Annotated in this window: 49 protein-coding genes and 1 pseudogene (1 of these 50 running past the window's edge); 44 read left to right on the top strand and 6 right to left on the bottom strand. The window is 71.2% G+C overall.

The annotated features are described in order from the left end of the window. Window positions 1-152 precede the first annotated feature (152 nt). The 8 genes from ruvC to relA all read left to right on the top strand — a co-directional run bounded on the left by ruvC (window position 153) and on the right by relA (window position 9,505). Window positions 153-692, top strand: coding sequence for a crossover junction endodeoxyribonuclease RuvC (gene ruvC / locus ACWC94_RS23400; protein ID WP_450798843.1), 540 nt, complete (start codon window positions 153-155; stop codon window positions 690-692). Beyond that, complete coding sequence (gene ruvA / locus ACWC94_RS23395) at window positions 689-1,294, top strand: Holliday junction branch migration protein RuvA (protein WP_450798842.1); 606 nt, start codon at window positions 689-691, stop codon at window positions 1,292-1,294. Before ruvC ends, ruvA begins: the two co-directional genes overlap by 4 nt. Before the next feature lie 26 nt (window positions 1,295-1,320). Further along, window positions 1,321-2,391 (top strand): Holliday junction branch migration DNA helicase RuvB, encoded by a 1,071-nt coding sequence (gene ruvB, locus ACWC94_RS23390; protein ID WP_450798841.1) that lies wholly within the window; start codon window positions 1,321-1,323, stop codon window positions 2,389-2,391. Window positions 2,392-2,580: 189 nt separating this feature from the next. Further along, on the top strand, window positions 2,581-3,084 hold the full coding sequence (yajC, locus tag ACWC94_RS23385; RefSeq protein WP_450798840.1) for a preprotein translocase subunit YajC: 504 nt from the start codon (window positions 2,581-2,583) through the stop codon (window positions 3,082-3,084). 141 nt (window positions 3,085-3,225) lie between these two features. Further along, the gene (gene secD, locus ACWC94_RS23380; protein ID WP_450798839.1) at window positions 3,226-5,031 is read left to right on the top strand and encodes a protein translocase subunit SecD; all 1,806 of its coding nucleotides are present in this window, start codon (window positions 3,226-3,228) and stop codon (window positions 5,029-5,031) included. Between the two features lie 3 nt (window positions 5,032-5,034). Continuing rightward, a complete protein-coding gene (gene secF, locus ACWC94_RS23375; protein WP_450798838.1) occupies window positions 5,035-6,138 on the top strand; it encodes a protein translocase subunit SecF in 1,104 nt (367 codons plus the stop codon). Continuing rightward, complete coding sequence (locus ACWC94_RS23370) at window positions 6,135-6,674, top strand: adenine phosphoribosyltransferase (RefSeq protein WP_450798837.1); 540 nt, start codon at window positions 6,135-6,137, stop codon at window positions 6,672-6,674. Before secF ends, ACWC94_RS23370 begins: the two co-directional genes overlap by 4 nt. 293 nt (window positions 6,675-6,967) lie before the next feature. Beyond that, window positions 6,968-9,505: a GTP pyrophosphokinase gene (relA, locus tag ACWC94_RS23365; RefSeq protein ID WP_450798836.1), complete on the top strand. Its 2,538-nt coding sequence runs from the start codon at window positions 6,968-6,970 to the stop codon at window positions 9,503-9,505. Window positions 9,506-9,583: 78 nt separating this feature from the next. Here the strand turns inward: relA and ACWC94_RS23360 are convergent, their stop codons facing one another. Next, window positions 9,584-10,813, bottom strand: coding sequence for a DUF349 domain-containing protein (locus ACWC94_RS23360; protein WP_450798835.1), 1,230 nt, complete (start codon window positions 10,811-10,813; stop codon window positions 9,584-9,586). A gap of 144 nt (window positions 10,814-10,957) precedes the next feature. Further along, the gene (locus tag ACWC94_RS23355; protein WP_450798834.1) at window positions 10,958-11,788 is read right to left on the bottom strand and encodes a peptidylprolyl isomerase; all 831 of its coding nucleotides are present in this window, start codon (window positions 11,786-11,788) and stop codon (window positions 10,958-10,960) included. A gap of 170 nt (window positions 11,789-11,958) precedes the next feature. On the opposite strand from ACWC94_RS23355, the gene ACWC94_RS23350 reads away from it, so the two are divergent. Together ACWC94_RS23350 and hisS are read left to right on the top strand one after the other, a co-directional pair. Beyond that, a complete protein-coding gene (locus ACWC94_RS23350) occupies window positions 11,959-12,675 on the top strand; it encodes an MBL fold metallo-hydrolase (RefSeq protein ID WP_450798833.1) in 717 nt (238 codons plus the stop codon). Between the two features lie 11 nt (window positions 12,676-12,686). After that, window positions 12,687-13,949, top strand: coding sequence for a histidine--tRNA ligase (gene hisS / locus ACWC94_RS23345; protein WP_450798832.1), 1,263 nt, complete (start codon window positions 12,687-12,689; stop codon window positions 13,947-13,949). 343 nt (window positions 13,950-14,292) lie between these two features. On the opposite strand, the pseudogene ACWC94_RS23340 reads toward hisS, so the two are convergent. After that, window positions 14,293-14,681: pseudogene (locus ACWC94_RS23340) on the bottom strand (ATP-binding cassette domain-containing protein); the annotation flags it as partial. Window positions 14,682-14,825: 144 nt separating this feature from the next. Here ACWC94_RS23340 and ACWC94_RS23335 point away from each other — a divergent pair. From ACWC94_RS23335 to rpsD, 3 genes are all read left to right on the top strand, one after another. Next, window positions 14,826-15,482, top strand: a complete 657-nt coding sequence (locus ACWC94_RS23335; RefSeq protein ID WP_450798831.1) for a vitamin K epoxide reductase family protein — start codon at window positions 14,826-14,828, stop codon at window positions 15,480-15,482. 46 nt (window positions 15,483-15,528) lie between these two features. Further along, complete coding sequence (locus ACWC94_RS23330; RefSeq protein WP_450798830.1) at window positions 15,529-16,884, top strand: replication-associated recombination protein A; 1,356 nt, start codon at window positions 15,529-15,531, stop codon at window positions 16,882-16,884. 305 nt (window positions 16,885-17,189) lie between these two features. Next, window positions 17,190-17,804 (top strand): 30S ribosomal protein S4, encoded by a 615-nt coding sequence (gene rpsD / locus ACWC94_RS23325; protein ID WP_228618885.1) that lies wholly within the window; start codon window positions 17,190-17,192, stop codon window positions 17,802-17,804. Between the two features lie 507 nt (window positions 17,805-18,311). Here the strand turns inward: rpsD and ACWC94_RS23320 are convergent. After that, window positions 18,312-20,519 (bottom strand): ATP-binding protein, encoded by a 2,208-nt coding sequence (locus ACWC94_RS23320; RefSeq protein ID WP_450798829.1) that lies wholly within the window; start codon window positions 20,517-20,519, stop codon window positions 18,312-18,314. Between the two features lie 152 nt (window positions 20,520-20,671). Between ACWC94_RS23320 and ACWC94_RS23315 the strand changes: the two genes are divergently transcribed. From ACWC94_RS23315 to nusB, 13 genes are all read left to right on the top strand, one after another. Then, complete coding sequence (locus ACWC94_RS23315; RefSeq protein ID WP_209438828.1) at window positions 20,672-21,106, top strand: DUF948 domain-containing protein; 435 nt, start codon at window positions 20,672-20,674, stop codon at window positions 21,104-21,106. Window positions 21,107-21,122: 16 nt separating this feature from the next. Next, window positions 21,123-21,485 (top strand): hypothetical protein, encoded by a 363-nt coding sequence (locus ACWC94_RS23310; RefSeq protein ID WP_450798828.1) that lies wholly within the window; start codon window positions 21,123-21,125, stop codon window positions 21,483-21,485. Further along, entirely contained in the window at window positions 21,485-24,157 is a 2,673-nt protein-coding gene (gene alaS, locus ACWC94_RS23305; protein ID WP_450798826.1) for an alanine--tRNA ligase, read from the top strand. Before ACWC94_RS23310 ends, alaS begins: the two co-directional genes overlap by 1 nt. 25 nt (window positions 24,158-24,182) lie before the next feature. Further along, window positions 24,183-24,647 (top strand): Holliday junction resolvase RuvX, encoded by a 465-nt coding sequence (ruvX, locus tag ACWC94_RS23300; RefSeq protein ID WP_450798825.1) that lies wholly within the window; start codon window positions 24,183-24,185, stop codon window positions 24,645-24,647. Window positions 24,648-24,771: 124 nt separating this feature from the next. Next, the gene (gene mltG / locus ACWC94_RS23295; RefSeq protein WP_450798824.1) at window positions 24,772-26,436 is read left to right on the top strand and encodes an endolytic transglycosylase MltG; all 1,665 of its coding nucleotides are present in this window, start codon (window positions 24,772-24,774) and stop codon (window positions 26,434-26,436) included. A 91-nt stretch (window positions 26,437-26,527) separates the two neighbouring features. Then, window positions 26,528-27,367: a shikimate dehydrogenase gene (locus ACWC94_RS23290; protein WP_450798823.1), complete on the top strand. Its 840-nt coding sequence runs from the start codon at window positions 26,528-26,530 to the stop codon at window positions 27,365-27,367. 164 nt (window positions 27,368-27,531) lie between these two features. Next, window positions 27,532-28,716, top strand: a complete 1,185-nt coding sequence (aroC, locus tag ACWC94_RS23285; RefSeq protein ID WP_450798822.1) for a chorismate synthase — start codon at window positions 27,532-27,534, stop codon at window positions 28,714-28,716. A gap of 32 nt (window positions 28,717-28,748) precedes the next feature. After that, complete coding sequence (locus tag ACWC94_RS23280) at window positions 28,749-29,231, top strand: shikimate kinase (RefSeq protein WP_450798871.1); 483 nt, start codon at window positions 28,749-28,751, stop codon at window positions 29,229-29,231. Further along, on the top strand, window positions 29,228-30,319 hold the full coding sequence (aroB, locus tag ACWC94_RS23275) for a 3-dehydroquinate synthase (protein ID WP_450798821.1): 1,092 nt from the start codon (window positions 29,228-29,230) through the stop codon (window positions 30,317-30,319). The genes ACWC94_RS23280 and aroB overlap by 4 nt, the downstream gene beginning before the upstream one ends. A gap of 167 nt (window positions 30,320-30,486) precedes the next feature. Then, the gene (locus ACWC94_RS23270; RefSeq protein ID WP_450798820.1) at window positions 30,487-31,371 is read left to right on the top strand and encodes a Pro-rich N-terminal domain-containing protein; all 885 of its coding nucleotides are present in this window, start codon (window positions 30,487-30,489) and stop codon (window positions 31,369-31,371) included. Window positions 31,372-31,523: 152 nt separating this feature from the next. Continuing rightward, a complete protein-coding gene (locus tag ACWC94_RS23265) occupies window positions 31,524-32,627 on the top strand; it encodes an aminopeptidase P family protein (RefSeq protein WP_450798819.1) in 1,104 nt (367 codons plus the stop codon). Window positions 32,628-32,676: 49 nt separating this feature from the next. Beyond that, window positions 32,677-33,243 carry an elongation factor P gene (gene efp / locus ACWC94_RS23260; protein WP_361250179.1) on the top strand — a complete coding sequence of 189 codons (567 nt, stop codon included), beginning with the start codon at window positions 32,677-32,679 and terminating at the stop codon, window positions 33,241-33,243. 2 nt (window positions 33,244-33,245) lie between these two features. After that, entirely contained in the window at window positions 33,246-33,674 is a 429-nt protein-coding gene (gene nusB / locus ACWC94_RS23255; RefSeq protein WP_450798818.1) for a transcription antitermination factor NusB, read from the top strand. A gap of 213 nt (window positions 33,675-33,887) precedes the next feature. Here the strand turns inward: nusB and bldD are convergent, their stop codons facing one another. Beyond that, complete coding sequence (gene bldD, locus ACWC94_RS23250) at window positions 33,888-34,391, bottom strand: transcriptional regulator BldD (RefSeq protein ID WP_014671524.1); 504 nt, start codon at window positions 34,389-34,391, stop codon at window positions 33,888-33,890. 253 nt (window positions 34,392-34,644) lie between these two features. Between bldD and pyrR the strand changes: the two genes are divergently transcribed. The 14 genes from pyrR to ACWC94_RS23180 all read left to right on the top strand — a co-directional run bounded on the left by pyrR (window position 34,645) and on the right by ACWC94_RS23180 (window position 51,447). Continuing rightward, window positions 34,645-35,223: a bifunctional pyr operon transcriptional regulator/uracil phosphoribosyltransferase PyrR gene (pyrR, locus tag ACWC94_RS23245; RefSeq protein ID WP_450798817.1), complete on the top strand. Its 579-nt coding sequence runs from the start codon at window positions 34,645-34,647 to the stop codon at window positions 35,221-35,223. Window positions 35,224-35,313: 90 nt separating this feature from the next. After that, window positions 35,314-36,285 carry an aspartate carbamoyltransferase catalytic subunit gene (locus ACWC94_RS23240; RefSeq protein WP_450798816.1) on the top strand — a complete coding sequence of 324 codons (972 nt, stop codon included), beginning with the start codon at window positions 35,314-35,316 and terminating at the stop codon, window positions 36,283-36,285. A gap of 4 nt (window positions 36,286-36,289) precedes the next feature. After that, entirely contained in the window at window positions 36,290-37,576 is a 1,287-nt protein-coding gene (locus ACWC94_RS23235) for a dihydroorotase (protein WP_450798815.1), read from the top strand. Continuing rightward, window positions 37,573-38,133 carry a PH-like domain-containing protein gene (locus ACWC94_RS23230; RefSeq protein WP_450798814.1) on the top strand — a complete coding sequence of 187 codons (561 nt, stop codon included), beginning with the start codon at window positions 37,573-37,575 and terminating at the stop codon, window positions 38,131-38,133. The genes ACWC94_RS23235 and ACWC94_RS23230 overlap by 4 nt, the downstream gene beginning before the upstream one ends. Beyond that, the gene (gene carA / locus ACWC94_RS23225; RefSeq protein ID WP_450798813.1) at window positions 38,130-39,287 is read left to right on the top strand and encodes a glutamine-hydrolyzing carbamoyl-phosphate synthase small subunit; all 1,158 of its coding nucleotides are present in this window, start codon (window positions 38,130-38,132) and stop codon (window positions 39,285-39,287) included. The genes ACWC94_RS23230 and carA overlap by 4 nt, the downstream gene beginning before the upstream one ends. Continuing rightward, window positions 39,280-42,588 (top strand): carbamoyl-phosphate synthase large subunit, encoded by a 3,309-nt coding sequence (gene carB / locus ACWC94_RS23220; RefSeq protein ID WP_450798812.1) that lies wholly within the window; start codon window positions 39,280-39,282, stop codon window positions 42,586-42,588. Before carA ends, carB begins: the two co-directional genes overlap by 8 nt. Window positions 42,589-42,653: 65 nt before the next feature. Beyond that, a complete protein-coding gene (locus ACWC94_RS23215; protein WP_450798811.1) occupies window positions 42,654-43,760 on the top strand; it encodes a quinone-dependent dihydroorotate dehydrogenase in 1,107 nt (368 codons plus the stop codon). Continuing rightward, window positions 43,757-44,602, top strand: a complete 846-nt coding sequence (gene pyrF / locus ACWC94_RS23210) for an orotidine-5'-phosphate decarboxylase (protein ID WP_450798810.1) — start codon at window positions 43,757-43,759, stop codon at window positions 44,600-44,602. Before ACWC94_RS23215 ends, pyrF begins: the two co-directional genes overlap by 4 nt. Before the next feature lie 300 nt (window positions 44,603-44,902). Continuing rightward, window positions 44,903-45,226, top strand: coding sequence for an integration host factor (locus ACWC94_RS23205; protein ID WP_003977346.1), 324 nt, complete (start codon window positions 44,903-44,905; stop codon window positions 45,224-45,226). Window positions 45,227-45,286: 60 nt separating this feature from the next. After that, complete coding sequence (gene gmk / locus ACWC94_RS23200) at window positions 45,287-45,844, top strand: guanylate kinase (RefSeq protein WP_450798809.1); 558 nt, start codon at window positions 45,287-45,289, stop codon at window positions 45,842-45,844. A gap of 53 nt (window positions 45,845-45,897) precedes the next feature. Beyond that, window positions 45,898-46,170 (top strand): DNA-directed RNA polymerase subunit omega, encoded by a 273-nt coding sequence (gene rpoZ / locus ACWC94_RS23195; protein ID WP_003982715.1) that lies wholly within the window; start codon window positions 45,898-45,900, stop codon window positions 46,168-46,170. 134 nt (window positions 46,171-46,304) lie between these two features. Beyond that, a complete protein-coding gene (gene coaBC / locus ACWC94_RS23190) occupies window positions 46,305-47,507 on the top strand; it encodes a bifunctional phosphopantothenoylcysteine decarboxylase/phosphopantothenate--cysteine ligase CoaBC (protein ID WP_450798808.1) in 1,203 nt (400 codons plus the stop codon). 250 nt (window positions 47,508-47,757) lie between these two features. Beyond that, window positions 47,758-48,966 (top strand): methionine adenosyltransferase, encoded by a 1,209-nt coding sequence (metK, locus tag ACWC94_RS23185; protein ID WP_450798807.1) that lies wholly within the window; start codon window positions 47,758-47,760, stop codon window positions 48,964-48,966. Between the two features lie 321 nt (window positions 48,967-49,287). Continuing rightward, a complete protein-coding gene (locus tag ACWC94_RS23180; RefSeq protein ID WP_450798806.1) occupies window positions 49,288-51,447 on the top strand; it encodes a primosomal protein N' in 2,160 nt (719 codons plus the stop codon). Between the two features lie 155 nt (window positions 51,448-51,602). Here ACWC94_RS23180 and ACWC94_RS23175 read toward each other — a convergent pair whose 3' ends face one another. Continuing rightward, the gene (locus ACWC94_RS23175; RefSeq protein WP_450798805.1) at window positions 51,603-52,136 is read right to left on the bottom strand and encodes a hypothetical protein; all 534 of its coding nucleotides are present in this window, start codon (window positions 52,134-52,136) and stop codon (window positions 51,603-51,605) included. A 290-nt stretch (window positions 52,137-52,426) separates the two neighbouring features. Here ACWC94_RS23175 and fmt point away from each other — a divergent pair, with 290 nt between their 5' ends. The 4 genes from fmt to ACWC94_RS23155 form a co-directional block, all read left to right on the top strand. Then, window positions 52,427-53,359 carry a methionyl-tRNA formyltransferase gene (gene fmt, locus ACWC94_RS23170; protein WP_450798804.1) on the top strand — a complete coding sequence of 311 codons (933 nt, stop codon included), beginning with the start codon at window positions 52,427-52,429 and terminating at the stop codon, window positions 53,357-53,359. 80 nt (window positions 53,360-53,439) lie between these two features. Further along, complete coding sequence (locus tag ACWC94_RS23165) at window positions 53,440-54,867, top strand: RsmB/NOP family class I SAM-dependent RNA methyltransferase (RefSeq protein ID WP_450798803.1); 1,428 nt, start codon at window positions 53,440-53,442, stop codon at window positions 54,865-54,867. Window positions 54,868-54,998: 131 nt separating this feature from the next. Continuing rightward, window positions 54,999-55,685 carry a ribulose-phosphate 3-epimerase gene (gene rpe, locus ACWC94_RS23160; protein WP_450798802.1) on the top strand — a complete coding sequence of 229 codons (687 nt, stop codon included), beginning with the start codon at window positions 54,999-55,001 and terminating at the stop codon, window positions 55,683-55,685. Between the two features lie 90 nt (window positions 55,686-55,775). Beyond that, window positions 55,776-56,042, top strand: the 5' end (the start) of a protein-coding gene (locus ACWC94_RS23155) for a sugar-binding transcriptional regulator (protein ID WP_450798800.1). The gene runs 777 nt beyond the window's last position; only the first 267 of its 1,044 coding nucleotides appear in the window; it begins with the start codon at window positions 55,776-55,778; its stop codon lies off the right edge, out of view.

Genomic DNA, 56,042 nt, shown 5'->3' with positions numbered 1-56,042 from the left:
GCTTCGACGGGCCCCCTTCGCGTACGGTTGACGGCTGCCCAGCACGTCAGAAGGGGGCCCGGTGGGACACGTCCCACCGGCCCGCCGACGTTGTCAGTGGCAGCCGTTAGCCTGGCGTCGTCCGTGGATCACCGCAAAGAGGGAGGGGCGGCGTGCGCGTACTGGGGGTGGACCCCGGCCTGACCCGTTGCGGAGTCGGCGTCGTCGAGGGAGTCGCGGGGCGTCCGCTGACCATGCTCGGGGTCGGGGTCGTACGGACACCGGTGGACGCCGACCTCAGCCACCGCCTCCTCGCCGTCGAGCAGGGCCTCGAGCAGTGGCTCGACGAGCACCGGCCCGACTTCGTGGCCGTCGAGCGCGTCTTCAGCCAGCACAACGTGCGCACGGTGATGGGCACCGCCCAGGCCAGCGCCGTGGCCATGCTGTGCGCCGCCCGGCGCGGCATCCCCGTCGCCCTGCACACCCCGAGCGAGGTCAAGGCCGCCGTCACCGGCACCGGCCGTGCCGACAAGGCGCAGGTCGGGGCCATGGTCACCCGGCTGCTCCGGCTCTCCGCACCGCCCCGGCCGGCCGACGCCGCCGACGCCCTCGCGCTCGCCATCTGCCACATCTGGCGCGCCCCCGCGCAGAACCGGCTCCAGCAGGCGGTCGCCCGCCACACCGTCAACGCAACGAAAGGCCGTACGGCATGATCGCCTTCGTCAGCGGCACAGTCGCCGCGCTCGCCCCCGACGCCGCGGTCGTCGAGGTCGGCGGTGTCGGCATGGCCGTCCAGTGCACGCCGAACACGCTGTCCACGCTCCGCCTGGGCCAGCCCGCCAAGCTGCACACCTCCCTGGTCGTGCGCGAGGACTCCCTCACCCTGTACGGCTTCGCCGACGACGACGAACGCCAGGTCTTCGAGCTGCTCCAGACCGCGAGCGGCGTCGGACCGCGCCTGGCCCAGGCGATGCTCGCCGTCCACACCCCGGACGCGCTGCGCCGCGCCGTCGCCACTGGCGACGAGAAGGCCCTCACCGCCGTGCCCGGCATCGGCAAGAAGGGCGCGCAGAAGCTGCTCCTCGAGCTGAAGGACCGGCTCGGTGAACCCGTCGGCGCCCCCGCGGTCGGTGCCCCGGTCACCCAGGGGTGGCGCGACCAGCTGCACGCCGCCCTCATCGGCCTCGGCTACGCCACCCGGGAGGCCGACGAGGCCGTCGCCGCGGTGACGCCGCAGGCCGAGGCCGCGGGCGGCACCCCGCAGGTCGGGCAGCTGCTGAAGACCGCCCTGCAGACCCTGAACCGCGCCCGCTGACCCCACGACGATCGAGGCACACGCATATGAACTGGGACGACACCACCGACACCCCCGCCCCCGAGCGGCTCGTCGGTGCGTCCGCCGACCGGGAGGACCAGGCCGTCGAGGCCGCCCTGCGCCCCAAGGACCTCGGCGAGTTCATCGGCCAGGAGAAGGTGCGCGAACAGCTCGACCTCGTCCTGCGGGCCGCACGCGCGCGTGGCGCCACCGCCGACCACGTGCTCCTCTCCGGCGCGCCCGGCCTCGGCAAGACCACCCTGTCGATGATCATCGCGGCCGAGATGGGCGCGCCCATCCGCATCACCTCGGGCCCCGCCATCCAGCACGCCGGTGACCTCGCCGCGATCCTCTCCTCCCTGCAGGAGGGCGAGGTCCTCTTCCTCGACGAGATCCACCGCATGTCCCGGCCCGCCGAGGAGATGCTGTACATGGCGATGGAGGACTTCCGCGTCGACGTCATCGTCGGCAAGGGGCCCGGCGCCACCGCCATCCCCCTGGAGCTGCCCCCCTTCACCCTGGTCGGCGCGACCACCCGTGCGGGCCTGCTGCCACCCCCGTTGCGCGACCGCTTCGGCTTCACCGCGCACATGGAGTTCTACGAGCCGCACGAACTGGAGCGCGTCGTCCACCGCTCGGCGAACCTGCTGGACGTCGAGATCGAGCCGGACGGCGCCGCCGAGATCGCCGGCCGCTCCCGCGGCACGCCGCGCATCGCCAACCGCCTGCTGCGCCGCGTCCGCGACTACGCCCAGGTCAAGGCGGACGGCCTGATCACCCGTGAGATCGCCGCGGCCGCCCTCGCCGTCTACGAGGTCGACGCGCGCGGTCTGGACCGCCTCGACCGCGCCGTCCTGCAGGCCCTGCTGAAACTCTTCGGCGGCGGCCCGGTCGGCCTGTCCACGCTCGCCGTCGCGGTGGGGGAGGAGCGGGAGACCGTCGAGGAGGTCGCCGAACCCTTCCTCGTCCGCGAGGGACTGCTCGCCCGCACCCCGCGCGGCCGGGTCGCCACGCCGGCCGCCTGGGCGCACCTCGGCCTCACCCCGCCCCACGCGGCGACCGGGGGGAACGGACAACAGGACCTGTTCGGGACCTGACGGCGCCATGATGGATGTGTGACGGCCGAGGCATTGGCACCGGCAGGAACCCAGGTGCCATGCTGAGCGTTGTTCCATGCGCGCGGACTCGCTTAGACTCCGCCGATGCCGCCCTTGCGGGCGGCGCCGACCCACACCCCCGTCAACAGGCCGCTCTCCGTCGCGGTCGCGCGAAGGAAATTCCGTCCCGTGAATGCCTTTACCCTTCTCCCCTTCATCGTGCTCATCGCGGCCATGTTCCTGATGACGCGCTCGGCCAAGAAGAAGCAGCAGCAGGCTGCCAACATGCGGAACGAGATGCAGCCCGGCTCCGGTGTCCGCACGATCGGGGGGATGTACGCGACCGTGAAGGAGGTCAACGAGGACACGGTCCTCCTCGACGCCGGCCCGGGCGTCGACCTCCTCTTCGCCAAGAACGCGATCGGCGCCGTCCTCACCGACGACGAGTACAACCGCATCGTCCACGGCATCGAGCACGACCTGAAGTCCGACGCCGACGTCGTCCCGGACGACGCCTCCTCCCTCACCGAGAGCGAAGAGTCCGACTCGCCCGCTGCCGCCGCCTCCGACGACAAGGCCGTCGACCTCGGTAAGAAGGACGCTGCCGAGGACGACACCGACGCGGCCGAGGCCGCCGAGGCCAAGGCGGAGGACGAGCCGAAGAAGACCGACGGCGACTCCGACGCGAAGTAGTCACGCCCCGGTGGTGCGCTACGCGGCATAATCACGCCCCGCGCACCACCGGGCGTCTGTTTCCCGCACGGAACAGCCCGACACATGTCATGGCCGACCGCGCCGACCGGCGCGGGGCGGCCCGAGAGGGAGTACGAGAAGGTGGCAGCACCTAAGAGGGGCCGGAGCGCGAGTGCCCAGAGCAAGCCGGGGCGCTCGCTGGCCCTCATCCTGATCGCCATCGTGGCGCTCACCGGAGGCATGTTCCTCTCCGGGAACAAAACTCCGCGTCTCGGTATCGACCTCGCCGGTGGTACGAGCATCACGCTCAAGGCGAAGGCCGACCAGGGGTCCGCGATCAACAAGGCCAACATGGACACGGCGGTCGACATCATGAACCGCCGTGTCAACGGCCTCGGCGTCTCCGAGGCGGAGGTGCAGACCCAGGGGAACGACAACATCATCGTCAACATCCCCAAGGGCACCAACTCCAAGGAGGCCCAGCAGCAGGTCGGCACCACCGCCAAGCTGTACTTCCGCCCGGTCCTGGCCAGCGAGCCCAGCCTCCCCGCCGGGAAGAGCCCGTCGCCGAGCACCTCCCCGAGCGGCAGCTCCTCGCCGAACCCGAGCACGAGCCCCTCCGCCTCTTCCTCCTCCAAGGAGAAGGCGTCCTCGTCCTCCTCGGGCTCGCCGTCCCCGACGGCCTCCGCGACCTCCCAGGGCCGCGCCGTCACCGACGCGCTGAAGGCCGGCTCCACTCCCTCGCCGGGCGCGTCCCCCAGCGGCAGCACCAAGCCGTCGGCCACGCCGTCCGCCAAGCCGTCCGGGTCCGCCACCGGCAACGCGGCCGCCGCCAAGCTCCAGGCCCAGTACGCCACCCTGGACTGCACCGACCCCGCCCAGCGGGCCAAGGTCGGAGGCGCCGCCAAGCCCGGCGACCCCACGATCGCCTGCGGCCAGATCAAGAAGGTCTGGTACAAGTACGTGCTCGGCCCGGCCGCCGTCGACGGCACCGAGGTGAAGAAGGCGCAGGCCATCTTCAACACCACGGGTGCCGCCGGCTGGCAGGTCCAGATGACCTTCACCTCCTCCGGCGCCAAGAAGTTCGCGGACATCACCGGCACGCTGGCCCAGAAGCAGCCGCCGCAGAACGAGTTCGGCATCGTCCTCGACGGTGAGGTCGTCTCCAGCCCGTTCGTGCAGACGGCCATCACCGGCGGCCAGGCGGAGATCTCCGGCAGCTTCACCCAGCAGGACGCCCAGAGCCTCGCCAACATGCTGTCGTACGGCGCCCTGCCGCTGTCCTTCCAGGAGCAGTCCGTCACCACCGTCACCGCCGCGCTCGGCGGTGAGCAGCTGCACGCCGGTCTGCTCGCCGGCGCGATCGGCCTCGCGCTGGTCGTGATCTACCTGGTGGTCTACTACCGCGGCCTGTCGATCGTCGCGATGGCCTCGCTGCTGGTCTCCGCGATCCTCACCTACGTGATCATGTCGCTGCTCGGCCCGGCCATCCACTTCGCGCTGAACCTGCCGGCGGTCTGCGGCGCCATCGTCGCCATCGGTATCACCGCGGACTCGTTCATCGTGTACTTCGAACGCATCCGGGACGAGATCCGTGAGGGCCGCTCCCTGCGCCCCGCCGTCGAGCGGGCCTGGCCGCGCGCCCGGCGCACCATCCTGGTCTCCGACTTCGTGTCGTTCCTGGCCGCCGCCGTCCTGTTCATCGTGACCGTCGGCAAGGTCCAGGGCTTCGCGTTCACGCTCGGCCTGACCACCGTGCTCGACGTCGTCGTCGTCTTCTTCTTCACCAAGCCGCTGATGACGCTCCTCGCCCGCCGCGCGTTCTTCGCCGACGGCCACAAGTGGTCCGGCCTCGACCCGAAGAGCCTGGGTGCCAAGCCGCCGCTGCGCCGCACCCGCCGTCCCGCCGGCCCTGCCGCCGGCTCTGTCGACCCGAAGGAGGCCTGAGCCATGTCGAAACTCGGCAACCTCGGCGCTCGACTGCACCGCGGCGAGATCTCGTACGACTTCGTCGGCAAGCGCAAGATCTGGTACGGCATCTCCATCCTGATCACCATCACGGCCATCCTCGGCCTGGCGGTGCGCGGGCTGAACATGGGCATCGAGTTCAAGGGCGGCGCGGTCTTCACCACGCCGACCAGGATGAGCACCTCGGTGGCCCAGGCGGAGACCTACGCCAAGGACGCCTCCGGTCATGAGGCGATCGTGCAGAAGCTCGGCAACGGCAGCCTGCGCATCCAGATCGCCGGCATCGACACCGGCGAGTCCGACAAGATCAAGCAGGAGCTGGCCAAGGACCTGAACCTCAACCCCGAGAAGCTCGCCGCCGACCTGGTCGGCCCGAGCTGGGGTGAGCAGATCGCCAACAAGGCCTGGGAGGGCCTGGCGATCTTCATGGTCCTCGTGGTGATCTACCTGGCCATCGCCTTCGAGTGGCGCATGGCCGTCGCGGCCCTGGTCGCGCTGATCCACGACATCACCATCACGACCGGTATCTACGCCCTGGTCGGTTTCGAGGTCACACCCGGTACGGTCATCGGTCTGCTGACGATCCTCGGTTACTCGCTCTACGACACGGTCGTCGTCTTCGACAGCCTCAAGGAGCAGACGAAGGACATCACCAAGCAGACCCGCTGGACCTACAGCGACATCGCCAACCGGTCGATCAACGGCACCCTGGTCCGCTCCATCAACACCACCGTGGTCGCCCTGCTGCCGGTGGCGGGCCTGCTGTTCATCGGCGGCGGCTTCCTCGGCGCCGGCACGCTGAACGACATCTCGCTGTCGCTGTTCGTCGGCCTCGCGGCCGGCGCCTACTCGTCGATCTTCATCGCCACGCCGCTCGTCGCCGACCTCAAGGAGCGCGAGCCCGCGATGAAGGCCCTCACCAAGCGGGTCCTGGCCAAGCGCGCCCAGGCCGCCGCCGAGGAGGACCTCGCGGCCGACCGTGCCGACGACGACCCCGACGACACCGCTGCCGCCGTGGTGGGCCCCCGCAACCAGCCGGCGTCCCGCGGCCGGGGCCGTGGCCGACCCTCCGGGAAGCGCCGATGACCGACATCCAGGAGCTGCTGCTCAGCCGCATCCGTGACGTCGCCGACTACCCCGAGCCGGGGGTGATGTTCAAGGACATCACCCCGCTGCTCGCGGACGCGGCCGCGTTCACGGCGCTCACCGACGCGCTGGCCGAGATCGCCACGAACACCGGCGCGACCAGGATCGTCGGCCTGGAGGCCCGGGGCTTCATCCTCGGCGCCCCGGTCGCCGTCCGCGCGGGAATCGGGTTCATCCCGGTCCGCAAGGCGGGCAAGCTGCCCGGGGCGACCCTGCGCCAGGCGTACGACCTGGAGTACGGCTCGGCGGAGATCGAGGTGCACGCGGAGGACCTGGCGGCCGGTGACCGCGTGCTGATCGTGGACGACGTCCTGGCGACGGGTGGTACGGCCGAGGCGGCCATCCATCTCATCCAGCGCGCCGGCGCGGAGGTCTCGGGCCTGGCGGTGCTGATGGAACTCGGCTTCCTCGGCGGCCGTGCCCGGCTGGAGCCGGCCCTGGGCTCGGCTCCGCTGGAGGCGCTGCTCCAGGTCTGAGCGGATCGCAGCACAAGCGGCCCCGGTTTCGCCGGGGCCGCTTCGCGTTTCCCACCGGCACCACTGGTGGGGTGCGGAACCGGCCGAAGGCGCAGCCGAGGCCACTCGCAGGACACCCGCCACACGCCCCCCGACCACCTCGATGCCACCTCCCGGAATCCGGCGGCGGCCTCCCGTGTTGCACGAGTGGACGGTCCTCACTTCCGCCTGAAGGCGATGACCAGCCGCAGGATCGCTACCATGGGGTCTCCGGAGCCTGACCGGGGGACCCGGATCGCGCACGAGGAGCCCTCTTGCCAGACGAGGCCCAGCCACTGACCGCCGCCAAGCCCGAGCCCGCCTCGGCGCCAGCGGCCAAGCCCGCGCCGCACGCGTCCAACGCGAAGAACGACACCCGCGGGCCGATCGAGCACGCCCAGTCCGCGCCCGTCGAAAAGACTGCCGAGGCCTCGCGTCCCAAGCCGGTCCCGCCCGAGCGCCCGGTGCAGCCGCCGGTGGTGCGCCAGCCCGCCACCCAGAGCGCCCGCACCGGCTCCTCCAACCGCGTCCGCGCCCGCCTCGCCCGCCTCGGCGTCCAGCGCGCGAACCCCTACAACCCGGTCCTGGAGCCCCTGCTGCGGATAGTGCGCAGCAACGACCCCAAGATCGAGAACTCCACCCTCCGCCAGATCGAGCGCGCCTACCAGGTCGCCGAGCGCTGGCACCGCGGGCAGAAACGCAAGAGCGGCGACCCGTACATCACGCACCCGCTCGCCGTCACCACCATCCTCGCCGAGCTCGGCATGGACCCGGCCACCCTCATGGCGGGGCTGCTGCACGACACGGTCGAGGACACCGAGTACGGCCTCGACCAGCTGCGCCGCGACTTCGGCGACACCGTCGCCCTCCTCGTCGACGGCGTCACCAAGCTGGACAAGGTCAAGTTCGGCGAGGCCGCGCAGGCCGAGACCGTGCGCAAGATGGTCGTCGCGATGGCCAAGGACCCGCGCGTCCTGGTCATCAAGCTCGCCGACCGCCTGCACAACATGCGCACCATGCGTTACCTCAAGCGCGAGAAGCAGGAGAAGAAGGCGCGCGAGACGCTGGAGATCTACGCGCCGCTCGCCCACCGGCTCGGCATGAACACCATCAAGTGGGAGCTGGAGGACCTCGCGTTCGCGATCCTCTATCCCAAGATGTACGACGAGATCGTACGGCTGGTGGCCGAAAGGGCGCCGAAGCGTGACGAGTACCTGGCCATAGTGACCGACGAGGTCCAGTCCGACCTGCGCGCCGCCCGCATCAAGGCCACCGTCACCGGCCGCCCCAAGCACTACTACAGCGTCTACCAGAAGATGATCGTCCGCGGCCGTGACTTCGCGGAGATCTACGACCTGGTGGGCATCCGTGTCCTCGTCGACACGGTCCGCGACTGCTACGCCGCCCTCGGCACCGTGCACGCGCGATGGAACCCGGTCCCCGGCCGGTTCAAGGACTACATCGCGATGCCCAAGTTCAACATGTACCAGTCGCTGCACACGACGGTCATCGGGCCCAACGGCAAGCCGGTCGAGCTGCAGATCCGCACCTTCGACATGCACCGCCGCGCCGAGTACGGCATCGCCGCGCACTGGAAGTACAAGCAGGAGGCCGTCGCCGGTGCCTCCAAGGTGCGTACCGACGTACCGAAGGCCGGCAAGGGCAAGGACGACCACCTCAACGACATGGCGTGGCTGCGCCAGCTCCTGGACTGGCAGAAGGAGACCGAGGACCCCGGCGAGTTCCTGGAGTCCCTGCGCTTCGACCTGTCCCGCAACGAGGTCTTCGTCTTCACACCCAAGGGCGACGTCATCGCGCTCCCAGCCGGTGCCACCCCGGTGGACTTCGCGTACGCGGTCCACACCGAGGTCGGCCACCGCACCATAGGGGCGCGGGTCAACGGCAGGCTCGTACCGCTCGAATCCACCCTGGACAACGGCGACTTGGTGGAGGTCTTCACCTCCAAGGCGCCCGGCGCCGGACCGTCCCGCGACTGGCTCGGCTTCGTCAAGTCCCCGCGGGCGCGCAACAAGATCCGCGCCTGGTTCTCCAAGGAGCGCCGGGACGAGGCGATCGAGCAGGGCAAGGACGCGATCGTCCGGGCGATGCGCAAGCAGAACCTGCCGATCCAGCGCATCCTCACCGGCGACTCCCTGGTCACGCTCGCGCACGAGATGCGCTACTCGGACATCTCCGCGCTGTACGCGGCGATCGGCGAGGGCCATGTCTCCGCACAGAACATCGTGCAGAAGCTGGTCCAGGCCCTCGGCGGCGAGGAGGCCGCCACCGAGGAGATCGACGAGGCGGTACCGCCGACGCGCAGCCGGGGCCGCAAGCGCCGCTCCAGCGCCGACCCGGGCGTCGTCGTCAAGGGCGTGGACGACGTGTGGGTCAAGCTGGCCCGCTGCTGTACGCCGGTACCCGGTGACCCGATCATCGGCTTCGTCACCCGCGGCAGCGGCGTATCGGTTCACCGCAGCGACTGCCTGAACGTCGATTCGCTGTCCCGTGAGCCGGAGCGCATCCTCGACGTCGAGTGGGCGCCCACCCAGTCCTCGGTCTTCCTGGTCGCCATCCAGGTGGAGGCGCTGGACCGCTCGCGGCTGCTGTCGGACGTCACCCGCGTCCTGTCCGACCAGCACGTCAACATCCTCTCCGCGGCCGTCCAGACCTCCCGGGACCGGGTCGCCACCTCGCGGTTCACCTTCGAGATGGGCGACCCGAAGCACCTCGGCCACGTCCTGAAGGCCGTACGGGGCGTCGAGGGCGTGTACGACGTGTACCGCGTGACGTCGGGACGCAGCAGGTCGTAGAAACCGCGCAGGTGAACCCGGCACGGGAAAGGGCCCCGTACGCGCGTACGGGGCCCTTTCCCATGCCGGCTGAGGGTGTTAGCCGCCGAACTCCTGCAGGCCCTTCAGAGCCTGGTCCAGGAGCGCCTGGCGGCCCTCCAGCTCACGCTCCAGCTTGTCGGCCCTGGCGTTGTTGCCCTGGCCGCGGGCCTGCTCGATCTGCGCCTTCAGCTTGTCCACGGCGGCCTGCAGCTGACCGGTCAGCCCCTCGGCACGCGCGCGTGCCTCCGGGTTCGTGCGGCGCCACTCGGCCTCCTCGGCCTCCTGGATCGCCCGCTCGACCGCGTGCATCCGGCCCTCGACCTTCGGCCGCGCGTCCCGCGGGACATGGCCGATGGCCTCCCAGCGCTCGTTGATCGAACGGAAGGCGGCCCGCGCGGACTTCAGGTCGCCGATCGGCAGGAGCTTCTCGGCCTCCTCGGCCAGCTCCTCCTTCAGCTTCAGGTTCTCCGACTGCTCCGCGTCCCGCTCGGCGAAGACCGAGCTGCGGGCGGCGAAGAACACGTCCTGAGCGCCGCGGAAGCGGTTCCACAGGTCGTCCTCGTGCTCGCGCTGGGCGCGGCCCGCGGCCTTCCACTGCGCCATCAGTTCGCGGTAGTGGGCCGCCGTCGGACCCCAGTCCGTCGAACCCGACAGCGCCTCGGCCTCGGCGACCAGCCGCTCCTTGATGCGGCGGGCCTCCTCGCGCTGCGCGTCCAGCTGCGCGAAGTGCGCCTTGCGCCGCTTGGAGAACGCCGACCGGGCGTGCGAGAAGCGGTGCCACAGCTCGTCGTCGGACTTGCGGTCCAGCCGCGGCAGCCCCTTCCAGGTGTCCACCAGCGCGCGCAGCCGCTCACCGGCGGCCCGCCACTGGTCGGACTGGGCCAGCTGCTCGGCCTCGGTGACCAGGTCCTCCTTGGCCTTACGGGCCTCGTCGGACTGCCTGGCCCGCTGCGCCTTGCGCTCCTCGCGGCGCGCCTCGACCGTCTCCACGAGCTTGTCCAGCCGCCGCCGCAGGGCGTCCAGGTCGCCGACCGCGTGATGGGCGTCCACCTGCTCGCGCAGGTGGTCGATGGCGGCCTGGGCGTCCTTCGCCGACAGGTCGGTGGTCTGCACTCGCTTCTCGAGGAGGCCGATCTCGACAACCAGGCCCTCGTACTTGCGCTCGAAGTAGGCAAGCGCCTCCTCAGGGGAGCCGGCCGCCCAGGATCCGACGACCTGCTCGCCGTCGGCCGTACGCACGTACACGGTCCCCGTCTCGTCGACGCGGCCCCACGGGTCGCTGCTCACAGCGCCTCCTCCACATGATGCCTGCGGGGGGCCTCAGCACCCCCGGGCATCGTCCACAGTTTCGTCACGGCCAACATAGGCGACCAGCGGGTTACCTGTCCGCATCCAGCGCGACCGAAATTCCGCAGTTGGCCGTCATCGCCGTCAGGACTTCGTCACCGTCGCCTTGTTGATCACCACGGTCGCGTTCGGAGCGGTGTTCTGCGTGGTCGGGTCGGCGGGCTGGGAGCCGGCGGCGGCGATCTTCTGCAGCACCTTCATGCCGGCGTCCGAGATCGTTCCGAACGGCGTGTACTGGGGCGGCAGCGGGCTGTCCTTGTAGACGAGGAAGAACTGGCTGCCGCCGGTGTGCTTCTGACCGGTGTTGGCCATCGCCACCGTGCCCGCCGGGTACGTGTTGGCCTTCAGGCTCTTGTCCTTCAGGTTCTCGTCCGGGAGCGTGTAGCCGGGCCCGCCCATGCCGGTGCCCTGCGGGTCGCCGCACTGGAGCACGAAGATACCGGTCGTGGTCAGACGGTGGCACTTGGTGTGGTCGAAGTAGCCCTTGCCCGCCAGGAAGTCGAACGAGTTCACGGTGTGCGGGGCCGCCGCCGTCTTCAGCGCGACGTCGATGTCACCGCACGTCGTCGCGAGCTTCATCGTGTACTTCGCCGACGTGTCGATCGTCATCGCCGGCTCCTTCTTCCAGCTCAGCTTCTTCGCCGAGCCGGCCGCCGGCTTCGCGCACGGGTCCGGAGCCTTGCTGGTCGGCGCGGCGCTGGGGGTGGTGTCGGCGCCCGCCTTCGCCTTGTCGTCGCCGCCCTTCAGCACATCGGTCGTGTACAGCGCGACACTGCCGATCACGATCACGCCCAGTACCGACGCGATCACGGAGTTGCGCACCCGCGCCTTGCGTCGTGCGCTCGTGCGCCGCTGCTGCTGCCGCAAGAACTTCTCCCGGGCGAGCTGACGCCGCCGCTGCTCCTGGCTGACCACCGGGTTCTCTCCTCATGCGTGTCGTGTGTCGACCGGTACGCGTGCGTCCTCGTGAGCCGACCGCTGCGTGTAGCCCCGTACCGTATATGGGTTCGCTGAGGAAACGGCAGCGCCGGTAGGCTCTGGACCACAGCTTGTGGTCATCCGTACCGACACAACGAAGGACGATCGTGCTCATTGCCGGGTTCCCCGCCGGGGCCTGGGGGACGAACTGTTATCTCGTCGCCCCCGCCGCCGGTGAGGAGTGTGTGATCATCGACCCCGGCCACCAGGCCGCCGAAGGCGTCGAGGAAGCACTCAAGAAGCATCGGCTCAAGCCCGTCGCCGTCGTCCTCACCCACGGCCACATCGACCACGTGGCCTCGGTCGTCCCGGTCTGCGGCGCACACGACGTACCGGCCTGGATCCACCCCGAGGACCGGTACATGATGAGCGACCCCGAGAAGTCGCTCGGCCGGTCGATCGGCATGCCGCTGATGGGCGAGCTGACCGTGGGGGAGCCGGACGACGTCCGGGAACTGACCGACGGCACCACCCTCGAACTCGCGGGCCTCGAGCTCTCCGTCGCGCACGCGCCGGGCCATACCAAGGGGTCGGTGACCTTCCGGATGCCCGAGACCGCCGACATCCCGTCGGTGTTCTTCTCCGGGGATCTGCTGTTCGCCGGCTCCATCGGACGCACCGACCTGCCGGGCGGATCCATGGAGGACATGCTCGCGTCGCTGGCCCGCGTGTGCCTGCCGCTCGACGACTCCACCGTGGTGCTGTCCGGCCACGGCCCCCAGACGACCATCGGCCAGGAGCGCGCCACCAACCCCTATCTGCGGGACGTGGCCGCGGGCCGCCAGGATCGGGGCGCCTCACCGGCTCCCCGACGAGGAATGTGACGAGAGACTTCGTGAGCACTTTCAAGGCCCCCAAGGGCACGTACGACCTGCTGCCGCCGGACAGCGCCAAGTTCCTGGCCGTCCGCGAGGCGATCGCCGCGCCGCTCAGGAGCTCCGGGTACGGCTACATCGAGACGCCCGGTTTCGAGAACGTGGAGCTGTTCGCGCGCGGTGTCGGTGAGTCCACCGACATCGTGACGAAGGAGATGTACGTCTTCGAGACGAAGGGCGGCGACAGGCTGGCCCTGCGTCCGGAGACCACCGCACCCGTGCTGCGCGCGGTGCTGGAGGCCAACCTGCACAAGACGGGCAACCTGCCGGTGAAGGTCTGGTACTCGGGCTCGCAGTACCGCTACGAGCGCCCGCAGAAGGGCCGCTACAGGCACTTCTCCCAGGTCGGCGCCGAGGCGATCGGCGCTGAGGACCCGGCCCTCGACGCCGAGCTGATCATCCTGGCCGACCAGGCGTACCGCTCGCTGGGCCTGCGCGACTTCCGCATCCTGCTGAACTCGCTGGGCGACAAGGAGTGCCGGCCGGTGTACCGGGCCGCGCTGCAGGACTTCCTGCACGGCCTGGACCTGGACGAGGACACGCGCCGCCGCGTCGACATCAACCCGCTGCGGGTCCTCGACGACAAGCGCGAGTCGGTGCAGAAGCAGCTCACCGGTGTCCCGCTGCTGCGCGACTACCTGTGCGACGCGTGCAAGGCGTACCACGAGGAGGTCCGCGAGCTGATCACCGCGGCGGGCGTGTCCTTCGAGGACGACCCGAAGCTGGTGCGCGGCCTGGACTACTACACCCGCACCACCTTCGAGTTCGTGCACGACGGTCTGGGCTCCCAGTCCGCGGTGGGCGGCGGCGGCCGCTACGACGGCCTGTCCGAGATGATCGGCGGCCCGGCGCTGCCGTCCGTCGGCTGGGCCCTCGGCGTCGACCGCACGGTTCTCGCCCTGGAGGTGGAGGGCGTGGAGCTGGACCTCCCGTCCACCACGTCGGTCTACGCCGTCCCGCTCGGCGAGGAGGCGCGCCGCGTACTGTTCGCCAAGGTCACCGAGCTGCGCAAGGTCGGCATCACGGCGGACTTCTCGTACGGCGGCAAGGGGCTGAAGGGCGCCATGAAGAACGCCAACCGCAGCGGGGCCCGCTACACGATCGTGGCCGGGGAGCGCGACCTCGCCGACGGCGTCGTCCAGCTCAAGGACATGGAGTCCGGCGAGCAGACGGCGATCGGCGTGAACGAGATCGTGGCGGAACTGGAGTCCCGGCTCGGCTAGGAGAGCAACGAGGGGGCGCCGGGGTCGCACCCCCGGCGCCCCTCACTGCTCCAGCAAGCCGTACCGCATGGCGCGGGTGACGGCCGCCGTCCGGTCGCTTCCCCCCAACGTGCCGAACGCCCCCAGCAGATGGGTCGTCACGGTCGACTCCCCGATGTACGGGCGCCGGCCTGTCTCCGCGTTCGTGCAGCCCTCCGGAAAGTCAGCGGGCACAGCGCCAGTCCTCCGACGCACCACGCGCCCAGCACCACCGCGATCCGCCCGAACTCCCAGCTCCCGGCCGGCTCCAGGACCCACGGGGGAGTCGGGCAGGAACACCCAGCCAGAACGGGGAAGGTGAAGGCCCCCTGTTCGCGTCGAGGCCGACCGGACGGAGGGCCTCCCCGGGTCGCGCGGGCGCGGGTAGCAGCGGGCGAAGTGCCGTACCGTCTCGCTCACCGTCAACTCGGCGGGCGCCGATTCGTCCTGCCAGACGAATCCCACCCCGGACCCCCACGCGCGCGTGCCCGTCGCCGGGTCCGCGCCGAGGACCGACACCTCACCCCCGTCCCGTGGACGGTTGCCCTGAAGGATCTCCACCGTCGTGCTCCTGCCCGCGCCGTTGGGCCCGAGCAGGCCGAACACCTCCCCGCGCCGGATACCGGGGTCGAGACCGTCCACCGCGGTGACGCCCCCGTACCGCTTGCGCAGCCCCCGGACGTCCACCGCGAGTTCGCGCGCGGGTGCTGTCATGCCCGCGAGCATCGGCCGGAACCGAACGATCCGTGACCACCGTACGTACCTCCTTATGTCCTTCGAACGGTGGACACACACGTGCGTGCGGCACAATGAGCCGTACCCGAAGATGGTCCAACTCTCAATGACGGAATCGGCGTGATGAGCAAGACGACAGTCAACGACGTCTCCACGGAGTCCGTTCCCGAGCGTGCCGCCGACGGCCCGCGCACGGTGGGCGGCAGCCGTGCCTTCGCCCTCCTGATGGTGATCACCGGCGCGGCCGGGCTGCTGGCCGCCTGGGTCATCACGCTCGACAAGAACAAGATCCTGGAAGCGAAGATCGCCGGGAAGACGTTCACCCCCGGGTGCAGCGTCAACCCGATCGTGTCCTGCGGCAGCGTCATGGAGAGCAAGCAGGCGGCCGCCTTCGGCTTCCCGAACCCCTGGCTCGGTCTGGTCTGCTACGGCATCGTCATCTGCGTCGGCATGAGCCTGCTGGGCCGCGCCCGCTTCCCCCGCTGGTACTGGCTGACCTTCAACTTCGGCACGCTCTTCGGCGTCTGCTTCGTCACCTGGCTGCAGTTCCAGTCCCTGTACGAGATCAACGCGCTGTGCCTGTGGTGCTCGCTGGCCTGGGTCGCCACGATCACCATGTTCTGGTACGTGACCTCGTTCAACGTCCGCAACGACTTCCTGCCCGCGCCGGGCTGGATGAAGCGGTTCCTCGCCGAGTTCACCTGGGTCGTCCCGGTCACCCACTGCGGCGTCATCGCCATGCTGATCCTGACCCGCTGGGGTAGCCAGCTCTGGGCCTGAGCCGGGACGGGGCCGCGTTGTCAGTGCCGTGTCTTAGGGTTTCAGCGTGGAACCCGACCTGTTCACCGCAGCAGCAGAAGAACGCCAGGAGAAGGACCCCGCAGCGAGCCCCCTGGCGGTGCGCATGCGCCCGCGCACCCTTGACGAGGTCGTGGGCCAGCAGCATCTGCTGAAGCCCGGATCCCCGCTGCGCCGGCTGGTCGGCGAGGGTTCCGGCGGGCCCGCCGGACCCTCCTCGGTGATCCTGTGGGGTCCGCCCGGCACCGGAAAGACCACCCTCGCCTACGTGGTCTCCAAGGCGACGAACAAGCGGTTCGTGGAGCTGTCCGCGATCACCGCGGGCGTCAAGGAGGTCCGCGCGGTCATCGACGGCGCCCGCCGCGCCACCGGTGGCTTCGGCAAGGAGACCGTCCTCTTCCTGGACGAGATCCACCGCTTCAGCAAGGCCCAGCAGGACTCCCTGCTCCCCGCCGTCGAGAACCGCTGGGTGACCCTGATCGCGGCCACCACGGAGAACCCGTACTTCTCGGTGATCTCGCCCCTGCTGTCCCGCTCCCTCCTGCTGACCCTGGAACCCCTCACCGACGACGACATCAGGGGCCTCCTCGAGCGCGCCCTGACCGACGAGCGCGGTCTGAAGGACGCCGTCACCCTCCCCGAGGACACCGAGGAACACCTGCTGCGCATCGCCGGCGGCGACGCCCGCCGGGCCCTGACCGCCCTGGAGGCCGCCGCCGGAGCCGCCCTGGACCAGGGCGAGAGCGCGATCAGCCTTCAGACGCTGGAGCAGACGGTCGACCGGGCGGCGGTGAAGTACGACCGCGACGGCGACCAGCACTACGACGTCGCCAGCGCCCTCATCAAGTCCATCAGGGGCTCCGACGTCGACGCGGCCCTGCACTACCTGGCCCGCATGATCGAGGCCGGCGAGGACCCCCGCTTCATCGCCCGCCGGCTGATGATCTCCGCCAGCGAGGACATCGGCCTGGCCGATCCCAACGCCCTGCCCCTCGCGGTCGCCGCGGCCCAGGCCGTCGCCATGATCGGCTTCCCCGAGGCCGCCCTCACCCTCAGCCACGCCACCATCGCCCTCGCCCTCGCGCCCAAGTCCAACGCGGCGACCACCGCGATCGGCGCCGCCATGGAGGACGTACGCAAGGGCCTGGCCGGCCCGGTCCCGCCGCACCTGCGCGACGGGCACTACAAGGGCGCCGCCAAACTCGGCCACGCCCAGGGATACGTGTACCCGCACGACCTGCCCGAGGGCATCGCCCAGCAGCAGTACGCACCGGACGCCCTGAAGGACCGCGAGTACTACACCCCGGGCCGGCACGGCGCCGAGGCGCGGTACGCGGACGCGGTGGAGTGGACCAGGAAGCACCTCGGTCGCAGACGGTCCTGAGCGCCCTGTAGACTTCCCCGAAGTGCTGAGTCCCGTGCTGTCAGAGCGGGACAGCCAGCCGGAGATCCAGTCCCCCGCGGACTGGCTCCAGGAGCGTCGCGCACCGTCGAACGGTGTCGCGGGCAGCCCACCACCACCCGGAGTTCCGGGAGCGGCCGGTGGGCCTCTCGCGTGCTGCACGTATGTGCCCAGACCAGGGAAGCGGCTGCCCGGCAGGTCCCCTCGGGACCCGGCGGGTTTTCCCGGCTGCGGATGCGACCTCCCTAACCCTGACGAGCCGAACACTACGAAAGAGACGAAAGACAGTGGCGAACCAGTCCCGCCCCAAGGTCAAGAAGTCGCGTGCCCTCGGCATCGCGCTGACCCCGAAGGCCGTCAAGTACTTCGAGGCCCGTCCCTACCCGCCGGGTGAGCACGGCCGTGGCCGCAAGCAGAACTCGGACTACAAGGTCCGTCTGCTGGAGAAGCAGCGTCTGCGCGCGCAGTACGACATCTCCGAGCGCCAGCTGGTCCGCGCCTACGAGCGCGCGTCCAAGGTCCAGGGCAAGACCGGTGAGGCCCTGATCGTGGAGCTCGAGCGCCGTCTCGACGCCCTGGTCCTGCGTTCGGGCATCGCCCGCACCATCTACCAGGCCCGTCAGATGGTCGTCCACGGCCACATCCAGGTCAACGGCCAGAAGGTCGACAAGCCGTCCTTCCGCGTCCGCCCGGACGACGTCGTGCAGGTCCGCGACCGCTCCAAGGACAAGACGCTCTTCCAGATCGCCCGCGAGGGCGGCTTCGCCCCCGAGGGTGAGACCCCGCGCTACCTGCAGGTGAACCTCAAGGCCCTGGCGTTCCGCCTGGACCGCGAGCCGAACCGCAAGGAAGTTCCGGTCATCTGCGACGAGCAGCTCGTCGTCGAGTACTACGCCCGCTGACCCCGGTCACGGCGTAAGTCCTCAGCCCGCCGTCTCCCCGTCCGGCCCTGCCGGGCGGGTGAGGCGGCGGCTTTGCGTTTCCGGCGTCCCCCGCCGTGGGCCAGGCGGGTCGTCGGGCACCTCGGGCCGATAGGGGCCGGTCGCGCCCCACGACAAAGCCGCACGCCGCCCCCTCCAGGGACGAGCCACCGCCTTCCGCACCCCGACCGGTCTTCCCGCCTTCCGCACCGTGCCTGGTCTTCCGGCTCCCGGCGCCGCCGGCCGGCTCTCGTACCTTCCGTGCCGCGCCTGGTCCTTCCGGCTCCCGGCGCCGCCGGTCGGCTCTCGTGCCTTCCGTGCTCCGGCCGGTCTTCCCGCTCTGCGGGCTGTGCCCGGTCTTCCGTCTCCCGTGCCGTGCCTGGTCTTCCGGCTCCCGGCGCCGCCGGTCGGCTCTCGCGCCTTCCGTGTCCCGGCCGGTCTCCCCGCTCCCGGCGCCGTTGGCCGGCCCTCCTGGCTGCCGGGTTCGGGCTATCCGCTCTCCGCGCCGCGCCCGGCCTTCCCGCTTTCCGCGGCGTGTCCGGCATCCCCGCCCTCCCCGTTCCGCGCGGGCTTGCCGTCCTCCTGCGGTGCGGGTCCGCGGGGAGTGGGCAGGGCGCCCAGGGGGCGTACCGCGCCCTGTCCCAGTGCGCGGGTCACGGCCGCCGTACGGTCCAGCCGGGCGCCCTCCCGCACGCACTCCTCGTACCGCGCGTCCCCCAGCGCCTGCCGTGCCAGCGCCTCGCAGCGTTCGTGCGGGGCGTTGTAGTACGCCGAGCCGAACAGGGGCAGCCCCACCGACGGCCAGATCCGGCCCGCCGCACCCTGGAGCAGTGCCGCCTCGGCCGGCTCGCCCCGGGCCGCCGTCACCAGCGCCAGCAGCTCCAGGGAGAGCACCGAGCCCAGCAGGTCGTGGAAGGCGTGGGCGTTGCCCAGGCAGTCCGCGAGCAGCTCCCGTGCCCTGTCGAGGGCGCCGCCCTGCCAGGCCGCGTACGCCAGCACGTACAGCGCGTACGAACGGGCCCAGCGCTCCCCGTGGTCCTCGCACACCCGGCGCACGTCCTCGCACATCCGCACCGCGTCCGGCAGGTCCCCCTGGAAGGCCCGGGCCATCGCCAGCTCCACCTGGCCCATGAGCACGTTGCTGTTGAGCTCGCCGATCTCCCGATAGCGGCGCAGCGCCGACCGCAGCAGCGTTTCTGCACGGGCCATGTCATCCGTGACCAGGGCCAGACAGCCGGTGCGGTGCTCCGCGTACGCCACCGCCGTCGGATCCGCGGCCCGCTCGGCCTGCTCCCGGCACTCCTGCAGCGCCGCCAGGGCCGGCACGGTGTCGCCCTGGAGGATCGCCACATAGCCGAGCACCCACAGCGCCTTCAGCCGCGACTGCGCGTACCCCGACTCCAGCTCCACGCAGCGCGTCAGCCAGCGGCGGCCCTCCGCGAGCCGCCCGCAGCCGACCCAGCAGAACCACAGGGACCCGGCCAGGTACTGGCCGAGATGGGCTCCCTCCGGCTCCGTCAGACAGCACTCGATGGCCGCCCGCAGATTGGGCAGCTCCGCCTCGACCCGCGCGGCGACCTCGCCCTGCCGGGGGGAGAACCAGTCCAGCTCGCACCAGGTCGCCAGCCCCAGGTACCAGTCCCGGTGCCGCCTGCGCAGCCGCCCCGCGTCCCCGATCCCCTCCAGCCACTCGGCGCCGTAGGCCCGCACGGTGTCCAGCATCCGGTAGCGCGGGCCGGCCGGGCTCTCCTCGCGGCTCACGACCGACTGGGCCAGCAGCTCCGACAGCACGTCCAGGACGTCCTCGGCGGGCAGCCCGTCCCCACTGCACACATACTCGGCCGCCTCCAGGTCGAAGGTCTGCGCGAACACCGACAGCCGCGCCCACAGCAGCCGCTCCGCGGGCGTGCACAGCTCATGGCTCCAGCCGATCGCCGTGCGCAGCGTCCGGTGCCGGGACGGAGGGCCACCGGGGACCGGGGGTGGTCCGCTCTCCCAGCCGCTCGTGGCCAGCAGCCGGAAGCGGTCGTCCAGCCGCTGCAACAGCTGCGCCGGGGACAGCGCCCGCAGGCGCCCGGCCGCCAGCTCCAGTGCCAGCGGAATCCCCTCCAGCCGACGGCACAGCTCGCGCACCTCGGGGCCGTCGGACAGCTTCAGCCCCTGCTCCCGGGCCCGGTCCGTGAACAGTTCCACCGCCTCGTCCTCGCCGAGCGGCGCCAGCGGGAGCAGCCGCTCGCCCGCCAGCCCCAGCGGGCGCCGGCCCACGGCCAGCACGCGCAGCCGCGGCAGCTTGCGCAGCAGGTCGGCCGTCAGCTCGGCACAGGCCTCCACCAGGTGCTCGAACCCGTCCAGCACCAGCAGGGCCGGGCGGCCGGCGAGATGCTCCAGCAGCGTCTGACGGGGCGGCCGGGCGGTGTGGTCGGTCAGCCCCAGCGCCTCCGCGACCGCGTACTCCACGAAGTGCGGATCGCGCACCGGCGCCAGCTCCACCCGCCCGGACCCCGGCTTCCGCCCGGCGGCGACCCGCGCGGCCAGCCGGGACTTGCCGACGCCGCCGACCCCGGTGACGGTCACCAGCCGGGCCCGGCCCAGGGCGGTGGTCAGCTCGGCGAGTTCGGCCGAGCGCCCGACGAACGTGGTCAGTTCCAGGGGTGGTTCGCCGTCGGAGAAGGGATCCGGGCGCTGAGAACCTCGCATGGGACACGGAGCGTACTGAAGTGTGTTCAGTGCGTACAATCGCTTCCCGCAACTCCGCTCCCGCGGCCCGGCTAATCCGGTACGGAGCCCCGGCCCCGGCGCGATAGGCTCGGACTCGACTTTTCGATGGTGAGGCACGTTTCAGGGAGCGGGTGCGCACAGTGTCCGGTGGAGAGGTGGCCGGGATCCTGGTGGCCGTCTTCTGGGCGATCCTGGTCTCCTTCCTCGCGGTGGCTCTCGCGAGGCTGGCCCAGACGCTCAAGGCGACGACCAAGCTGGTGGCGGACGTGACCGACCAGGCCGTCCCGTTGCTCGCCGACGCCTCCCAGGCGGTGCGCTCCGCGCAGACCCAGATCGACCGCGTCGACGCGATCGCCTCCGACGTCCAGGAGGTCACGTCGAACGCCTCCGCGCTGTCGACCACCGTCGCCTCCACCTTCGGCGGCCCGCTGGTCAAGGTCGCGGCGTTCGGCTACGGCGTCCGCCGGGCGCTGGGCGGCCGCAAGGAGGACGTGCCCGCGAAGGCGCCCCGGCGTACGGTGATCGTGGGCCGCACGGTCCCCGCCGCACGACGCAAGCGGAAGTAAGGACTGAGACCGAGCGATGTTCCGCCGTACGTTCTGGTTCACCACCGGTGTCGCCGCTGGTGTGTGGGCGACCACCAAGGTCAACCGCAAGCTGAAGCAGCTGACCCCGGAGAGCCTCGCCGCGACCGCGGCCAACAAGGCCCTGGAGACCGGTCAGAGGCTGAAGGACCGCGCGGTGGGCTTCGCGCTCGACGTCCGCGACAACATGGCCGTGCGGGAGGCCGAGCTGGAGGAGGCCCTGGGGATCCACGAGAATCCCGAACTCCCCGCACCCCGGCGGCACGCCGCCATCGAGAACAACCGCAGCACACCGAAGTACATCGAAACGTCGTTTTCTTCGCAAGCGAAGCACTCGTACAACCGGAATGAGGACCACTGATGGAGTCGGCCGAGATTCGCCGCCGCTGGCTGAGCTTCTTCGAGGAGCGCGGGCACACCGTCGTCCCTTCGGCGTCGCTCATCGCGGACGACCCGACTCTGCTCCTCGTCCCCGCCGGCATGGTGCCCTTCAAGCCCTACTTCCTGGGTGAGGTCAAGCCGCCGTTCCCGCGCGCCACCAGCGTGCAGAAGTGCGTGCGCACGCCCGACATCGAAGAGGTCGGCAAGACCACGCGCCACGGCACGTTCTTCCAGATGTGCGGCAACTTCTCCTTCGGCGACTACTTCAAGGAAGGCGCCATCAAGTACGCCTGGGAGCTGCTCACCACGCCCCAGGACAAGGGCGGTTACGGCCTGGAGCCGGAGAAGCTCTGGATCACCGTCTACAAGGACGACGACGAGGCCGAGCGCATCTGGCACGAGGTCGTCGGGGTGCCGAAGGAGCGCATCCAGCGCCTCGGCATGAAGGACAACTACTGGTCCATGGGCGTCCCCGGCCCCTGCGGCCCCTGCTCCGAGATCAACTACGACCGCGGCCCCGAGTTCGGCGTCGAGGGCGGCCCCGCCGTCAACGACGAGCGGTACGTGGAGATCTGGAACCTCGTCTTCATGCAGTACGAGCGGGGCGAGGGCATCGGCAAGGACAACTTCGAGATCCTCGGGGACCTGCCGAGCAAGAACATCGACACGGGCCTCGGCCTGGAGCGGCTCGCCATGATTCTGCAGGGCGTGCAGAACATGTACGAGATCGACACCTCCATGGCCGTCATCGAGAAGGCCACCGAGCTGACGGGCGTCCGCTACGGCGACGCCCACGCCTCGGACGTGTCCCTGCGCGTGGTCACCGACCACATGCGTACGGCCACCATGCTCATCGGCGACGGCGTCACCCCCGGCAACGAGGGCCGTGGCTACGTCCTGCGCCGCATCATGCGCCGGGCTATCCGCAACATGCGCCTGCTCGGCGCCACCGGTCCGGTCGTCAAGGACCTGGTCGACACCGTGATCGGCATGATGGGCCAGCAGTACCCCGAGCTGATCACCGACCGCGAGCGCATCGAGAAGGTCGCCCTGGCCGAGGAGAACGCCTTCCTCAAGACGCTGAAGGCCGGCACCAACATCCTGGACACCGCCGTCACCGAGACCAAGCAGGCCGGCTCCACCGTCCTGCCCGGCGACAAGGCGTTCCTGCTCCACGACACCTGGGGCTTCCCGATCGACCTCACCCTGGAGATGGCCGCCGAGCAGGGCCTCTCGGTGGACGAGGACGGCTTCCGCCGCCTGATGAAGGAGCAGCGGGAGCGCGCCAAGGCCGACGCCCAGGCCAAGAAGACCGGCCACGCCGACATGGGCGCCTACCGCGAGATCGCCGACACCGCCGGCGAGACCGACTTCATCGGCTACGCCGACACCGAGGGCGAGACCACCATCGTCGGCATCCTGGTCGACGGCGTCTCCTCCCCGGCCGCCACCGAGGGCGACGAGGTCGAGATCGTCCTCGACCGCACCCCGTTCTACGCCGAGGGCGGCGGCCAGATCGGCGACACCGGCCGGATCAAGGTCGACTCCGGTGCCGTCATCGAGGTCCGCGACTGTCAGAAGCCGGTCCCGGGTGTGTACGTCCACAAGGGCGTCGTCCAGGTCGGCGAGGTCACCGTCGGCGCCAAGGCCCACGCCTCCATCGACGCCCGCCGCCGCAAGGCCATCGCCCGCGCCCACTCGGCCACCCACCTGACCCACCAGGCCCTGCGTGACGCCCTCGGCCCGACGGCCGCCCAGGCCGGTTCCGAGAACCAGCCCGGCCGCTTCCGCTTCGACTTCGGCTCCCCGTCCGCCGTTCCGACGGCCGTGATGACCGACGTGGAGCAGAAGATCAACGAGGTGCTGGCCCGCGACCTCGACGTGCACGCCGAGGTCATGGGCATCGACGAGGCCAAGAAGCAGGGCGCCATCGCCGAGTTCGGCGAGAAGTACGGCGAGCGCGTCCGTGTCGTCACCATCGGCGACTTCTCCAAGGAGCTGTGCGGCGGCACGCACGTGCACAACACCGCCCAGTTGGGCCTGGTGAAGCTGCTCGGCGAGTCCTCCATCGGCTCCGGTGTCCGTCGTATCGAGGCCCTGGTCGGCGTGGACGCCTACACCTTCCTCGCCCGCGAGCACACGGTCGTCAACCAGCTGACCGAGCTGCTCAAGGGCCGCCCGGAGGAGCTCCCGGAGAAGGTCTCCTCGATGCTCGGCAAGCTGAAGGACGCCGAGAAGGAGATCGAGAAGTTCCGCGCCGAGAAGGTGCTGCAGGCCGCCGCCGGCCTCGCCGGGTCCGCCAAGGACGTACGCGGCGTGGCCGTGGTGACCGGCCAGGTCCCGGACGGTACGACCCCCGACGACCTGCGCAAGCTGGTCCTCGACGTGCGGGGCCGCATCCAGGGCGGCCGGGCCGCCGTGGTCGCCCTCTTCACGGTCAACAACGGCAAGCCGCTCACGGTCATCGCCACCAACGACGCCGCCCGTGAGCGCGGCCTCAAGGCCGGTGACCTGGTCCGTACCGCCGCCAAGACCCTCGGCGGCGGCGGTGGCGGCAAGCCGGACGTCGCCCAGGGCGGCGGCCAGAACCCGGCCGCCGTCGGCGAGGCCGTCGACGCCGTCGAGCGCCTCGTCGCCGACACCGCCAAGTGACGGCTGACTAAGGAAGCGGTCGGACATGCGCAGAGGACGTCGACTTTCGATCGACGTCGGGGACGCCCGCATCGGGGTCGCCTCGTGCGACCCCGATGGGATCCTCGCCACACCGGTGGAGACCGTCCCCGGCCGGGACATCCCCGCCGCTCACCGCCGCTTGCGGCAACTGGTGGAGGAGTACGAACCGATCGAGGTCGTCGTAGGCCTCCCCCGCTCCCTCAAGGGGGGCGAGGGCCCGGCCGCCGTCAAGGTCCGCGCCTTCGCCCAGGAGCTGGCCAGGGGTATCAAGCCGGTGCCGGTGCGCCTGGTGGACGAGCGGATGACGACGGTGACGGCCAGTCAGGGACTGCGCGCCTCGGGGGTGAAGTCGAAGAAGGGTCGCTCGGTCATCGACCAGGCAGCCGCTGTGATCATCTTGCAGCAGGCCCTGGAATCCGAACGGGTGTCAGGTAAAGCACCCGGCGAGGGCGTCGAAGTGGTCATCTGATCGCGATACGGTAACGTTCCGCGCGATGCGCCGGTGTTCGAACAGCCGACGCACAACAAGAGGCGGAACGGAAGCGAGGCCCACCGGCCACGTGACCGGTCGGCCTCGCGGCTCTAGGGGATCGATGACTGAGTATGGCCGGGGCCCTGGCTCCGAACCGTGGCATCCGCAGGACCCGTTGTTCGGGGACGGCGGATGGGAAGGGCAGCAGGCCCAGGTGGGTCAGCAGTCTGCCTACGGCGGCCAGCCGCAGCACCACCCGCAGCAGCCGCAGTACAACGGCTGGAGCCAGGAGCAGCAGTCCGGGTACGGCAACGAGCAGTACCCGTTCTACGGTGAACAGGGTCAGCAGCAGTTCACCGGCCACGCCCAGCAGCAGTACCCGCACCACGGGGGCTGGGACGCGACCGGCACCGTCGGCCAGGCGCCGTACGCCGCCGACCCCGGGGACCCGTACGGCCAGCAGCCCGTCGCCTATGGCGGGGAGCAGCCCGACTTCTACGGCACCGAGGACGCCTACCCGCCGCCGCAGCCGCCCGGCCGCAGGCACCCCGAGGCCGAACCGGAAGCGGAGACCCCGCCCGCCGAGGAGGAGGAGCACCCCTTCTTCACCGGAGGCGGCGGTGAGGACGACGACGCCGAGGAGCACGAGCTCCAGAGCCGCCGGGAACGGCGCGGCAAAGGGAAGAAACCCGCCAAGAAGGGCCAGAAACGCCGCAACGGCTGCGCCTGCCTGGTGGTCTGCCTGGTGTTCGGCGGAGGCCTCGGCGGCGTCGGGTACTTCGGCTACAAGTTCTACCAAAATCGTTTCGCCCCGGCCGCGGACTACGCGGGCAGTGGAAACGGCGAGCAGGTCACGGTCGAGATCCCCAAGGGCGCGGGGGGATGGGACATCGGCCAGAAGTTGAAGGAGGAGGGCGTCGTCAAGAGCGCGGCCGCGTTCGTGTCCGCACTGCAGGCGAACCCTGGAAGCAAGTCCCTCCAGGACGGTGTCTACACCCTGGAGAAACAGATGTCCGCCGCGAGCGCGGTGGAACTGATGCTCAGCCCGAAGAGCCGCAGCAACCTGATCATCGCCGAGGGTCTCCGCAACACGGCGGTCTACAGCCTGATCGACAAGCGCGTCGGCGTGAGGGCGGGTACCACGGCGAGCGTCGCGAAGAAGGATTACAAGAGCCTCGGACTGCCCGCCTGGGCGCTGAACCACGCGAACCTGAAGGATCCGCTGGAAGGCTTCCTCTACCCCTCCAGTTACGCGGTCACCAAGGGCCAGAAACCCGAGGCCGTACTCAAGGACATGGTGTCCCAGGCCACCGCCAAGTACAAAGAGCTGGACCTGGAGAACAAGGCCAAGGCGCTCGGCCTCGACAGCCCCTGGCAGGTGCTCACCGTGGCGAGCCTGGTGCAGGCCGAGGGGACGAGCCATGACGATTTCCGCAAGATGGCGGAGGTCGTCTACAACCGCCTCGAGCCCGACAATCCGCAGACCTACGGGCGGCTGGAATTCGACTCCACGTACAACTACGTGAAGAACCAGAGCAAAATCGACCTGAGCATCGCCGAGCTGCGCAAGTACAACAACCCCTACAACACCTACTTCTCCAAGGGGCTGCCGCCCGGCCCCATCGGAAACCCCGGCGAGGAAGCGCTCAAGGGCGCGCTCGACCCGACCCACGACGGCTGGTACTACTTCATCTCGATGGACGGAAAGACCAGCAAGTTCACCAAGACGCTCGAGGAACACGAGAAGCTCGTCAACGAGTGGAACGCGTCGAGGAAGAAGAGCTGACGACGGGCGCCGTCAGTTCCATGCGGTGGGATCGTCCCGCATGGATCCTCGGTAGTGTTCGCCCGGACACAGAAGCTCAAGGACGGGTTCCATGGCATCGAAGGCAGTTGACGCCCGACGGGCCGCCGTGCTCGGCAAGCCCATCGCCCACTCCCTCTCGCCGGTGCTGCACCGGGCCGCCTACGACGAGATGGGGCTCAGCGGGTGGTCGTACGACCGCTTCGAGCTGGACGAGGCCTCGCTGCCCGGCTTCTTCCAGAAACTCGGGCCGGAGTGGGCCGGGCTGTCGCTGACCATGCCGCTGAAGCGGGCGGTCATCCCGCTGCTGGACGAGATCAGCGAGACGGCCGCCTCCGTCGACGCGGTCAACACGGTCGTCTTCACCGAGGACGGCCGCCGGCTGGGCGACAATACGGACATCCCCGGCATGGTGGCCGCCCTGCGCGAGCACGGCATCCAGCAGGTCGACTCCGCCGCGATCCTCGGCGCCGGCGCCACCGCCTCCTCCGCGCTCGCCGCCCTGGCCCGGATCTGCACCGGCGAGGTCGTCGCCTACGTCCGCAGCGAGGCCCGCGCCGCCGAGATGCGCCAGTGGGGCGAACGGCTCGACGTCGAGGTGCGTACGGCGGACTGGGCCGATGCCGCGCAGGCGCTGCGTGCCCCCCTGGTCGTCGCCACCACGCCCGCCGGTACGACCGACGCCCTCGCCGCCGCCGTACCCGAGCGTCCCGCCACCCTCTTCGACGTGCTCTACGACCCCTGGCCCACCGAGCTGGCGGCCCGCTGGTCCATGTTCGGCGGCGCCGTGGTCAGCGGACTCGACCTGCTGATCCACCAGGCCGTCCTCCAGGTCGAGCAGATGACCGGCCGCTCCCCGGTGCCCCTGGAGGCCATGCGCCACGCCGGGGAGAGGGCGCTCGCCGCGCACTGAACGCCCACCGGCACGTCCGTCTGCTGGACCGGCGGCCGGACAACGGCCAGGTCGTGGGAGGATCGGAGGTGGCGGACCGGGGTCGCGCACCCGGTCGCGCCGTCGCCGTACGCGAGGACGTGCGTACGCAGGGCAGTACCGGGCGCGAACACTGAGGAGCACCGTTGAGCAGGCTGCGTTGGCTGACCGCGGGGGAGTCCCACGGTCCGGCACTTGTCGCGACGCTGGAGGGTCTTCCCGCCGGCGTGCCGATCACCACGGAGATGGTGGCGGACCACCTGGCGCGGCGGCGGCTCGGTTATGGCCGCGGTGCGCGGATGAAGTTCGAGCGGGACGAGGTCACCTTCCTGGGCGGTGTCCGGCACGGTCTGACCCTCGGCTCCCCGGTGGCGGTCATGGTCGGGAACACCGAGTGGCCCAAGTGGGAGCAGGTCATGGCGGCCGACCCGGTCGACCAGGAGATCCTCGACGGGCTCGCCCGTAACGCCCCGCTGACCCGTCCGCGGCCCGGCCACGCCGACCTCGCCGGCATGCAGAAGTACGGCTTCGACGAGGCCCGCCCGATCCTGGAGCGCGCCTCGGCCCGTGAGACGGCGGCCCGGGTGGCGCTGGGCGCGGTGGCCCGCTCCTACCTGAAGGAGACGGCCGGTATCGAGATCGTCTCGCACGTCGTCGAACTGTGCTCCGTGAAGGCTCCCCAGGGCGTGTACCCCACGCCGGCCGACGTCGAGAAGCTGGACGCCGACCCGCTGCGCTGCCTGGACGCGGACGCCTCGAAGGCGATGGTCGCGGAGGTGGACCAGGCCCACAAGGACGGCGACACGCTCGGCGGCGTGGTCGAGGTCCTGGCGTACGGCGTCCCGGTCGGCCTGGGCTCGCACGTGCACTGGGACCGCAAGCTGGACGCCCGTCTCGCCGGCGCCCTGATGGGCATCCAGGCGATCAAGGGGGTCGAGATCGGTGACGGCTTCGAGCTGGCCCGGGTGCCGGGCTCCAAGGCGCACGACGAGATCGTCAACACGTCCGAGGGCATCCGGCGTGTCTCCGGCCGCGCCGGTGGCACCGAGGGCGGTCTGAGCACGGGCGAGCTGCTGCGGGTGCGGGCCGCGATGAAGCCGATCGCGACCGTGCCGCGGGCCCTGCGGACGGTGGACGTCACCACCGGCGAGGCGGCCCAGGCCCATCACCAGCGCTCCGACGTCTCCGCGGTGCCCGCCGCGGGTATCGTCGCCGAGGCCATGGTCGCGCTCGTCCTCGCGGACGCGGTGGCGGAGAAGTTCGGCGGCGACAGCGTCGTCGAGACCCGGCGCAACGTGCGGTCGTACCTCGACAACCTGCAGATCCGGTGAGCGCCGTGCCTGCGGTCGTCCTGGTCGGCCCGATGGGCGTCGGCAAGTCCACCGTCGGCCGGCTGCTCGCCGAGCGCCTCGGCCTCGGCTACCGGGACACCGACGAGGACATCGTGGCGGCCGAGGGCCGCACCATCGCCGAGATCTTCGTCGACGAGGGAGAGCCCGCCTTCCGCGCGATCGAGAAGCGGGCCGTGCACACCGCGCTCGCCGAGCACGAGGGCGTCCTCGCGCTCGGCGGCGGGGCGATCCTGGACGTCGACACACGCGCGCTGCTCGCCGGGCACCGGGTGGTCTACCTCTCGATGGACGTGGAGGAGGCCGTCAGGCGCACCGGCCTGAACGTGGCCCGGCCGCTGCTCGCGGTCAACCCGCGCAGGCAGTGGCGCGAGCTGATGGAGGCCCGGCGGCACCTGTACGAGGAGGTCGCCACCGCCGTCGTACCGACGGACGGCCGTACCCCCGAAGAGGTCACCCAAGCGGCCCTCGACGCACTGGAGTTGAAGGAAGCATGAGCGAGTCAGTCACCCGGATCCAGGTCGCCGGCACCGCGGGCACCGACCCCTACGAGGTGCTGGTCGGCCGTCAACTCCTCGGGGAGCTGGCCGGGTTGGTCGGACCGAGGGCCAGGCGGGTCGCGGTGATCCATCCCGAGGCGCTGGCCGAGACCGGTGACGCGCTGCGCGCGGACCTGGCCGGGCAGGGCTACGAGGCGATCGCCATCCAGGTGCCGAACGCCGAGGAGGCCAAGACCGCCGAGGTCGCCGCCTACTGCTGGAAGGCGCTGGGCCAGTCGAACTTCACCCGCACCGACGTGATCGTGGGCGTGGGCGGCGGCGCGACGACGGACCTGGCCGGATTCGTGGCGGCGACCTGGCTGCGCGGTGTGCGCTGGATCGCCATCCCGACGACCGTCCTCGCCATGGTGGACGCGGCGGTCGGCGGCAAGACCGGCATCAACACCGCCGAGGGCAAGAACCTGGTCGGCGCCTTCCACCCGCCGGCCGGTGTGCTGTGCGACCTGGCCGCGCTGGACTCCCTCCCGGTCAACGACTACGTCTCCGGACTCGCCGAGATCATCAAGGCCGGTTTCATCGCCGACCCGGCGATCCTGGACCTGATCGAGGCCGACCCCGAAGCCGCCCGGACCCCGGCCGGCCCGCACACGGCGGAGCTGATCGAGCGCTCGATCCGGGTGAAGGCCGAGGTCGTCTCCAGCGACCTGAAGGAATCGGGTCTGCGCGAGATCCTCAACTACGGCCACACGCTCGGCCACGCCATCGAGAAGAACGAGCGCTATCAGTGGCGGCACGGCGCCGCGGTCGCGGTCGGCATGCACTTCGCCGCCGAACTGGGCCGTCTGGCGGGCCGGTTGGACGACGCGACGGCGGACCGGCACCGTGCGGTCCTGGAGGCCGTCGGCCTGCCGCTGCACTACCGCTACGACCAGTGGCCCAAGCTGCTGGAGACGATGAAGGTCGACAAGAAGTCCCGCGGCGACCTGCTGCGCTTCATCGTCCTGGACGGCCTGGCCAAGCCCACCGTCCTGGAAGGCCCCGACCCGGCCGTCCTGCTCGCCGCGTACGGCGAGGTCGGGCAGTAGGTCCCCGACTGTTCCGTCCGTCCGTCCGATTCCGTTTCCGGAACGGGCACTTCGAGCCGCCCCCGGTCGTTTCATCAAACGACGGCCGGGGACGGTACCGTTCGGCAAGCAGCGGGTTAACCTCTGCTACCAGCACGAATTGCCTGTACGAGACGGAGTGGCAACGGATGCAGCACGCAGTGGGGTCTCCGCTGCCGCCGCCCCACCAGCCGGGGCAGGTGCCGCATGTCGGCTGGGCGTCGGCCGCACACCACCCGGGCCCGCACCCGGGAGCCTCCCAGGGACCGGCTCCCGTCCCCCCGCCGCCGGTCTTCCCGGCCACGGCCGGCGCCGTCCCGCCGACGCCCCCGCAACCTCCCGCGCCCCAGCCCCCGGCCCCGCAGCCCGCCGCGCCGCCGGCCCCGGAGACCACCGGTCATGTCCCGCTGCCGCCCGGCGGCCCCGTGGGCGTCCCCGCGCCGCCGCCGGCTCCCGCCGCGGCCCCCGACCCGGCGGCCACCACCCTGGCCGTCCTGCTGATCGGCCCGGCCGGCGCGGGCAAGACCAGCGTCGCCAAGTACTGGGCGGACCACCGCCGCGTACCCACCGCGCACATCAGCCTGGACGATGTGCGCGAATGGGTCCGCTCGGGCTTCGCCGACCCCCAGTCCGGCTGGAACGACAACTCCGAGGCCCAGTACCGCCTGGCCCGTCGCACCTGCGGTTTCGCCGCCCGCAACTTCCTCGCCAACGGCATCTCCTGCATCCTCGACGACGCCGTCTTCCCGGACCGCCCGGTCGTCGGCCTCGGCGGCTGGAAGCGGCATGTCGGCCCCGGTCTGCTCCCGGTCGTCCTCCTGCCCGGCCTGGACATCGTCCTGGAGCGCAACGCCGAGCGCACCGGCAACCGCCGCCTGACCGACGAGGAGGTCGCCCGCATCCACGGCCGCATGGCCGGCTGGTACGGCTCGGGCCTGCCGATCATCGACAACTCCCAGCTCGATGTTCCGGGCACGGCCAGGGTTCTCGACGAGGTCCTGGCACGCGCGATAGCAAGCCCACCGAGCTGGTGATCAGGGGCGACCGGTCCGACCCGCGGGGCGAGGGGAACTGTGCGAGCGACCACAGACCACCCGCACCCGGTGACGCACGGAAACCACCCCCACAAACCCCACTCGGCCCCTAAAAATCGGCACAACTCGGTCAAAACTCCTACGCTCATCTCATGTCAGAGGTGTACGCGACCCGCCGATCCCGGCTGAGAGACCATGTCACCGCGGCCGGCACCGCGGCAGCGCTCGTCACCCGCCCGGCGAACGTGCGCTACCTGGCCGCCGCGGCCCCGCGGGGCTCCGCACTGCTGCTCGGCAGACGCGAGGACCTCCTCGTGTGCGCCGGCCCGCCCGACGACCGCCCCTACGAGGGCCGGCCCGACGAGAACCTGCGCCTGCACGTCCTGCCCACCGGCGGCGACGCCGCCGTCGCGGTGGCCGACCTCGCCGCGGCCCAGGGTGCCGATTCACTGGCGGTGGAGGAGCACCACCTCACCGTGGCCCGGCACAGAGCACTCACCTCCGTCGCCCCGGCCCTCCGCGTCACCGACCTCGGCGGAGCCGTCGAGCAGCTCAGGGTGGTCAAGGACGAGGAGGAGATCTCCTGTCTCCGCATCGGCGCCGAGATCGCCGACCAGGCCCTCGGTGAGCTGCTGGAATCCATCCTGGTCGGCCGTACCGAGCGGCACCTCGCGCTGGAGCTGGAGCGCCGCCTCGTGGACCACGGGGCCGACGGGCCCGCCTTCCCCACGTCGGTCGCCACCGGGCCGAACTCCGGCCGCCGCGGCCACCGCCCCACCGACCGGCGCGTGGAGGAGGGTGACTTCCTCACCGTGTGCCTGGGCGCGACCTATCGCGGCTACCGCTGCGAGATCGGCCGGACCTTCGTGATCGGCACCTCGCCCGCCGACTGGCAGATCGAGCTGTACGACCTCGTCTTCGCCGCCCAGCGCGCCGGACGCGAGTCCCTGGCACCCGGCGCCGGATACCGCGACGTGGACCGTGCGGCGCGCCAGGTACTGGACTCGGCCGGCTATGCGGAGGCCCTGCCACCGCTGACCGGACACGGCGTCGGACTCGAAATCGACGAGGACCCGCAGTTGGCGCCCGCGGCCATGGGTAAACTGGACGCTTGCGTGCCGGTCACCGTCGAACCGGGGGTCCACCTCCCGGGCCGGGGCGGTGTCCGGATCGATGACACGCTCGTCGTACGCCCCGAGGCGGACGGCGGACCCGAGCTACTCACCATCACGACCAAGGAGCTGCTCGCCCTCTAGGCAGTGGCGTGCGCCGGGGTCGTACGTCAGTCCAGGAGATTCCGCAACCGTGGCTTCCACGAACGACCTCAAGAACGGCATGGTGCTCAAGCTCGAAGGCGGCCAGCTCTGGTCCGTCGTCGAGTTCCAGCACGTCAAGCCCGGCAAGGGCCCGGCCTTCGTGCGCACCAAGCTGAAGAACGTGCTCTCCGGCAAGGTGGTCGACAAGACCTTCAACGCCGGCGTCAAGGTCGAGACCGCCACTGTCGACAAGCGCGACATGCAGTTCTCGTACATGGACGGCGAGTACTTCGTCTTCATGGACATGGAGACCTACGACCAGCTGCACATCGACCGGAAGGCCGTCGGCGACGCCGCCAACTTCCTGATCGAGGGCTTCACCGCCACCGTCGCGCAGCACGAGGGCGAGGTCCTCTTCGTCGAGCTGCCGGCCGCCGTCGAGCTGGTCATCGCCGAGACCGAGCCGGGTGTCCAGGGCGACCGCTCCACCGGTGGCACCAAGCCCGCCACCCTGGAGACCGGCCACCAGATCCAGGTCCCGCTCTTCATCACCACCGGTGAGAAGATCAAGGTCGACACCCGTACGAGCGACTACCTCGGCCGGGTGAACAGCTAACCGTGGCTGCCCGCAACACGGCCCGCAAGCGCGCCTTCCAGATCCTCTTCGAGGGCGACCAGCGTGGCGCCGACGTCCTGACGGTCCTCGCTGACTGGGTCCGGCTCTCCCGGTCCGACACCCGGCAGCCGCCGGTCAGCGAGTACACGATGCAGCTGGTCGAGGGCTACGCGGAACACGCGAGGCGCATCGACGAGCTGATCGCCCAGTACTCGGTCGGCTGGACGCTGGACCGGATGCCGGTCGTGGACCGCAACCTCCTGCGGCTGGGCGCGTACGAGCTGATCTGGGTCGACGAGACTCCTGACGCCGTCGTCCTGGACGAGATGGTGCAGCTGGCCAAGGAGTTCTCGACGGACGAGTCGCCCTCGTTCGTGAACGGTCTGCTGGGCCGGCTGAAGGAGCTCAAGCCTTCGCTCCGCCGGGACTAGCCGTCGACATGAGGGGCGCCGTGGGACTGCGGCGGCCCGGGTGGCCTGCGGGTCGTCCGTGGCCGCTCGCGCAGTCCCCGCGCCCCTCAGGCATGTCACGCCGCCCGCCGTCGACACGGCGCCGTAACGGTCGCGAAAACGCCGCCGGGGTGGCCGGAACCGTGAAGTTCCGGCCACCCCGGCGGCACGTTTCTGCTCAGATGCCGCAGGCGGTCACGCCTCTTCGTGCGTGGCCACCGCGCGGCGGGCGTCGGCGTCCAGGACGCCCCAGCTGATCAGCTGCTCGGTGAGGACCGAGGGGGACTGGTCGTAAATGACGGCGAGGGTGCGCAGGTCGTCCTGGCGGATGGAGAGCACCTTGCCGTTGTAGTCGCCGCGCTGGGACTGGATCGTCGCCGCGTAGCGCTGCAGCGGGCCCGCCTTCTCGGCCGGCACGGTGGCCAGCCGCTCCAGGTCGAGGACCAGCTTCGGCGGCGGCTCGGCCGCGCCGCCCGGCGTGGTGCCCGGCAGGAGCTCCTGCACAGGAACGCCATAGAAATCGGCCAGCTCGGCGAGCCGCTGGACGGTCACCGCACGGTCGCCACGCTCGTAGGACCCGACCACCACGGCCTTCCAGCGCCCCTGGGACTTCTCCTCGACACCGTGGAGGGAAAGGCCCTGCTGGGTGCGGATGGCCCGGAGCTTGGCCCCGAGCTGTTTGGCGTATTCGCTGGACATATAGCTCCCCGGACACTGTGTCGACGCGGCCGGAGGGTGTTCCCGCCGCGCGGCTGGTAACTCACTGTGAGGTTACGCAGCGTGACTCTCGTGCGTCAAGCCGAATGGTCCACACCGACTCTTCCGTGGTAGTGGCAGCCGGTTGCGCCAGGGGGGTGATCGAGGCCCTCTCCATGACCTGCTACGGTGGATGGCGCAAATCCGACGTCCTTTAAGGTCCGTCCCGTGAGGCGGAGAAGGAGGTCCGTTTCGTATGGACAAGCACGAATCGCCCGCTCAGGCGCAGGCATCCGATGCGCGGCCCGTTCTCGAGGGCCCCGACATCGCGCGGGTGCTGACCCGTATCGCCCACGAGATCGTCGAGCGCGCCAAGGGCGCCGACGACGTGGTGCTCCTCGGCATTCCCACCCGAGGCGTCTTCCTGGCCCAGCGGCTCGCCGTCAAGCTGGAGCAGATCACCGACCGCAAGATCCCGGTCGGCTCCCTCGACATCACCATGTACCGCGACGACCTGCGCATGCACCCCCCGCGTGCGCTGGCCCGCACCGAGATCCCCGGTGACGGCATCGACGGCAAGCTGGTCGTCCTCGTCGACGACGTGCTCTTCTCCGGCCGCACCATCCGCGCCGCGCTCGACGCCCTGAACGACATCGGGCGCCCCCGCGCGGTCCAGCTCGCGGTCCTGGTCGACCGAGGCCACCGCGAACTGCCGATCCGCGCCGACTACGTCGGCAAGAACCTCCCCACGTCGCTGCGGGAGACGGTCAAGGTCCAGCTCGCCGAGGAGGACGGTCGCGACACCGTGCTGCTCGGTGTGAAGACCGGCCAGTAGCAACTCAGGCGCCGGGCGGCTTCGGCCTGCCCGCACATGCGCTGATTTGCCCCATATCTCCTGAATGAACTGCCTTACGGAGCCTGACAGATGCAGCGTCATCTCATCTCGGCCGCCGACCTCACCCGCGACGACGCCGTCCTGATCCTCGACACCGCCGAGGAGATGGCCCGGGTGGCCGACCGGCCGATCAAGAAGCTGCCGACCCTGCGCGGCCGCACGATCGTCAACCTCTTCTTCGAGGACTCCACGCGCACCCGGATCTCCTTCGAGGCCGCCGAGAAGCGCCTGTCCGCCGACGTCATCAACTTCTCCGCCAAGGGCTCCAGCGTCTCCAAGGGCGAGTCCCTGAAGGACACCGCCCAGACCCTGGAGGCCATGGGCGTCGACGCCGTCGTCATCCGGCACGGCGCCTCCGGAGCCCCGTACCGCCTCGCCAACTCCGGCTGGATCGACGCGGCGGTGATCAACGCCGGTGACGGCACCCACCAGCACCCCACCCAGGCCCTGCTGGACGCCTTCACCATGCGCCGCCGGCTGGTCGGCCGGGACACCGGCCTCGGCCAGGACCTCGACGGCAAGCGCATCACCATCGTCGGCGACGTCCTGCACAGCCGGGTCGCTCGCTCCAACGTCGACCTGCTGCACACCCTCGGCGCCGAGGTCACCCTCGTCGCCCCGCCCACCCTGGTGCCGGTCGGCGTCGAGACGTGGCCCTGCGAGGTGTCGTACGACCTCGACAGCGCGCTGCCCAAGTGCGACGCGGTGATGATGCTCCGCGTCCAGCGCGAGCGGATGAACGCCGCCTTCTTCCCGACCGAGCGCGAGTACTCCCGCCGCTACGGCCTCGACGGCGACCGCATGGCCAGGCTGCCCGAGCACGCCATCGTGATGCACCCCGGCCCGATGGTCCGCGGCATGGAGATCACCGCCGAGGTCGCCGACTCCGACCGCTGTACCGCCGTCGAGCAGGTCGCCAACGGGGTCTCCATCCGGATGGCCGTCCTGTACCTGCTGCTCGGCGGCAACGAGCCCGCCCAGACCCGCACTGAGGAGAAGTAAGACCATGAGCAAGACCCTGATCCGTGGTGCGAGGGTGCTCGGCGGCGAGCCGCAGGACGTGCTGATCGACGGCGAGGTCGTCGAGGCGGTCGGCACGGGCCTGCCCGCGGACGGCGCCGAGGTGGTCGAGGCCGGCGGCAAGGTGCTGCTGCCGGGCCTGGTCGACCTGCACACCCATCTGCGCGAGCCGGGCCGCGAGGACTCCGAGACCGTCCTGACCGGCACCCGCGCGGCGGCGAGCGGCGGCTACACCGCCGTCTTCGCCATGGCCAACACCTTCCCGGTCGCCGACACCGCCGGTGTCGTCGAGCAGGTCTACCGGCTCGGCCGGGAGCACGGCTACTGCGACGTGCAGCCCATCGGCGCCGTCACCGTCGGCCTGGAGGGCAGGAAGCTGGCCGAGCTGGGCGCCATGCACGAGTCGGCCGCCGGCGTCACCGTCTTCTCCGACGACGGCAAGTGCGTGGACGACGCCGTGATCATGCGCCGCGCGCTGGAGTACGTGAAGGCCTTCGGCGGCGTCGTCGCCCAGCACGCCCAGGAGCCGCGCCTCACCGAGGGCGCCCAGATGAACGAGGGCGTCGTCTCCGCCGAGCTGGGCCTGGGCGGCTGGCCGGCGGTCGCCGAGGAGTCGATCATCGCGCGGGACGTGCTGCTCGCCGAGCACGTCGGCTCCCGCGTCCACATCTGCCACCTGTCGACCGCCGGCAGCGTCGAGATCGTCCGCTGGGCCAAGTCCCGCGGCATCGACGTCACCGCCGAGGTCACCCCGCACCACCTGCTCCTCACCGACGAGCTGGTGCGGACGTACAACCCCGTCTACAAGGTCAACCCGCCGCTGCGCACCGAGCGCGACGTGCACGCCCTGCGCGCGGCCCTCGCGGACGGCACGATCGACATCGTCGCCACCGACCACGCCCCGCACCCGCACGAGGACAAGGACTGCGAGTGGGCCGCCGCCGCCATGGGCATGGTCGGCCTGGAGACCGCGCTGTCAGTGGTCCAGGAGACCATGGTCGACACGGGCCTGCTGGACTGGGCCGGCGTCGCCGACCGGATGTCCGTCAAGCCCGCGCAGATCGGACAGGCCACCGGGCACGGCCGTCCCGTCTCGGCTGGTGAGCCCGCCAACCTCACCCTCGTCGACACGGAATACCGTGGCCAGGTGGACCCCGCGGGCTTCGCCTCGCGCAGCCGCAACACCCCGTACCAGGGGCGTGAGCTGCCGGGCCGTGTGACGCACACGTGGCTGCGGGGCAAGGCCACGCTCGTCGACGGGAAGCTCACGTGACACCTGTAATCCTGCTGGCCGAGGCCAAGAGGTCGGCCGAGGTCACCGACTGGCCGGCCCGCATCGGCTGGCTCGTCGGACTCCTGCTCTTCATCGCGCTCGTCTACTGGCTGATGCGCGAGGGCTGGAAGTGGCGCGGCACCCTCCAGAGCGACCTCCCGGAGCTGCCCAGCGCGCCGGACGGGACCGGCCCGGTGAGACTGAGCATGAGCGGCCGCTACCACGGCTCCACCACCGCCGGGCAGTGGCTGGACCGCATCGTGGCCCACGGCCTGGGCACCCGCAGCAGGGCCGAGCTCACCCTGACGGAGCAAGGCCTGGAGGTCGAGCGCCCCGGAGCGACCGACTTCTTCGTCCCCGCCGCCGCACTGCGCGGAGCCCGGCTGGACAAGGGCATCGCCGGCAAGGTCCTCACCGAGGGCGGCCTGCTGGTGGTGACCTGGGAGCTCGGCGACAAGCTGATCGACTCGGGCTTCCGCTCCGACCGGGCGGCCGAGCACACCGAGTGGGTCGACACCCTGAACCAGATGATCAACGACACGGAAGGCGCACGATGACGACCTCCACCAGGGGAAGCTCCTCTCAGAGGAACAAGGTGCTTCCCGCCGTACTCGTCCTGGAGGACGGCCGCATCTTCCGCGGCCGTGCCTACGGGGCCGTGGGGGAGACCTTCGGCGAGGCCGTGTTCTCCACCGGCATGACCGGCTACCAGGAGACCCTGACCGACCCGTCGTACGACCGGCAGATCGTGGTCGCGACCGCCCCGCAGATCGGCAACACGGGCTGGAACGACGAGGACGACGAGTCGGGGCGCATCTGGGTCTCCGGATACGTCGTGCGCGACCCCGCGCGCGTGCCGTCCAACTGGCGGGCCAAGCGCTCCCTGGACGACGAACTGGAGCGGCAGGGCGTGGTCGGCATCTCCGGGATCGACACCCGCGCCCTGACCCGTCATCTGCGCGAGCGCGGCTCGATGCGCGCCGGCGTCTTCTCCGGCGAGGCGATCGCCCCCGACTCCGAGCTCCTCGCGCGCGTGCAGGCTCAGCCGCACATGAAGGGCGCGAGCCTCTACGAGGAGGTTGCGACCAAGGAGGCCTACGTCGTCCCGGCGATCGGCGAGAAGAGGTTCACCGTCGCCGCGATCGACCTCGGCATCAAGGGCATGACCCCGCACCGCATGGCCGAGCGCGGCATCGAGGTCCACGTCCTGCCCGCGACCGCCACCGCCGACGACGTGTACGCCGTCGCCCCGGACGGAGTCTTCTTCTCCAACGGCCCCGGCGACCCGGCGACCGCCGACGGCCCCGTCGCCCTCATGACCGCCGTCCTGGAGCGCGGAACGCCGCTCTTCGGCATCTGCTTCGGCAACCAGATCCTCGGCCGCGCCCTCGGCTTCGGCACCTACAAGCTGAAGTACGGCCACCGGGGCATCAACCAGCCGGTCCAGGACCGTACGACCGGCAAGGTCGAGGTCACCGCGCACAACCACGGCTTCGCCGTGGACGCGCCGCTCGACCAGGTCAGCGAGACGAAGTTCGGCCGCGCCGAGGTCTCGCACGTCTGCCTGAACGACAACGTCGTGGAGGGGCTGCAGCTGCTCGACCAGCCGGCCTTCTCCGTCCAGTACCACCCCGAAGCGGCAGCGGGCCCGCACGACGCCGCCTACCTGTTCGACCGCTTCGTTTCCCTGATGGAGGGCCAGCGTGCCTAAGCGCACCGATATCCAGTCCGTCCTGGTCATCGGCTCCGGCCCGATCGTCATCGGCCAGGCCGCCGAGTTCGACTACTCCGGCACGCAGGCGTGCCGCGTGCTCAAGGCCGAGGGCCTGCGCGTGGTCCTCGTCAACTCCAACCCGGCGACGATCATGACCGACCCGGAGATCGCCGACGCCACCTACGTCGAGCCGATCACCCCGGACTTCGTCGAGAAGATCATCGCGAAGGAGCGCCCGGACGCCCTGCTGCCCACCCTGGGCGGCCAGACGGCCCTGAACACCGCCATCTCGCTGCACGAGAACGGTGTCCTGGAGAAGTACGGCGTCGAGCTGATCGGCGCCAAGCCCGAGGCGATCCACAAGGGCGAGGACCGCGACCTGTTCAAGGAGGTCGTGGAGGAGGTCCGCCGCAAGACCGGGCACGGCGAGTCCGCCCGCTCGGTGATCTGCCACTCGATGGACGACGTCCTCGCGGGTGTGGAGACGCTCGGCGGCTACCCGGTGGTCGTCCGCCCGTCGTTCACGATGGGCGGCGCGGGTTCCGGCTTCGCGCACGACGAGGAGGAACTGCGCCGCATCGCGGGCCAGGGCCTCACGCTCTCCCCGACCACCGAGGTGCTCCTGGAGGAGTCCATCCTCGGCTGGAAGGAGTACGAGCTGGAGCTGATGCGCGACAAGCACGACAACGTCGTGGTCGTCTGCTCCATCGAGAACTTCGACCCGATGGGTGTGCACACCGGTGACTCGATCACCGTCGCCCCGGCGATGACGCTGACCGACCGCGAATACCAGATCCTGCGGGACATCGGCATCGCGGTGATCCGCGAGGTCGGCGTGGACACCGGCGGCTGCAACATCCAGTTCGCGGTGAACCCCGAGGACGGTCGCGTGATCGTCATCGAGATGAACCCGCGCGTCTCGCGGTCCTCGGCCCTCGCCTCCAAGGCCACCGGCTTCCCGATCGCCAAGATCGCCGCCAAGCTGGCCGTCGGCTACACCCTGGACGAGATCCCGAACGACATCACCCAGGAGACCCCGGCCTCCTTCGAGCCCACGCTCGACTACGTCGTCGTGAAGGCCCCGCGGTTCGCGTTCGAGAAGTTCCCGCAGGCCGACTCCACGCTGACCACCACCATGAAGTCGGTCGGCGAGGCCATGGCCATCGGCCGCAACTTCACCGAGGCCTTCCAGAAGGCGCTGCGCTCCCTGGAGAAGAAGGGCAGCCAGTTCACCTTCGTCGGTGAGACGGGTGACAAGGCGGCACTCCTGGCGGAGTCCGTACGGCCCACCGACGGCCGCATCAACACGGTCATGCAGGCCATCCGCGCGGGCGCCACGCCCGAGGAGGTCTTCGAGTACACGAAGATCGACCCCTGGTTCGTGGACCAGCTGTTCCTGATCAAGGAGGTCGCGGACGAGCTGGCCGGGGCGCCCGAGCTGACCCGCGAGCTGCTCGCCGAGGCCAAGCGGCACGGCTTCTCCGACCAGCAGGTCGCCGAGATCCGCGGCCTGCGCGAGGACGTCGTCCGCGAGGTCCGGCACGCCCTCGGCATCCGCCCGGTCTACAAGACGGTCGACACCTGCGCCGCCGAGTTCGCGGCGAGGACGCCGTACTTCTACTCGGCCTACGACGAGGAGTCGGAGGTCGCCACGCGCGAGAAGCCCGCGGTGATCATCCTGGGCTCGGGCCCGAACCGGATCGGCCAGGGCATCGAGTTCGACTACTCCTGCGTCCACGCCTCGTTCGCGCTGAGCGACGCGGGCTACGAGACCGTGATGGTCAACTGCAACCCGGAGACCGTCTCCACCGACTACGACACCTCCGACCGGCTGTACTTCGAGCCGCTCACGCTGGAGGACGTGCTGGAGATCGTGCACGCCGAGCAGCAGGCCGGCCCGGTCGCGGGTGTGATCGTGCAGCTGGGCGGCCAGACCCCGCTGGGCCTGTCGCAGGCCCTGAAGGACAACGGCGTGCCGATCGTCGGTACGTCCCCGGAGGCGATCCACGCGGCCGAGGACCGGGGTGCCTTCGGCCGGGTGCTGGCGGAGGCGGGGCTGCCGGCGCCGAAGCACGGCACGGCCACCACCTTCGCGGAGGCCAAGGCGATCGCCGACGAGATCGGCTACCCGGTCCTGGTCCGGCCGTCGTACGTCCTCGGCGGGCGCGGCATGGAGATCGTCTACGACGAGACCCGGCTCGCCGCCTACATCGCCGAGTCGACCGAGATCAGCCCCTCCCGGCCGGTCCTCGTCGACCGCTTCCTGGACGACGCCATCGAGATCGACGTCGACGCCCTCTACGACGGCGAGGAGCTCTACCTCGGCGGCGTCATGGAGCACATCGAGGAGGCCGGCATCCACTCCGGCGACTCGGCGTGCGCCCTGCCCCCGATCACGCTGGGCGGCTTCGACATCAAGCGGCTGCGTGCCTCCACCGAGGCCATCGCCCGTGGCGTCGGCGTGCGCGGCCTGATCAACATCCAGTTTGCGATGGCCGGCGACATCCTCTACGTCCTGGAGGCCAACCCGCGCGCCTCCCGTACGGTCCCCTTCACCTCCAAGGCGACCGCGGTGCCCCTCGCGAAGGCCGCCGCCCGGATCTCCCTGGGCGCGACCATCGCCGAGCTGCGCGCCGAGGGGCTGCTGCCGGCGAACGGCGACGGCGGCGAGCTCCCGCTCGACGCGCCGATCTCCGTCAAGGAGGCCGTCATGCCGTGGTCCCGCTTCCGCGACATCCACGGCCGCGGCGTCGACACGGTCCTCGGCCCGGAGATGCGCTCCACCGGTGAGGTCATGGGCATCGACTCCGTCTTCGGCACGGCGTACGCCAAGTCGCAGGCGGGCGCCTACGGCCCGCTGCCCACCAAGGGCCGCGCGTTCATCTCGGTCGCCAACCGCGACAAGCGGTCGATGATCTTCCCGGCGCGCGAGCTGGTCGCCCACGGCTTCGAGCTGCTCGCCACCTCCGGCACCGCCGAGGTCCTCAAGCGCAACGGCATCCACGCCACCGTCGTGCGCAAGCAGTCCGAGGGCACCGGTCCGAACGGCGAGAAGACCATCGTCCAGCTGATCCACGACGGCGAGGTCGACCTCATCGTCAACACCCCGTACGGAACCGGCGGCCGCCTCGACGGCTACGACATCCGTACGGCCGCGGTGGCCCGCTCCGTGCCGTGCCTGACGACCGTCCAGGCGCTCGCGGCGGCCGTCCAGGGCATCGACGCCCTCAACCACGGTGACGTGGGCGTCCGCTCGCTCCAGGAACACGCGGAACACCTGACCGCGGCCCGCGACTAGCAGCCCTGAGGGGGACATCGGAAACGGTGTCCCCCTCTTCATGAGGACCCCAGAGGACTTTCTAGATGTACGAGCTCTTCTTCCGTCTGGTTTTCAAACGGATGGACCCGGAGAAGGCCCACTACCTGGCCTTCCGCTGGATCCGCCTCGCCGTCCGCGTCCCCGTGCTGCGCACCTTCGTCGCGGCCGCCCTCGCACCCCGCTACAGGGAACTGCGCACGGAGGCGTTCGGGCTGCGCATGCACGGCCCCTTCGGGCTCGCCGCCGGCTTCGACAAGAACGCCGTCGCGATCGACGGAATGTCGATGCTGGGCTTCGACCACGTCGAGATCGGCACGGTCACCGGCGAGCCGCAGCCCGGGAACCCCAAGAAGCGGCTGTTCCGGCTCGTCGCGGACCGCGCGCTGATCAACCGCATGGGCTTCAACAACGACGGCTCGCTGACCGTCGCCGCCCGCCTCGCGACCCGTGAGCCGGTCTTCCGGACCGTCGTCGGCGTCAACATCGGCAAGACGAAGGTCGTCCCGGAGGCGGAGGCCGTCGCCGACTACGTGAAGTCCGCCGAGCGCCTCGCCGCGTACGCGGACTACCTGGTCGTGAACGTCTCCTCGCCGAACACGCCCGGCCTGCGCAACCTGCAGGCCACCGAGTCCCTGCGTCCGCTGCTGAGCGCCGTCCGCGAGGCCGCCGACCGCACGGTCGCGAACCGGCGCGTCCCGCTGCTGGTGAAGATCGCGCCCGACCTCGCCGACGAGGACATCGACGCCGTTGCCGACCTGGCCGTGGAACTGGGCCTGGACGGCATCATCGCCACCAACACCACCATCGCCCGCGAGGGCCTCGGCCTGAAGTCGGCACCTTCGCTGGTGAAGGAGACCGGCGGCCTGTCCGGCGCCCCGCTGAAGGCGCGTTCCCTGGAGGTCCTGCGCCGTCTGTACGCGCGCGTGGGCGACCGGATCACCCTCGTCGGGGTCGGCGGCATCGAGACCGCCGAGGACGCCTGGCAGCGCATCCTGGCCGGCGCCACGCTGGTCCAGGGGTACAGCGCGTTCATCTACGAGGGCCCTTTCTGGTGCCGCGCGATCCACAAGGGCCTCGCCGCCCGTCTGCGCACCAGCCCGTACGCCACCCTCGCCGACGCGGTCGGCGCTGACGTGAGGAAGCCCGCATGACTGTTCTGGAGCCCTTCGGCGCCCGGCTGCGCCGCGCCATGGACGAGCGCGGCCCGCTGTGCGTCGGCATCGACCCGCACGCCTCCCTGCTCGCCGAGTGGGGTCTGAACGACGACGTGGCCGGGCTGGAGCGGTTCAGCCGCACGGTCGTCGAGGCGGTGGCCGACCGGGTCGCCGTGATGAAGCCGCAGAGCGCCTTCTTCGAGCGCTTCGGCTCCCGCGGTGTCGCCGTCCTGGAGACGGTCGTCCGGGAGGCGCGCGCGGCCGGCACCCTCGTCGTGATGGACGCCAAGCGCGGCGACATCGGCTCGACCATGGCCGGGTACGCCGAGGCCTACCTGCACCAGGACGCCCCGCTGTTCTCCGACGCCCTGACCGTCTCGCCGTACCTGGGCTACGGCTCGCTCAGCCCGGCCGTCGCGCTGGCGCGGGAGAGCGGCGCCGGCCTGTTCGTGCTGGCGCTCACCTCGAATCCGGAGGGCCCCGAGGTCCAGCACGCCGTCCGCACCGACGGCCGCACCGTGGGCGCGACCATGCTGGCCCACCTGGCCGCCGAGAACGCGGGGGAGGAGCCGCTGGGCTCCTTCGGCGCCGTCGTCGGCGCCACGGTCGGCGACCTGTCGTCATACGACCTCGCCGTCAACGGCCCGCTCCTCGCGCCCGGCGTCGGCGCGCAGGGGGCGACGCCGGCCGACCTTCCGAAGGTGTTCGGGTCGGCGTTGCGCAACGTCGTGCCGAACGTCAGCCGGGGCGTGCTGCGGCACGGTCCCGACGTCGGGGCGCTGCGGGCGGCAGCCGAGCGCTTCGCGGAGGAGATCCAGGCCACCGTCGCGGGCGCCTGAGACCTGAGATGTGCGCCCCGGCGAGCGGTGTCCTGGTGACTTGAGTGTGAATACATCCTCAAATCGAGGGCATTATGTCGGAAATGTCCGGCCTGGCGGAGGCTGACCAGGACTTTTCCGCTGTTCTCGCTGACTCTGGCGGACTTGACCGCTAGTCTCCGAGCTGTGGGGACACCCCCACACCCATTAGGTAGTGGGGGAGAACGGGCGAAGCGTGTTGCTCGTAGCTCCCCAGGTGTGGGGCGACTAGGTTCCTCACCGGTCCGTATCCGACAGTTCGACATCCGAGGTGACGTAGGCGTGGCTCTTCCGCCCCTTACCCCCGAACAGCGCGCAGCCGCGCTCGAAAAGGCCGCCGCGGCTCGCCGGGAGCGGGCCGAGGTCAAGAATCGACTCAAGCACTCCGGCGCCTCCCTGCACGAGGTCATCAAGCAGGGCCAGGAGAACGACGTCATCGGCAAGATGAAGGTCTCCGCGCTGCTCGAGTCCCTGCCGGGCGTGGGCAAGGTCCGCGCCAAGCAGATCATGGAGCGTCTGGGCATCTCCGAGAGCCGCCGCGTGCGCGGTCTTGGTTCCAACCAGATCGCTTCCCTGGAGCGTGAGTTCGGCAGCACCGGCTCCTGAGTCCGGCGCCTGCCGGGCCGGGAGTCCCGGGCACTCCGGGATTGCTGGAATAATCGCTGCATGAGTGAACGTCCGCGGCTGACCGTGCTCTCCGGCCCCTCGGGGGTCGGCAAGAGCACGGTCGTCGCCCATATGCGCAAGGAACACCCCGAGGTCTGGCTCTCGGTGTCGGCCACCACCCGCAAGCCGCGCCCCGGCGAGCGGCACGGAGTCCACTACTTCTTCGTCACCGACGAGGAGATGGACAAGCTGATCGCCAACGGTGAGCTGCTGGAGTGGGCCGAGTTCGCCGGCAACCGCTACGGCACGCCCCGCGCGGCCGTGCTGGAGCGGCTGGAGAAGGGCGAGCCGGTGCTGCTGGAGATCGATCTCCAGGGCGCCCGGCAGGTCCGGGAGTCGATGTCCGACGCCCGTCTGGTGTTCCTGGCTCCGCCCTCCTGGGAGGAGCTGGTGCGCAGGCTGACCGGCCGGGGCACCGAGCCGCCCGAGGTCATCGAGCGCCGTCTCGAGGCGGCCAGGACCGAGCTGGCGGCCGAGCCGGAGTTCGATACGACCTTGGTCAACACCTCCGTCGAGGACGTGGCGCGCGAGCTGCTAGCCTTGATGGACGTCGTGTGATCGTGACTGTGATCGCTTCGACTGAATCTTTCCCACCCATCGGAAGGTAGAGCGTGTCCTCTTCCATCACCGCGCCCGAGGGCATCATCAACCCGCCGATCGACGAGCTTCTCGAGGCCACCGACTCGAAGTACAGCCTCGTGATCTACGCGGCCAAGCGTGCCCGTCAGATCAACGCGTACTACTCGCAGCTCGGCGAGGGTCTCCTCGAGTACGTCGGTCCGCTCGTCGACACCCATGTCCACGAGAAGCCGCTCTCGATCGCCCTGCGTGAGATCAACGCGGGTCTGCTGACGTCCGAGGCCGTCGAGGGCCCCGCCCAGTAGTCCTGCGCACAGCAGCAAGTCTTGTGCAGTAGTACTTTCACACTGCGATCGACTTATCCACAGGCCCGGTAGTCATGCTGCCGGGCCTGTGGTGTGTCATGGGTGTTGCAGGGTTCCGAGTCCGGGGAGTGAGCGTGGACAAGCCGAGGGTCGTTCTGGGGGTCAGCGGCGGTATCGCCGCCTACAAGGCCTGTGAGCTGCTGAGAAGGCTCACGGAGTCGGGTCATGACGTCCGCGTGGTGCCCACCGCCTCCGCGCTGCACTTCGTCGGCGCCGCGACCTGGTCCGCCCTGTCCGGCAACCCGGTCTCGACAGAGGTCTGGGACGACGTCCACGAGGTCGCGCACGTCCGCATCGGCCAGCACGCCGACCTGGTGGTCGTCGCGCCCGCCACGGCCGACATGCTTGCCAAGGCCGCCCACGGCCTCGCCGACGACCTGCTCACCAACACGCTCCTGACCGCCCGATGTCCGGTCGTGTTCGCGCCCGCCATGCACACCGAGATGTGGGAGCACCCGGCCACCCAGGAGAACGTGGCCACGCTCCGCCGCCGCGGCGCCGTCGTCGTCGAGCCCGCCGTCGGCCGCCTCACCGGCGTCGACACCGGCAAGGGCCGGCTGCCCGACCCGACGGAGATCTTCGAGGTCTGCCGCCGGGTGCTGGCCCGGGGGGTCACCGAGCCCGACCTCAAGGGGCGGCACGTCGTCGTCTCCGCCGGAGGCACCCGCGAGCCCCTCGACCCGGTCCGCTTCCTCGGCAACCGCTCCTCCGGCAAGCAGGGCTACGCCCTCGCCCGCACCGCCGCCGCGCGGGGCGCCCGGGTCACCCTGATCGCGGCCAACACCGGCTTGCCCGACCCGGCGGGCGTGGATGTCGTACCGGTCGGCACGGCCGTCCAGCTGCGCGAGGCCGTACTGAAGGCGTCCGCGGACGCCGACGCGGTCGTCATGGCCGCCGCCGTCGCCGACTTCCGCCCGGCGGTCTACGCCGGCGGCAAGATCAAGAAGAGGGACGGCCAGGACCCCGACCCGATCGTCCTGGTACGGAATCCAGACATTCTCGCGGAAGTTTCGGCCGACCGAGCGCGGCCCGAACAGGTGGTCGTGGGCTTCGCCGCCGAGACCGACGACGTTCTCGCCAACGGCCGTGCCAAGCTCGCCCGAAAGGGCTGTGACCTGCTCGTCGTCAACGAGGTGGGGGAGCGCAAGACCTTCGGTTCCGAGGAGAACGAGGCCGTGGTGCTGGGCGCCGACGGCACCGAGACACCGGTGCCCCACGGCCCCAAGGAGGCCCTGGCCGACATCGTCTGGGACCTGGTGGCACGGCGGCTGGGGTGACGTACGGGCCCCGGACGCCCGGTTGACGGAGCGCCCGGGGGACGATCAAATCGGGTGCGGCGGTACCTGGCCAACGCCGCCCGGCATTGTGCAGAATGCCCGTGCCGCAGGTCACAGCGCTCCCGAGAGGCGAGACACGTGCCCCACCGGCCGAGTGTGACCGATAAACTGTTCACGGTCGACGCCGGGCGCAGCCCCGCGCGTCGCCGCAAATGATCAGCCAGCAGCCGCTGCAACCACAGGGAGCGTTGTGTCCCGTCGCCTGTTCACCTCGGAGTCCGTGACCGAGGGTCACCCCGACAAGATCGCTGACCAGATCAGCGACACCATTCTCGACGCGCTTCTGCGCGAGGACCCGTCCTCCCGGGTCGCCGTCGAGACGCTGATCACCACCGGCCTGGTGCACGTGGCCGGCGAGGTGACGACCAAGGCCTACGCGGACATCGCGACCCTGGTCCGCAACAAGATCCTCGAGATCGGCTACGACTCCTCCAAGAAGGGCTTCGACGGCGCCTCCTGCGGCGTGTCGGTGTCCATCGGGGCGCAGTCCCCGGACATCGCCCAGGGTGTCGACACGGCGTACGAGTCCCGGGTCGAGGGCGACGACGACGAGCTGGACAAGCAGGGCGCCGGCGACCAGGGCCTGATGTTCGGCTACGCGTCCGACGAGACGCCGACCCTGATGCCGCTGCCGATCTTCCTGGCGCACCGCCTGTCGAAGCGCCTGTCGGAGGTCCGCAAGAACGGCACCATCCCCTACCTGCGCCCGGACGGCAAGACGCAGGTCACCATCGAGTACGACGGCGACAAGGCCGTACGCCTCGACACGGTCGTCGTCTCCTCGCAGCACGCGAGCGACATCGACCTGGAGTCGCTGCTCGCCCCCGACATCCGCGAGTTCGTCGTGGAGCCGGAGCTGAAGGCGCTCCTGGACGACGGCATCAAGCTGGACACCGAGGGCTACCGCCTGCTGGTCAACCCGACCGGCCGCTTCGAGATCGGCGGCCCGATGGGCGACGCCGGCCTCACCGGCCGCAAGATCATCATCGACACCTACGGCGGTTTCGCCCGCCACGGCGGCGGCGCCTTCTCCGGCAAGGACCCGTCCAAGGTCGACCGCTCCGCCGCGTACGCCATGCGCTGGGTCGCCAAGAACGTGGTGGCGGCGGGCCTGGCCTCCCGCTGCGAGGTCCAGGTCGCCTACGCGATCGGCAAGGCCGAGCCGGTCGGTCTGTTCGTGGAGACCTTCGGCACGGCCAAGGTCGAGGTCGAGAAGATCGAGAAGGCGATCGACGAGGTCTTCGACCTGCGTCCGGCCGCGATCATCCGCGACCTCGACCTGCTCCGCCCGATCTACGCCCAGACGGCGGCGTACGGCCACTTCGGCCGCGAGCTGCCCGACTTCACCTGGGAGCGCACCGACCGCGTGGACGCCCTGCGCGAGGCCGTGGGCCTGTAAGCCCGTCCACTCGTCTCGCCGAGGCCCGGTCTCCCCGTCGCGGGGGGGCCGGGCCTCGGCGTGTACGGGGTCAGCCGGCGGGCGCCGGCCGGATCCCGTGATCGGCCGCCCCGGGCTCCGGGCCGTCGTCCGGCCGGATGACGGCACCGTCCCCGTCGGACCCGGTGACGGTGCCGGGCCTCACCCCCGGCGCGGGGCGGTCAGGCGGGCTCGCGGCTGCTCCGGCGGGGGCCGTTCGGGTCCGGCCGTGGCCGAGGGCCCAGGCCCCCGGGTATCCGCCGGCGGGCCCCGTTGTCGGTGCCGTTTGGTAAGAATGCAAGCGTGAGCAGCGAGAACGGGGCGTCCCGGGAAGGCGGGGACGGCGGGGCCGCAGGGGCGCCGCCGGAGCAGCTCGCGCTCCTTCGGGAGAGCGTGCGCCAGGCCAAGGCGCCCCGGGCCAGGCCGCGGACCTGGCGGGGGGCCGCGCTCGCCAAGGAGCTGCCGGTCGCACGGGTCCTGGTCGACAAGGGCGTGCTCCACCTCGACCGGTACTTCGACTACGCGGTGCCCGAGGAGCTGGACGAGCAGGCGCAGCCCGGCGTCCGCGTCCGGGTGCGGTTCGGGGCCGGGCGCGGCCGGGTGCGCGAAGGGCGCCGCGAGGGCGGCGGGCTGATCGACGGGTTCCTCGTCGAGCGACGGGCCGAGTCCGACTACGCGGGGCCCCTGGCCGCACTCGCCCAGGTCGTCTCGCCGGAGCCGGTGCTGAGCGGGGAACTGCTCGGCCTCGCACGGGCCGTGGCCGACCGGTACGCGGGCAGTCTCGCCGATGTGCTCCAGCTCGCCGTGCCCCCGCGCAGCGCGCGAGCCGAACAGCGGCCGTCGCCCGCGCCACTGCCACCGCCCAAGGCCCCCGAGACGGCCTCCTGGCGGGGGTACGAGCACGGGGCGGCGTTCCTGGAGGCGCTGGCCCGCGGAGGGTCGCCCAGGGCTGTCTGGAACGCGCTGCCGGGTCCGCGGTGGAGCGAGGAACTGGCCCGCGCCGTCGCCGCCACGCTCGCCTCGGGACGCGGCGCGCTCGTCGTCGTACCGGACGGCAGGGCCGCCGCGCGGGTCGACGCGGCGCTCACCGCGCTGCTCGGCGCGGGCCGGCACGCGCTGCTCACCGCCGACGCGGGCCCCGAGAAGCGGTACGGCCAGTGGCTCGCGGTGCGGCGGGGGTCCGTTCGGGCCGTGGTCGGGACACGGGCGGCGATGTTCGCGCCGGTACAGGACCTGGGACTCGTCGCCATCTGGGACGACGGCGACGACAGCCACAGCGAGCAGCACGCCCCGCAGCCGCACGCGCGCGACGTGCTGCTGCTGCGCGCCGCGCTGGACAGGTGCGCGTTCCTGCTCGGCGGATTCGCCTGCACCGTCGAGGCCGCCCAGCTCGTCGAGAGCGGCTGGGCCCGGCCGCTGGTCGCCGGGCGCGAGCAGGTGCGCCGCGCCGCGCCCCTGGTCCGCACGGTCGGGGACGACGACCTCGCACGCGACGAGGCCGCGCGCGCCGCCCGGCTGCCGACCCTCGCCTGGCAGGCGGCCCGCGAGGGGCTGCGGCACGGTCCGGTGCTGGTGCAGGTGCCCCGACGCGGCTACGCACCCCGTATGGCCTGCGCGCAGTGCCGGGCGCCCGCGAGGTGCCGGCACTGCGCCGGGCCGCTGCAGGGGCAGGACGCGGGGATCCTGCGGTGCGCCTGGTGCGGGCGCGAGGAGAGCACGTGGCACTGCCCGGAGTGCGGCGGCTTCCGGCTGCGGGCCCAGGTCGTGGGGGCGCGGCGGACGGCCGAGGAACTGGGGCGCGCCTTTCCCGCCGTCCCGGTGCGCACCTCGGGACGGGAACACGTCCTGGACACGGTGCCCGGCACGCCCGCGCTGGTGGTGAGCACACCGGGCGCCGAACCGGTCGCCGAGGGCGGCTACGCGGCGGCCCTCCTCCTGGACGGCTGGGCCATGCTCGTACGACCCGACCTGCGGGCCGGTGAGGACGCGCTGCGCCGGTGGATCGCGGCGGGAGCGCTGGTGCGACCGCAGAGCGAGGGGGGCACGGTGGTCGTGGTGGCCGAGCCGACCCTGCGGCCCGTACAGGCACTGGTGCGCTGGGACCCCGTCGGGCACGCGGTGCGGGAGCTGTCCGAGCGGGCCGAGCTGGGGTTCCCGCCGGTGTCGCGGATGGCGGCGGTGTCGGGGCCGCCCGCGGCCGTCGCCGAGTTCCTGGCCTCGGTCGAACTGCCTTCGGACGCGGAGGTCTTGGGGCCGGTGCCGATGCCGCCGACACCGCCCGGCCGGCCCCGCAGGCCCGGAGTACCGCTGCCGGGCGAGCACTGGGACCGGGCCCTGGTGCGCGTACCGCCGGGCAGCGGGGCCGCGCTGGCTTCCGCGCTCAAGGCCGCCCAGGCCGCTCGCATGGCACGGGGGAGCGGGGAGGCGGTACGGGTGAGGATCGATCCGGCGGACATCGGGTGAGGGGGGCGATCACTCCGTGCCGCACGGTCCGCATGCGGTCGCACACTCCGCACCGGCCGCACTCCCTGCATCCGGCTGCGCCCTCCGCATGCGGTCGCTGCCTCCGCACGCGTGTCCGCCCTCCCGGACTCCCCCAGGAGGGCAGGGCAGGACCGTCAGCCGTTGCGCGGGCTCGGGAAGGCCGTCGGGCGGGCGTCGTCGCGCAGGCCCGGGCTGCCCGCGGTCGGTTGCGTGGGCATCGAGCGGGCCGCCGGGACCGTGGGCAGGCCGGTGTTCACGCTGACCGTGCGGGTACCGGACGGCTCCGGGGCCCGCTCCGCCTCGGCGGCGGCCTGGGCCGCGGCACGGCGGGCGCCGTAACGGCGGTGCACCGCCTGCTTGGTGACTCCGAGCGCGGAGCCCACCGCGTCCCACGAGAAGCCGAGTGAGCGGTCGAAGTCCACGGCGGCCGTGACCAGGGTTTCGACACTGTCCCGGAGTTCCTGGGCGAGGCGGACCGTAGGGGCGGGAGCGCGTCCGTAGACGACGAAGCCCGTGGACGGGCCGGAGCGGCGCGGGCGGTAGACGTTGCCCAGCTGGGCGGTGAGCGTGCGCAGCGCGTCCACCTGCCGGCGGACCCGTTCGATGTCCCGCACCAGCAAGTGCAGGCTGGCCCGGGCCTGGGCGTCGTGGGTGGCGTGGTCGGCCATGAACAAGCCTCTCGAACCGGCGTTGAAAGGAATCGGGCCGCGAAAAGGCCCTGGGTGGTCAACTCTTTCTTGACCAACGCGTGTGCGCTCCACGGGTCACGGGGTGGGGGCGTACGGGCATATGCGTACGCCGGGCGGCCGGGTGCGCGCCCGGCCGGGAGCCCGGGCGACCCGTGGGGGTGTTCGCGGTCGGCGGCCGTGCGTCCGTGGTCATGACCCGTCCTTCCGCCCGTGGTCATAGACTGGTGCGCTGCCCGTCCAACCCCCGTCCGAGAGGCCCGAACCCGCCCATGAGGCTTGTCTTCGCCGGTACCCCCGAGGTCGCCGTTCCCGCTCTGGACGCCCTGATCGCCTCCGGGCGGCACGAGGTGGCCGCCGTCGTCACGCGGCCCGACGCGCCGGCCGGGCGCGGGCGCAGGCTGGTCGCGTCGCCCGTGGCCGAGCGTGCGGAGGAGGCCGGGATCGAGGTGCTCAAGCCCCTCAGGCCGCGGGACCCGGAGTTCCTGGAGCGGCTGAAGGAGATCGCCCCGGACTGCTGCCCGGTCGTCGCCTACGGCGCCCTGCTGCCCAGGGCCGCCCTCGACATCCCGGCGCACGGCTGGGTCAACCTGCACTTCTCGCTGCTGCCCGCCTGGCGCGGGGCGGCACCGGTGCAGCACGCCATCATGGCGGGCGACGAGATCACCGGCGCCTCCACCTTCCTCATCGAGGAGGGGCTCGACTCGGGTCCGGTGTACGGCACGGTCACCGAGGAGATCCGGTCCACGGACACCAGCGGCGACCTGCTGACCCGCCTCGCCTTCGCCGGTGCCGGGCTGCTCGCGGCGACCATGGACGGCATCGAGGACGGCGCCCTGAAGGCCGTACCGCAGCCGGCCGACGGCATCACCCTCGCGCCGAAGATCACCGTCGAGGACGCCCGGGTCGACTGGGCCGCGCCCGCCCTGCGCGTCGACCGGGTCGTGCGCGGCTGCACCCCGGCGCCCGGCGCCTGGACCACCTTCCGCGGTGAGCGGCTCAAGCTCATCCAGGTCACGCCCGTGCCCGGGCGCACGGACCTGGCGCCGGGGCGGATGGCGGTCGGCAAGAACAGCGTGCACGTGGGCACCGGTTCGTACGCCGTCGAGCTGCTCTGGGTGCAGGCACAGGGCAAGAAGCCGATGCGTGCCGCCGACTGGGCGCGCGGCGTGCGCATCGCCGAGCGCGAGACGCTCGGCGGCTGAGCCCCGGGCGGCGGGGGTGACGGTGTTCCGACGTACGCTGGACACCGCACCCTCTTCTTCACATCCGGAGCACCTTTTTCGTGAGCGAGCAGTCCGGGCGGCCCCGCAGGGCCGCCAAGCCCTACCGCCGTCCTCAGAAGGATCCCGTCCGCATCCTGGCCTTCGAGGCGCTGCGCGCGGTCGACGAGCGGGACGCGTACGCCAACCTCGTGCTTCCCCCGCTGCTGCGCAAGGCGCGCGAGAAGGAGGGACCGGAGAAGTTCGACGCGCGGGACGCCGCTCTCGCCACCGAGCTGGTGTACGGCACGCTGCGCCGGCAGGGGACGTACGACGCGGTGATCGCCGCCTGTGTCGACCGGCCGTTGCGCGAGGTCGACCCGCCGGTGCTCGACGTGCTCAGCCTCGGTGTGCACCAGTTGCTCGGCACCCGGATCCCGACGCACGCCGCCGTGTCCGCCTCGGTGGAGCTGGCGCGGGTGGTGCTCGGCGACGGGCGGGCCAAGTTCGTCAACGCCGTGCTGAGGAAGGTGGCCCAGGACGACCTCGACGGCTGGCTGGAGAAGGTCGCGCCGCCCTACGACGAGGATCCCGAGGACCACCTGGCCGTCGTGCACTCGCATCCCCGCTGGGTCGTCTCCGCGCTCTGGGACTCGCTCGGCGGTGGCCGCGCGGGCATCGAGGACCTGCTGGAGGCCGACAACGAACGGCCCGAGGTGACCCTGGTGGCGCGGCCGGGGCGGGCCACCACCGAGGAGCTGCTGCGCGAGGACGCCGCCGTACCGGGGCGCTGGTCGCCGTACGCCGTGCGGCTCGCCGAGGGCGGGGAGCCGGGCGCGGTGGAGGCCGTGCGCGAGGGGCGGGCCGGAGTGCAGGACGAGGGCAGCCAGCTGGTCGCCCTCGCGCTCGCCCACGCGCCCCTGGAGGGCTCCGACAGCAAGTGGCTGGACGGGTGCGCCGGGCCCGGCGGCAAGGCCGCGCTGCTGGGCGCGCTCGCCGCCGAGCGCGGAGCCACGCTCCTCGCCTCCGAGAAGCAGCCGCACCGGGCCGGCCTGGTCGCCAAGGCGCTGACCGGCAACCCGGGGCCGTACCAGGTCATCGCCGCCGACGGCACCCGCCCGCCGTGGCGGCCCGGCACCTTCGACCGCGTTCTCATGGACGTGCCGTGCACCGGACTCGGCGCCCTGCGCCGCCGCCCCGAGGCCCGCTGGCGCCGCCGCCCCGAGGACCTGGACAACTTCGCGCCCCTCCAGCGCGCCCTGCTGCGCACGGCCCTCGACTCGGTGCGCGTCGGCGGAGTCGTCGGCTACGCGACCTGCTCCCCGCACCTGGCGGAGACCCGCGCGGTCGTCGCCGACATGCTCAAGCAGTGCCCGGACACCGAGCTCATCGACGCCCGCCCCCTGCTCCCGGGCGTGCCCGCGCTGGGCGAGGGCCCGGACGTACAGCTCTGGCCCCACCTGCACGGCACGGACGCGATGTACCTGGCCCTGATCCGCAGAACGGCCTGAACGCCGCAGGGGCCGGCGCCCCGTAAGGGGCGCGGGGAACCGCGCGATCAACCCCCACCGGCCCGCGGACACATGACAACCGCAACGGACCGCCGTTACAGCCAAGCGCAGCGGCATGGCAGGCTTGGGGCATGGCCGCGCAGATCAACCCCAGCATCCTGTCCGCCGACTTCGCCCGCCTCGCGGAGGAGGCCAAGGCGGTCCAAGGCGCCGACTGGCTCCACGTCGACGTCATGGACAACCACTTCGTCCCGAACCTCACCCTCGGCGTGCCGGTCGTGGAGTCCCTGGCGCGTGCGACGGACACCCCGCTGGACTGCCACCTGATGATCGAGGACCCCGACCGCTGGGCGCCCCAGTACGTCGAGGCGGGTGCCTCCTCCGTGACCTTCCACGTGGAGGCGGCCGCCGCGCCCGTGCGGCTCGCCCGGGAGATCCGCGCCAAGGGCGCCCGTGCCTCCATGGCGCTCAAGCCCGCGACGCCGATCGAGCCGTTCGAGGACCTGCTGCCGGAACTCGACATGCTGCTGATCATGACGGTCGAGCCCGGCTTCGGTGGCCAGGCCTTCCTCGACATCATGCTGCCGAAGATCCGCCGCACGCGGGAGCTGATCGCCAAGCACGGCCTGCAGCTGTGGCTCCAGGTGGACGGCGGTGTCTCGGCCTCGACGATCGAGCGGTGCGCGGACGCGGGAGCGGACGTGTTCGTGGCAGGCTCGGCCGTGTACGGGGCGAAGGACCCGGCGGAGGCGGTCCGTGCACTGCGCGCGCAGGCGGAGGCGGCCACCGCCAAGGCGTCCTGGGCATGCGACCACTGAGCCACAGGTACGTGAACGGTTAAGTGAACGCCGCCCTTCAGGGCGGATCAGCCGCGCCGAATCTGCAAGGATGAACGGCGAATCCAGAGTGTGAACAGCAGTGAGGAGATCGCCGTGTCGGGTATGTCGGCGGGCCGGTCAGCCATGCGGATGGGACCCGCTGAGCTGGTGCAGGCGGCGGCCATGGCCCGCCGCTTCTACCTCGAGGGCAAGTCCAAGATCCAGATCGCGGAGGAGTTCGGCGTCAGCCGCTTCAAGGTGGCCCGGGTCCTGGAGACCGCTCTCGAACGGGATCTCGTGCGCATCGAGATCCGCGTCCCGGCCGAGCTGGACGCCGAGCGCTCCGACGCGCTCCGC

It is taken from the genome of Streptomyces sp. NPDC001135, from assembly GCF_053598395.1.
This window is presented reverse-complemented; position numbering and strand designations above follow the sequence as displayed.

Excerpts from the sequence above, each read along its gene's own strand:
- ruvA (WP_450798842.1), top strand. The coding sequence starts at position 689 with ATGATCGCCTTCGTCAGCGGCACAGTCGCCGCGCTCGCCCCCGACGCC.
- ruvB (WP_450798841.1), top strand. The coding sequence starts at position 1,321 with ATGAACTGGGACGACACCACCGACACCCCCGCCCCCGAGCGGCTCGTC.
- secF (WP_450798838.1), top strand. The coding sequence starts at position 5,035 with ATGTCGAAACTCGGCAACCTCGGCGCTCGACTGCACCGCGGCGAGATC.
- ACWC94_RS23370 (WP_450798837.1), top strand. The coding sequence starts at position 6,135 with ATGACCGACATCCAGGAGCTGCTGCTCAGCCGCATCCGTGACGTCGCC.
- ACWC94_RS23335 (WP_450798831.1), top strand. The coding sequence starts at position 14,826 with ATGAGCAAGACGACAGTCAACGACGTCTCCACGGAGTCCGTTCCCGAG.
- ACWC94_RS23320 (WP_450798829.1), bottom strand. The coding sequence starts at position 20,519 with ATGCGAGGTTCTCAGCGCCCGGATCCCTTCTCCGACGGCGAACCACCC.
- ACWC94_RS23310 (WP_450798828.1), top strand. The coding sequence starts at position 21,123 with ATGTTCCGCCGTACGTTCTGGTTCACCACCGGTGTCGCCGCTGGTGTG.
- alaS (WP_450798826.1), top strand. The coding sequence starts at position 21,485 with ATGGAGTCGGCCGAGATTCGCCGCCGCTGGCTGAGCTTCTTCGAGGAG.
- ruvX (WP_450798825.1), top strand. The coding sequence starts at position 24,183 with ATGCGCAGAGGACGTCGACTTTCGATCGACGTCGGGGACGCCCGCATC.
- mltG (WP_450798824.1), top strand. The coding sequence starts at position 24,772 with ATGACTGAGTATGGCCGGGGCCCTGGCTCCGAACCGTGGCATCCGCAG.
- ACWC94_RS23290 (WP_450798823.1), top strand. The coding sequence starts at position 26,528 with ATGGCATCGAAGGCAGTTGACGCCCGACGGGCCGCCGTGCTCGGCAAG.
- ACWC94_RS23280 (WP_450798871.1), top strand. The coding sequence starts at position 28,749 with ATGGGCGTCGGCAAGTCCACCGTCGGCCGGCTGCTCGCCGAGCGCCTC.
- aroB (WP_450798821.1), top strand. The coding sequence starts at position 29,228 with ATGAGCGAGTCAGTCACCCGGATCCAGGTCGCCGGCACCGCGGGCACC.
- ACWC94_RS23270 (WP_450798820.1), top strand. The coding sequence starts at position 30,487 with ATGCAGCACGCAGTGGGGTCTCCGCTGCCGCCGCCCCACCAGCCGGGG.
- ACWC94_RS23265 (WP_450798819.1), top strand. The coding sequence starts at position 31,524 with ATGTCAGAGGTGTACGCGACCCGCCGATCCCGGCTGAGAGACCATGTC.
- bldD (WP_014671524.1), bottom strand. The coding sequence starts at position 34,391 with ATGTCCAGCGAATACGCCAAACAGCTCGGGGCCAAGCTCCGGGCCATC.
- pyrR (WP_450798817.1), top strand. The coding sequence starts at position 34,645 with ATGGACAAGCACGAATCGCCCGCTCAGGCGCAGGCATCCGATGCGCGG.
- ACWC94_RS23240 (WP_450798816.1), top strand. The coding sequence starts at position 35,314 with ATGCAGCGTCATCTCATCTCGGCCGCCGACCTCACCCGCGACGACGCC.
- ACWC94_RS23235 (WP_450798815.1), top strand. The coding sequence starts at position 36,290 with ATGAGCAAGACCCTGATCCGTGGTGCGAGGGTGCTCGGCGGCGAGCCG.
- carA (WP_450798813.1), top strand. The coding sequence starts at position 38,130 with ATGACGACCTCCACCAGGGGAAGCTCCTCTCAGAGGAACAAGGTGCTT.
- ACWC94_RS23215 (WP_450798811.1), top strand. The coding sequence starts at position 42,654 with ATGTACGAGCTCTTCTTCCGTCTGGTTTTCAAACGGATGGACCCGGAG.
- pyrF (WP_450798810.1), top strand. The coding sequence starts at position 43,757 with ATGACTGTTCTGGAGCCCTTCGGCGCCCGGCTGCGCCGCGCCATGGAC.
- gmk (WP_450798809.1), top strand. The coding sequence starts at position 45,287 with ATGAGTGAACGTCCGCGGCTGACCGTGCTCTCCGGCCCCTCGGGGGTC.
- ACWC94_RS23175 (WP_450798805.1), bottom strand. The coding sequence starts at position 52,136 with ATGGCCGACCACGCCACCCACGACGCCCAGGCCCGGGCCAGCCTGCAC.
- fmt (WP_450798804.1), top strand. The coding sequence starts at position 52,427 with ATGAGGCTTGTCTTCGCCGGTACCCCCGAGGTCGCCGTTCCCGCTCTG.
- rpe (WP_450798802.1), top strand. The coding sequence starts at position 54,999 with ATGGCCGCGCAGATCAACCCCAGCATCCTGTCCGCCGACTTCGCCCGC.